The sequence below is a fragment of the Methylomonas lenta genome (assembly GCF_001644015.1).
GTDB classification, from domain to species: domain Bacteria; phylum Pseudomonadota; class Gammaproteobacteria; order Methylococcales; family Methylomonadaceae; genus Methylomonas; species Methylomonas lenta.
The window spans coordinates 1-57,671 of the sequence record NZ_LUUI01000089.1; the positions used below are offsets into that span (position 1 = coordinate 1).

Annotated in this window: 53 protein-coding genes (1 of these 53 running past the window's edge); 34 read left to right on the forward strand and 19 right to left on the reverse strand. The window is 46.5% G+C overall.

Features of this window, described 5'->3' with window-relative positions; translation table 11 throughout:
* Nucleotides 1–62: 62 nt before the first annotated feature.
* The 15 genes from pyrR (at nt 63) to A1359_RS06950 (ending at nt 21,348) form a co-directional block, all read left to right on the forward strand.
* Nucleotides 63–581, forward strand: a complete 519-nt coding sequence (pyrR, locus tag A1359_RS06880; protein ID WP_066980041.1) for a bifunctional pyr operon transcriptional regulator/uracil phosphoribosyltransferase PyrR — start codon at nt 63–65, stop codon at nt 579–581.
* 3 nt (nt 582–584) lie between these two features.
* Nucleotides 585–1,550 carry an aspartate carbamoyltransferase catalytic subunit gene (locus A1359_RS06885; RefSeq protein ID WP_066980044.1) on the forward strand — a complete coding sequence of 322 codons (966 nt, stop codon included), beginning with the start codon at nt 585–587 and terminating at the stop codon, nt 1,548–1,550.
* The gene (locus A1359_RS06890; RefSeq protein ID WP_066980047.1) at nt 1,547–2,824 is read left to right on the forward strand and encodes a dihydroorotase; all 1,278 of its coding nucleotides are present in this window, start codon (nt 1,547–1,549) and stop codon (nt 2,822–2,824) included. Before A1359_RS06885 ends, A1359_RS06890 begins: the two co-directional genes overlap by 4 nt.
* Nucleotides 2,825–2,960: 136 nt before the next feature.
* Complete coding sequence (locus A1359_RS06895; RefSeq protein WP_066980050.1) at nt 2,961–3,680, forward strand: LOG family protein; 720 nt, start codon at nt 2,961–2,963, stop codon at nt 3,678–3,680.
* A 34-nt stretch (nt 3,681–3,714) separates the two neighbouring features.
* A complete protein-coding gene (locus A1359_RS06900) occupies nt 3,715–4,701 on the forward strand; it encodes an AAA family ATPase (RefSeq protein ID WP_066980053.1) in 987 nt (328 codons plus the stop codon).
* A 28-nt stretch (nt 4,702–4,729) separates the two neighbouring features.
* The gene (locus tag A1359_RS06905) at nt 4,730–5,206 is read left to right on the forward strand and encodes a CreA family protein (protein WP_066980056.1); all 477 of its coding nucleotides are present in this window, start codon (nt 4,730–4,732) and stop codon (nt 5,204–5,206) included.
* A gap of 2 nt (nt 5,207–5,208) precedes the next feature.
* On the forward strand, nt 5,209–6,117 hold the full coding sequence (locus A1359_RS06910) for a DUF58 domain-containing protein (protein ID WP_066980059.1): 909 nt from the start codon (nt 5,209–5,211) through the stop codon (nt 6,115–6,117).
* A gap of 173 nt (nt 6,118–6,290) precedes the next feature.
* Nucleotides 6,291–10,334 (forward strand): EAL domain-containing protein, encoded by a 4,044-nt coding sequence (locus tag A1359_RS06915; protein ID WP_066980062.1) that lies wholly within the window; start codon nt 6,291–6,293, stop codon nt 10,332–10,334.
* A gap of 8 nt (nt 10,335–10,342) precedes the next feature.
* A complete protein-coding gene (locus tag A1359_RS06920) occupies nt 10,343–10,807 on the forward strand; it encodes a DUF4381 domain-containing protein (RefSeq protein WP_066980066.1) in 465 nt (154 codons plus the stop codon).
* The gene (locus A1359_RS06925) at nt 10,804–11,790 is read left to right on the forward strand and encodes a vWA domain-containing protein (protein WP_066980069.1); all 987 of its coding nucleotides are present in this window, start codon (nt 10,804–10,806) and stop codon (nt 11,788–11,790) included. The genes A1359_RS06920 and A1359_RS06925 overlap by 4 nt, the downstream gene beginning before the upstream one ends.
* Entirely contained in the window at nt 11,790–13,664 is a 1,875-nt protein-coding gene (locus tag A1359_RS06930) for a vWA domain-containing protein (RefSeq protein ID WP_066980072.1), read from the forward strand. The genes A1359_RS06925 and A1359_RS06930 overlap by 1 nt, the downstream gene beginning before the upstream one ends.
* Nucleotides 13,665–13,910: 246 nt before the next feature.
* Nucleotides 13,911–15,023: an efflux RND transporter periplasmic adaptor subunit gene (locus A1359_RS06935; protein WP_066980075.1), complete on the forward strand. Its 1,113-nt coding sequence runs from the start codon at nt 13,911–13,913 to the stop codon at nt 15,021–15,023.
* Between the two features lie 17 nt (nt 15,024–15,040).
* On the forward strand, nt 15,041–18,205 hold the full coding sequence (locus A1359_RS06940; RefSeq protein WP_066980079.1) for an efflux RND transporter permease subunit: 3,165 nt from the start codon (nt 15,041–15,043) through the stop codon (nt 18,203–18,205).
* A 4-nt stretch (nt 18,206–18,209) separates the two neighbouring features.
* On the forward strand, nt 18,210–19,646 hold the full coding sequence (locus tag A1359_RS06945; RefSeq protein WP_066980082.1) for a TolC family protein: 1,437 nt from the start codon (nt 18,210–18,212) through the stop codon (nt 19,644–19,646).
* 82 nt (nt 19,647–19,728) lie between these two features.
* Nucleotides 19,729–21,348, forward strand: a complete 1,620-nt coding sequence (locus A1359_RS06950; RefSeq protein WP_232322146.1) for a BatD family protein — start codon at nt 19,729–19,731, stop codon at nt 21,346–21,348.
* Nucleotides 21,349–21,448: 100 nt separating this feature from the next.
* Here the strand turns inward: A1359_RS06950 and fae are convergent, their stop codons facing one another.
* Nucleotides 21,449–22,000, reverse strand: coding sequence for a formaldehyde-activating enzyme (fae, locus tag A1359_RS06955; RefSeq protein WP_066980196.1), 552 nt, complete (start codon nt 21,998–22,000; stop codon nt 21,449–21,451).
* 137 nt (nt 22,001–22,137) lie between these two features.
* Here fae and A1359_RS22305 point away from each other — a divergent pair, with 137 nt between their 5' ends.
* The gene (locus tag A1359_RS22305; RefSeq protein ID WP_157200494.1) at nt 22,138–22,338 is read left to right on the forward strand and encodes a hypothetical protein; all 201 of its coding nucleotides are present in this window, start codon (nt 22,138–22,140) and stop codon (nt 22,336–22,338) included.
* Between the two features lie 100 nt (nt 22,339–22,438).
* Here A1359_RS22305 and A1359_RS06960 read toward each other — a convergent pair whose 3' ends face one another.
* The 4 genes from A1359_RS06960 to apaG all read right to left on the reverse strand — a co-directional run bounded on the left by A1359_RS06960 (nt 22,439) and on the right by apaG (nt 25,182).
* On the reverse strand, nt 22,439–23,134 hold the full coding sequence (locus A1359_RS06960; protein ID WP_066980088.1) for an OmpA family protein: 696 nt from the start codon (nt 23,132–23,134) through the stop codon (nt 22,439–22,441).
* A gap of 36 nt (nt 23,135–23,170) precedes the next feature.
* The gene (locus tag A1359_RS06965; protein WP_066980090.1) at nt 23,171–23,578 is read right to left on the reverse strand and encodes an exosortase system-associated protein, TIGR04073 family; all 408 of its coding nucleotides are present in this window, start codon (nt 23,576–23,578) and stop codon (nt 23,171–23,173) included.
* Between the two features lie 399 nt (nt 23,579–23,977).
* A complete protein-coding gene (locus tag A1359_RS06970; protein ID WP_066980093.1) occupies nt 23,978–24,805 on the reverse strand; it encodes a symmetrical bis(5'-nucleosyl)-tetraphosphatase in 828 nt (275 codons plus the stop codon).
* The gene (gene apaG, locus A1359_RS06975) at nt 24,805–25,182 is read right to left on the reverse strand and encodes a Co2+/Mg2+ efflux protein ApaG (protein ID WP_066980098.1); all 378 of its coding nucleotides are present in this window, start codon (nt 25,180–25,182) and stop codon (nt 24,805–24,807) included. The genes A1359_RS06970 and apaG overlap by 1 nt, the downstream gene beginning before the upstream one ends.
* Before the next feature lie 67 nt (nt 25,183–25,249).
* Here apaG and A1359_RS06980 point away from each other — a divergent pair, with 67 nt between their 5' ends.
* Together A1359_RS06980 and mpl are read left to right on the forward strand one after the other, a co-directional pair.
* Nucleotides 25,250–25,807 (forward strand): ankyrin repeat domain-containing protein, encoded by a 558-nt coding sequence (locus A1359_RS06980; protein ID WP_066980101.1) that lies wholly within the window; start codon nt 25,250–25,252, stop codon nt 25,805–25,807.
* A 14-nt stretch (nt 25,808–25,821) separates the two neighbouring features.
* Entirely contained in the window at nt 25,822–27,171 is a 1,350-nt protein-coding gene (gene mpl / locus A1359_RS06985) for a UDP-N-acetylmuramate:L-alanyl-gamma-D-glutamyl-meso-diaminopimelate ligase (protein ID WP_066980199.1), read from the forward strand.
* Nucleotides 27,172–27,514: 343 nt separating this feature from the next.
* Here the strand turns inward: mpl and A1359_RS06990 are convergent, their stop codons facing one another.
* A complete protein-coding gene (locus A1359_RS06990) occupies nt 27,515–27,769 on the reverse strand; it encodes a hypothetical protein (RefSeq protein WP_066980104.1) in 255 nt (84 codons plus the stop codon).
* Between the two features lie 168 nt (nt 27,770–27,937).
* A complete protein-coding gene (locus A1359_RS06995; RefSeq protein WP_232322147.1) occupies nt 27,938–28,579 on the reverse strand; it encodes a YceI family protein in 642 nt (213 codons plus the stop codon).
* Nucleotides 28,580–28,671: 92 nt separating this feature from the next.
* Between A1359_RS06995 and A1359_RS07000 the strand changes: the two genes are divergently transcribed.
* The 5 genes from A1359_RS07000 to fdxA all read left to right on the forward strand — a co-directional run bounded on the left by A1359_RS07000 (nt 28,672) and on the right by fdxA (nt 33,376).
* Nucleotides 28,672–29,016 (forward strand): DUF2069 domain-containing protein, encoded by a 345-nt coding sequence (locus A1359_RS07000; protein WP_066980107.1) that lies wholly within the window; start codon nt 28,672–28,674, stop codon nt 29,014–29,016.
* Nucleotides 29,017–29,027: 11 nt separating this feature from the next.
* Nucleotides 29,028–29,720: a DnaA regulatory inactivator Hda gene (hda, locus tag A1359_RS07005; protein ID WP_066980110.1), complete on the forward strand. Its 693-nt coding sequence runs from the start codon at nt 29,028–29,030 to the stop codon at nt 29,718–29,720.
* Entirely contained in the window at nt 29,717–30,664 is a 948-nt protein-coding gene (locus tag A1359_RS07010; RefSeq protein WP_066980113.1) for a ketopantoate reductase family protein, read from the forward strand. Before hda ends, A1359_RS07010 begins: the two co-directional genes overlap by 4 nt.
* A gap of 126 nt (nt 30,665–30,790) precedes the next feature.
* Nucleotides 30,791–32,896 carry an elongation factor G gene (fusA, locus tag A1359_RS07015; protein ID WP_066980115.1) on the forward strand — a complete coding sequence of 702 codons (2,106 nt, stop codon included), beginning with the start codon at nt 30,791–30,793 and terminating at the stop codon, nt 32,894–32,896.
* Nucleotides 32,897–33,052: 156 nt separating this feature from the next.
* A complete protein-coding gene (gene fdxA / locus A1359_RS07020) occupies nt 33,053–33,376 on the forward strand; it encodes a ferredoxin FdxA (RefSeq protein ID WP_066980118.1) in 324 nt (107 codons plus the stop codon).
* A 501-nt stretch (nt 33,377–33,877) separates the two neighbouring features.
* On the opposite strand, the gene A1359_RS07030 is transcribed toward fdxA, so the two are convergent.
* From A1359_RS07030 to A1359_RS07055, 6 genes are all read right to left on the reverse strand, one after another.
* Entirely contained in the window at nt 33,878–34,609 is a 732-nt protein-coding gene (locus tag A1359_RS07030; protein ID WP_066980123.1) for an RNA recognition motif domain-containing protein, read from the reverse strand.
* 98 nt (nt 34,610–34,707) lie between these two features.
* Nucleotides 34,708–35,013, reverse strand: coding sequence for a DUF3240 family protein (locus tag A1359_RS07035; protein ID WP_066980127.1), 306 nt, complete (start codon nt 35,011–35,013; stop codon nt 34,708–34,710).
* Nucleotides 35,010–38,072 (reverse strand): efflux RND transporter permease subunit, encoded by a 3,063-nt coding sequence (locus tag A1359_RS07040; RefSeq protein ID WP_066980130.1) that lies wholly within the window; start codon nt 38,070–38,072, stop codon nt 35,010–35,012. The genes A1359_RS07035 and A1359_RS07040 overlap by 4 nt, the downstream gene beginning before the upstream one ends.
* Nucleotides 38,072–39,160 carry an efflux RND transporter periplasmic adaptor subunit gene (locus tag A1359_RS07045; RefSeq protein ID WP_066980133.1) on the reverse strand — a complete coding sequence of 363 codons (1,089 nt, stop codon included), beginning with the start codon at nt 39,158–39,160 and terminating at the stop codon, nt 38,072–38,074. The genes A1359_RS07040 and A1359_RS07045 overlap by 1 nt, the downstream gene beginning before the upstream one ends.
* On the reverse strand, nt 39,157–40,464 hold the full coding sequence (locus A1359_RS07050; RefSeq protein ID WP_066980136.1) for a TolC family protein: 1,308 nt from the start codon (nt 40,462–40,464) through the stop codon (nt 39,157–39,159). The genes A1359_RS07045 and A1359_RS07050 overlap by 4 nt, the downstream gene beginning before the upstream one ends.
* A gap of 90 nt (nt 40,465–40,554) precedes the next feature.
* Nucleotides 40,555–40,941, reverse strand: a complete 387-nt coding sequence (locus tag A1359_RS07055) for a hypothetical protein (protein WP_066980139.1) — start codon at nt 40,939–40,941, stop codon at nt 40,555–40,557.
* Nucleotides 40,942–41,084: 143 nt separating this feature from the next.
* Here A1359_RS07055 and A1359_RS07060 point away from each other — a divergent pair, with 143 nt between their 5' ends.
* Together A1359_RS07060 and A1359_RS07065 are read left to right on the forward strand one after the other, a co-directional pair.
* On the forward strand, nt 41,085–42,035 hold the full coding sequence (locus tag A1359_RS07060) for a Tim44 domain-containing protein (RefSeq protein WP_066980142.1): 951 nt from the start codon (nt 41,085–41,087) through the stop codon (nt 42,033–42,035).
* Between the two features lie 2 nt (nt 42,036–42,037).
* Nucleotides 42,038–42,655, forward strand: a complete 618-nt coding sequence (locus tag A1359_RS07065) for a class I SAM-dependent methyltransferase (protein WP_066980145.1) — start codon at nt 42,038–42,040, stop codon at nt 42,653–42,655.
* 117 nt (nt 42,656–42,772) lie between these two features.
* Here A1359_RS07065 and A1359_RS07070 read toward each other — a convergent pair whose 3' ends face one another.
* Nucleotides 42,773–43,075: a MerR family transcriptional regulator gene (locus A1359_RS07070; protein ID WP_066980147.1), complete on the reverse strand. Its 303-nt coding sequence runs from the start codon at nt 43,073–43,075 to the stop codon at nt 42,773–42,775.
* Between the two features lie 2 nt (nt 43,076–43,077).
* Entirely contained in the window at nt 43,078–44,037 is a 960-nt protein-coding gene (locus A1359_RS07075; RefSeq protein ID WP_066980151.1) for a DnaJ C-terminal domain-containing protein, read from the reverse strand.
* Nucleotides 44,038–44,146: 109 nt separating this feature from the next.
* On the opposite strand from A1359_RS07075, the gene A1359_RS07080 reads away from it, so the two are divergent.
* The 5 genes from A1359_RS07080 (at nt 44,147) to A1359_RS07100 (ending at nt 49,511) form a co-directional block, all read left to right on the forward strand.
* Nucleotides 44,147–45,151: a hydrolase gene (locus tag A1359_RS07080; RefSeq protein WP_066980154.1), complete on the forward strand. Its 1,005-nt coding sequence runs from the start codon at nt 44,147–44,149 to the stop codon at nt 45,149–45,151.
* Nucleotides 45,152–45,261: 110 nt separating this feature from the next.
* Complete coding sequence (gene glyQ, locus A1359_RS07085; protein WP_157200495.1) at nt 45,262–46,176, forward strand: glycine--tRNA ligase subunit alpha; 915 nt, start codon at nt 45,262–45,264, stop codon at nt 46,174–46,176.
* Nucleotides 46,177–46,178: 2 nt separating this feature from the next.
* Nucleotides 46,179–48,248 (forward strand): glycine--tRNA ligase subunit beta, encoded by a 2,070-nt coding sequence (gene glyS / locus A1359_RS07090; RefSeq protein ID WP_066980157.1) that lies wholly within the window; start codon nt 46,179–46,181, stop codon nt 48,246–48,248.
* Entirely contained in the window at nt 48,245–48,787 is a 543-nt protein-coding gene (gene gmhB / locus A1359_RS07095; protein ID WP_066980160.1) for a D-glycero-beta-D-manno-heptose 1,7-bisphosphate 7-phosphatase, read from the forward strand. Before glyS ends, gmhB begins: the two co-directional genes overlap by 4 nt.
* A complete protein-coding gene (locus tag A1359_RS07100) occupies nt 48,753–49,511 on the forward strand; it encodes a lysophospholipid acyltransferase family protein (protein ID WP_066980163.1) in 759 nt (252 codons plus the stop codon). The genes gmhB and A1359_RS07100 overlap by 35 nt, the downstream gene beginning before the upstream one ends.
* Before the next feature lie 106 nt (nt 49,512–49,617).
* On the opposite strand, the gene A1359_RS22705 is transcribed toward A1359_RS07100, so the two are convergent.
* From A1359_RS22705 to A1359_RS23440, 4 genes are all read right to left on the reverse strand, one after another.
* A complete protein-coding gene (locus A1359_RS22705) occupies nt 49,618–49,755 on the reverse strand; it encodes a hypothetical protein (protein ID WP_198159287.1) in 138 nt (45 codons plus the stop codon).
* A 194-nt stretch (nt 49,756–49,949) separates the two neighbouring features.
* Nucleotides 49,950–50,087, reverse strand: a complete 138-nt coding sequence (locus A1359_RS22710; protein WP_198159288.1) for a peptidylprolyl isomerase — start codon at nt 50,085–50,087, stop codon at nt 49,950–49,952.
* 115 nt (nt 50,088–50,202) lie between these two features.
* Nucleotides 50,203–52,110 (reverse strand): DCC1-like thiol-disulfide oxidoreductase family protein, encoded by a 1,908-nt coding sequence (locus A1359_RS07105; protein ID WP_066980166.1) that lies wholly within the window; start codon nt 52,108–52,110, stop codon nt 50,203–50,205.
* A 132-nt stretch (nt 52,111–52,242) separates the two neighbouring features.
* Entirely contained in the window at nt 52,243–52,371 is a 129-nt protein-coding gene (locus A1359_RS23440) for a hypothetical protein (RefSeq protein ID WP_269747888.1), read from the reverse strand.
* A gap of 213 nt (nt 52,372–52,584) precedes the next feature.
* Between A1359_RS23440 and A1359_RS07110 the strand changes: the two genes are divergently transcribed.
* From A1359_RS07110 to A1359_RS07125, 4 genes are all read left to right on the forward strand, one after another.
* Nucleotides 52,585–53,004 (forward strand): hypothetical protein, encoded by a 420-nt coding sequence (locus A1359_RS07110; RefSeq protein WP_066980169.1) that lies wholly within the window; start codon nt 52,585–52,587, stop codon nt 53,002–53,004.
* Nucleotides 53,005–53,357: 353 nt separating this feature from the next.
* Complete coding sequence (gene metH / locus A1359_RS07115; RefSeq protein WP_066980172.1) at nt 53,358–57,029, forward strand: methionine synthase; 3,672 nt, start codon at nt 53,358–53,360, stop codon at nt 57,027–57,029.
* 15 nt (nt 57,030–57,044) lie between these two features.
* A complete protein-coding gene (locus tag A1359_RS07120; RefSeq protein ID WP_066980176.1) occupies nt 57,045–57,545 on the forward strand; it encodes a TIGR00645 family protein in 501 nt (166 codons plus the stop codon).
* Nucleotides 57,545–57,671 carry the 5' portion of a glutaredoxin family protein gene (locus tag A1359_RS07125; protein ID WP_066980179.1) on the forward strand. It continues 104 nt past the right edge of the window, so only the first 127 of its 231 coding nucleotides appear in the window; the start codon lies at nt 57,545–57,547; the stop codon falls past the right edge of the window. Before A1359_RS07120 ends, A1359_RS07125 begins: the two co-directional genes overlap by 1 nt.

Genomic DNA, 57,671 nt, shown 5'->3' on the forward strand with positions numbered 1-57,671 from the left:
TAGCCTTTAGCCTTTAGCCCATTAATTTTAACAATTCCGGATTCCAAACCGTAAAACGACCCATGCCAACCCAATTCCTCGAAATTGCCGAACTTCTGGATAACCTCGAAGCCGATATTCGCCACCAAATAGCAGACCGCAAGCTGGATAATCCATTATTGATCGGCATACACAGCGGTGGAGCCTGGATCGCTCAACACATCCATCAGCGCTTGGCTACAACTGAACCTTTGGGGTTGCTGGACATTACTTTTTACCGCGATGACTTTTCGCAAATCGGCATGCATCCCAACGTCAAAGCCAGTCAATTGCCGCCACATTTGGAAGGCCGCAACATCATCTTGATTGACGACGTGTTTTATACCGGCCGCACCATCCGCGCGGCGTTAAATGAAATTTTCGACTATGGCCGCCCCAATCAAGTGCTGTTAGCAGTGTTAATCGAACGTAATGGCCGTCAAATCCCCTTACAGCCCGATTGTCGTGGCAGCCGTATTGACTTGCCGGCAGGTCAGCGCATCAAGCTCATAGGCCCCGAACCCTTGGGGTTCGATCTTCAAACACCTGCCTGCGCGGCTTAAATTATGAGCCTACCCTTACAACTCACCAAAAGCGGCCAACTCAAGCACTTTCTGAGCATAGATGGACTCGACCAGGCTTTGTTGACCGAAATTCTCGACACCGCCGAATCTTTCGCCGGCATGTCAGAACATCAAGTCAAAAAAGTACCGCTGTTACGTGGCAAGACTATCGTTAACCTGTTTTTCGAAAACAGCACCCGCACCCGCACCACCTTTGAATTGGCGGCGACCAGACTTTCGGCAGACGTGTTAAACATCAACATTGCCACCTCCGCCACCTCTAAAGGCGAAAGCCTACTGGATACGATTCGAAATTTGGAAGCCATGCATGTGGACATGTTTGTGGTACGACACGCCATTAGTGGCGCGGCACATTTCATCGCCCAGCATACCGCACCCCACATTAGCGTTATCAACGCCGGCGATGGTCAACACGCCCACCCCACGCAAGCAATGCTGGATATGTTCACCATTCGTCAACATAAAAAACAATTTGCCGGCCTGAAAGTGGCTATCGTCGGCGACATCCTGCATTCCCGCGTCGCGCGTTCGCAAATACGGGCGCTAAATGCCTTAGGCGTTGCCGAAGTACGTGTCATCGCACCGAAAACCCTGTTGCCGGCCTATGTCGAAAGTATGGGCGTTATTCCGCTACATGATATGCACGAAGGCTTGCGAGATGTTGACGTCATCATCATGTTGCGATTACAAAAAGAACGGATGAATTCGGCCTTTTTACCCAGTGAAGGCGAGTTTTTTCGCTGCTATGGATTGACCGAAGCCAAACTGAAACTGGCTAAACCTGATGCCATAGTCATGCACCCCGGCCCGATCAATCGCGGGGTAGAAATTGCGTCTAGCGTCGCCGACGGTCCGCAATCGGTTATTCTGCAACAAGTGAGCAATGGCATCGCGGTGCGCATGGCGATTATGACGATGACTATGGGCAGTCACGGAGCCTCTGTATGAGCAAAATTTTAATCAAAAACGGTCGTATTATCGATCCAGCCAACAGCATCGACACCATGGGCTCGTTATGCATTGCAGATGGCAAAGTTCTACAGGTGATCAATCCGGCAACCGACTTCACACCGGATCAAGTCATCGACGCCGCTGGCCAAATCGTCTGCCCAGGCTTCATCGATTTAAGTGTGCGCCTACGCGAACCCGGCCATAGCCAGAAAGGCAGCATAAAAAGCGAAACCCGGGCCGCGCTCAGTGCCGGCGTGACATCACTTTGCCTGCCGCCCGACACCAAGCCCTGCATCGATAGCCCTGCGGTGGTGGAATACATCAAGGACAAAGCAGAAGCCGCTAATTACTCGCAGATCTACAGTATCGGCGCCTTGACCCAACGCCTGGACGGCAATGAACTCAGCTCGATGTTCGCCTTGAAACAAGCCGGCTGCATTGCTGTCAGTAACGCTCGGGCGCCACTGGGTAATCTGTTGATTCTGCGTCGCGCCATGGAGTACGCCAGCAGCCACGACTTACTCTTGTTGTATCGAGCAAACGAAGCCGCCTTAAGTGGCAAAGGCTGCGCGCATGAAGGTGCCATTGCGACCCGTTATGGTCTACCCGGCATTCCGGTCGCAGCTGAATCCATCGCCCTGGCCCAAGCCCTGGAGTTGGCGCAATTAACCGGCTGCAGAATACATATCAGCCAGATCAGCTGCAAACAATCGGTGATCAAAATCCAGCAGGCTAAAAAATATGGCCTAAACGTAACCGCCGATGTTGCCATACACCAACTACATTTAACCGAAAATGATGTCACTCCTTTCGACAGTCATTATCATGTGATACCACCATTCCGTAGCGAAGAGGACTGTTACTATTTGTGTGATGGTCTAGCCAATGGCACCATAGACGCCATTTGCTCCGATCATCAACCGCATGACCTGGACGCCAAACTCGGTGCCTTCCCGGAGACCGAACCCGGCATCGCCGCCCTGGAAACTTTATTGCCGCTGACCTTGAAATTTGCCGAACAGCACAAGCTTGAATTAACCCAAGCCCTTGCCAGCCTGACGCAAAATCCAGCAGCCATTTTAGGCTTGGATGCAGGCAGCTTGACAGCTGGCTTTCAGGCCGACATCTGTATTTTCGATCCAAAACAGAAATGGGAAGTTAATCCAGAAACCTGGCGTAGCGCCGGTCGTAACACGCCTTATTGGCAGCAAACCCTGACGGGTAAAGTCACCCATACTTTACAAGCCGGTCGTTTGGTATACAGTTTTTAAAAATGAGCATATTTTATCGCTTAGCACATCATAAAGGCTTGCCATACTTAGTCCAGTACACGCAAAATGACCCAATTCAATCAAGCCATCCAAATCATTTCTAAATGCATCACAAAACATTCGCCAAGGAATTTTCATGAGCTGTATCAAAAACCGCGCTAGCGCCAGCTCCGTCTCATCCAGTATCATCGACGACCTTAAAGGTGACCAATCCTGGCGAATTTTTCGTATCATTAGCGAGTTTACCGAAGGCTTTGATGAGTTATCCGATCTGTGTGATGCTATCTCAATTTTCGGTTCGGCCCGTTTAGCTGAAGATCATTTTTATTATCTAAAAACTGTAGAACTGGCAGAAGCCCTCAGTAAAGAAGGGTTCGCCGTTATCAGTGGCGGAGGCCCTGGCATTATGGAAGCCGCCAACAAAGGTGCACATATGCAAAACAGCCCTTCCATAGGCTTGAATATCGAATTGCCTTTGGAGCAAAAACCCAATCCCTATCAAAGCCTGACACTAAATTTTCGTTACTTTTTCGTGCGCAAAGTCATGTTCGTCCGCTACTCGATTGGTTATGTCTGTATGCCGGGCGGCTTTGGTACGCTAGATGAGTTTTTCGAAGCCTTGACTTTAATGCAAACCCATAAAGTTTATCCGCTACCACTGGTATTATTCGGTAGCGACTTCTGGGGTGGACTGATGGATTGGCTAAAAAATAAAATGCTTGAATACGGCACTATTTCCGAGGAAGACATGCAGCTAATATCGGTGACCGACGACGTAGAGGAAGTCGTTAAAATCATGATGGCGCACCGTGAATGGAAAGACCAACAGCGCCATCGCCAACATCCTACGCCTTAATTGATCTTAATAAAAACAAAGGACTTTGTTCATCATGACAACACCTGATTTGACTCCCGCCCAAACAGCCTTAAACCAGCTCAAAGCCCACATCAACACCCAAATCATTGGTCAGGATGTATTGGTAGAGCGGATGCTAATCGCTTTACTGGCTGATGGTCATCTGCTAGTGGAAGGCGCACCCGGCCTGGCAAAAACTCGTGCTATCAACGTTTTAAGCCAGGGCATAGAAGCGGATTTTCATCGGGTTCAGTTTACCCCCGACCTATTGCCGGCCGATCTGACCGGTACCGAGATTTATCGGCCCCAGCAAGCCTCATTTGAATTCCAGAAAGGCCCGCTATTTCATAACCTGATTCTGGCTGACGAAATCAACCGCACCCCGGCCAAAGTGCAAGCGGCCTTACTGGAAGCCATGGCAGAACGCCAAATTACGGTCGGCAAGGCAACGTATCCATTGCCGCCGCTGTTTATGGTCATGGCCACGCAAAACCCGATTGAACAAGAAGGAACCTATCCGCTTCCGGAAGCGCAACTGGACCGATTCTTACTGCATGTCAAAATCGATTATCCTAACGCGGTACACGAAAAAACCATACTGCATCTGGCGCGCGAAGAGGCCAAAGGCGCTCTAAAATCCGGCCATAAACCGGTAGAAAAAATCAGCCAGCAAACCCTGTTTGCAGCCCGCAATGAAGTGCTGGATATCTACATGGCCGAGGCGCTGGAGCAATACCTGCTGCAAATCATCCTGGCCACCCGCACGCCTGCTGCTTATGGCGAGGACTTGGCTAAATGGATTGAATACGGCGCCAGCCCGCGCGCCAGTATTGCGCTGGATCGCTGTGCGCGCGCCAAAGCCTGGCTGGATCAGCGAAACTTCGTCGACCCCGGCGATATACAGGCACTCGCTTACGATGTATTACGGCACCGATTGATTTTGTCTTACGAAGCCGAAGCCGAAGGCATCAGCAGCGACGATGTCATCAAACAATTGATTGCGCGCATTGCTGTGCCTTGACACTTTCACTCATCACGTTAATTCAAACATGAAGAAATTACCTAGCCTGGTTTTTTTGTTATTAGTAGCTACCTCCGTCGCTCAAGCTAAAACTGTTGGCTGCGTCACCACTAGCTGGAAACTCATCGGCGCCAATCACAAGATTTGCGTCGAAGCCTTTTCCGACCCGAAAATCGCCGGCGTTACCTGCCATGTCAGCCAGGCAAAGACTGGCGGTGTATCCGGTACTTTAGGTCTTGCGCAAGACCCGTCGCAATTCTCGCTATCCTGCCGGCAAACCGGACCTATCAGCTTACCTGCCGATTTACCGCAGGATGAAGAAGTGTTTTCCGAAGGCACCTCTTTTTTATTCAAGGAAACCCGGGTAATGCGTTTGTGGGATAAGCCTCACAACACATTGGTCTATCTGGCAATTAGTCGAAAACTAATTGACGGCGCGCCATCGAACAGCATTTCCACTGTGCCGGTGATGCCCTGGGGAACAGCTACTACCCCCGTACGATAAATATGTCTTCTTCAAACGCCCCCACCAACGAGCGCATCAGCGTCAGCTTAAAAACCCTGGTTGACTTAGCCAAACCTGCAGCGGCTTTAAGCTTACGGTCAGGCAAGATTCGCGCGTCCCAAAGCGGCAATTATCTATCGCATTTCAAAGGCCGCGGCATGGCCTTTGCGGAAACCCGTTTGTACCAACCCGGCGATGATGTGCGACGTATGGATTGGCGTGTCACCGCCCGTACCGATAAGCCGCATAGCAAAATATTTTGCGAAGAACGCGAGCGTCCGCTGTTTATTTCCGTGGATTACCGCCCCAGCATGACATTTGCTACCCGGGGTGTGTTCAAATCCGTGCAAGCTGCAAAATTGGCGGCATTACTGGCTTGGGCCGCTCAGCAACAAGGTGATCGCATCGGTGGACAAATTTTCAGTGCCGCCGGCTGTATGGAATTAAAGCCGCGCACCGGCAAAGGCGCGTTGTTGCGCTTTCTCAACGCCCTGGTGCAACCTAGCTATACCAATAACCGTGATAACACGTTGGAATTTGCCCTATCACGTTTACAACATCACGCACATCCCGGTAGTCGGGTTTATATCATTAGTGATTTTCGCGGTCTCAATAGCGCTGCGGAAAATCATCTGACCTTGTTAGCCAGGCATTGCGAAGTCATTTTGCTGCAGATATATGACCCCTTGGAATGTGAATTACCCAATAAAGGCCGCTACCGATTTACCGACAAAATCCGCGACATCATTATCGATAGCAGCGACCATAAAGTTCTGCAGGACTATCGGCAACGCTTTCAGCAACGGCAAGATCATTTAAAACAGTTGAGTCAAAAACTACGTTTGACATTAATCGCCTGCGGCACACATCAATCTGCATTCGAAGTGTTAAATGCCTTCCGCTCACATTAGCGTATGTAGTTGTTGCTTGCCTGATTCTCCCGACTCACCTACACTCGATAAACAAACGACTACTAATATCAAACCCTATAGCTAAAATTATAAGCCCCTAAAATCAAAAGGTTTTTAGTCGCTACTTAAGCTATAGCTTAAAAAAAATCCCAAACTTTTATTCCAGGAGCTCGATGCTAGCCACTGTTTTTCGCATATCCGGCCTCGCCATGATAATTTTTCTGGCTGGCTGGCTAGGGTCTAACATAATTTTACCACCTGCCTATGCCAGTCCGTTGTGGCCACCCGCCGGCCTGAGCCTGACTGTGCTGTTGATTTGGGGCAAAAACCTTTGGCCTGCGGTTTTTTTAGGCGCCTTTGCCAACAATCTTCTGGTTGGCACAGAGTCTATTGATGCCTTGAATGCTAGCCTGCTAATTTCATCTGCATTAATTGCCTGCGCCAGTACGCTGCAAGCTAGTGTAGCCGTACTGTTATCCTGGAAATGGCTAGGATCTGGCGTTCCACTGCTTAATAGAGCAAAACCCATACTGTTATTTTTTCTTCTGACTGGCCCAATTGCCTGTCTAATTGCTCCTTCAATGGGTGTTAGCATTCTGTTAGCGTTTGGCATCATACCCTCATCGTTAGTAGCCTCATCATGGTTCAATTGGTGGATAGGTGATAGCTTGGGCGTTTTGATTGTTTGTCCGCTAGTGTTTTGCCTATTGGCTCAACCTCGCACCCTCTGGTCATCTCGGTTGTTACGCGTAGCTTTACCCTTATCGATCTCTCTACTGGTTTTAACCTCTGTTTTTATGCTGGTCTATAACGCAGAAAAAATACGCATCCAGCTTGAATTTGACAACCAAGCAAAAGTCATAGATCAACTCATCGTCGATAGTGCCATGCAAGTTATCGATAGCAGCCTTTCCCTGAGGGATTTTTTTGTTACAGCCAGCCCAGTCAATCGCAATCAGTTTGCTGAATTTTCTCAATCACTGCTGGCAAGACACTCTGAAATCCAGGTATTTGAATGGCTACCAAGGGTTTTATACGCTGAATTACCGGCTTTTGAACAAGCCATACAGAGCCAGGGTTTTCCTGCCTTTAAGGTCATGCAGATTGATAGTTTAGGCAATTTGGTTCCAGCGAAAAAACGCGAAGAATACTTTCCAATTACCTTCATACAGCCCATGCAGGGCAATGAGCGCGCCTTTGGTCTCGACTCGCTTTCTAATTCCTCCAGCAAACAATCGAAAGACAGGGCTCGCATCACGCATCAACCCAGCGTTTCACAAAAACTAACTTTGGCTCAAAGCCAGCATCAGGCGTCGGCAGTAGTTCTATCGATACCGGTGTTTGCCCAATCACCCACCGAATCCATCACTGGTTTTATTTCCGCAGTGATTTTACCGGCTGTTCTGGTTGATGTGTCTTTGAATGGACATGATCTAAAGCCATTTGCCTTACGCATTTTGGATTTAAACGCTCCCGCCGATCGATCTAATTTATTCAATCAATCGATTGCCGACGAATTGACAGCCGACACCGGCTTAACACCCTGGACGCACGAGTTTTTATTTTGCGATCGCACTTGGCAACTAACCATTGCCGCAAGCAGTCATTTTCTGAATCAACACACGTCTCTACTGCCTTGGCTGACTCTGTTAGGCGGTTTAAGCTTCACCAGCTTGCTAAGTTTTTTTCTGTTAACCCTCAGCGGACGAACTGCAGAGGTAGAAAATTTGGTGGATGCGCGCACTCTGGAACTGCAACAGGCCAACGCTGAACTTAAAACCACCGAGCAAACCCTGCGCGAATCAGAAACCCATCTACGCACCATCCTAGATTCCGAACCAGAATGCGTGCAATTAATCGATCACAATGGCAGCATTTTAGATATGAATCCCGCCGGCCTTGCCATGCTGGATGCCGATAATCTGCCACAAATACAAAGCGCATTCATTGGGCAGCTGATATTGCCAAAATATCAATCCGCCTTTGAAAAGCTCCTAAAACAGGTATTTGCTGGGGAATCAGGCAGGCTGCAATTTGAGGTCATGGGCTTAAAGGGCCACCACCGCTGGCTGGATATTCATGCTGTTCCCATGCGAGACGGCCTGGACAACATCATGGCGCTTTTAGGGGTAACGCGTGATATCACCTTTCAAAAACAAGCAGAAGACCAACAAAAACTGGCCTCCCGGGTATTCGGTGAAGCCCATGAGGGTATATTAATTACCGACGCCGACGGAAACATCATTGATGTCAACCCAACCTTTAGCAAAATCACAGGCTACAGCAAGCAGGACGTCATCGGCAAAAACCCCAGGATTTTACAATCCAACCTGCACAATCAAGTGTTTTATCAAGATATGTGGCAAACATTGATTCGTGATAAACATTGGCGCGGTGAAGTCTGGAATCGTAAAAAAAATGGCGAACTGTATGCGGAATTACTCACCCTATCGGCCTTGTGTGACGAGGAAGGGCAAGTTATTAATTTCATCGGCCTATTCTCAGATATCACGCATCTCAAACACCAGCAAGAAATGCTGGAGCAACTAGCTCACTACGACCCATTAACCCAATTACCCAATCGTACCTTGTTTGCTGACCGACTTACCCAAGCCATAGCCCGCAGCAAACGGGATAAATCATTATTAGCCATTTGTTTTCTGGATCTGGATGGCTTCAAACCGGTCAACGACCAGTTTGGTCATGAAGCGGGCGATAGTGTTTTGGTTGAAGTCGCAGAGCGCCTGAAATATTGTCTGCGCAAGGAAGATACCGTTTCCCGGCATGGCGGCGACGAATTTGCCTTATTATTGGGCGAATTGCATTCCATTGAAGAATGCTGTGAAACCCTAATCCGCATCCATCACGCGATTGCTGAAAGCTTTGTCATCCATCAGCATGACATCCATATTGGTGTCAGTAGCGGCATGACTATTTATCCGCTGGATGATGCCGATCCTGACACTTTGATTAGACATGCCGACCATGCGATGTATCAGGCTAAACTGGCTGGCAAAAACCGTTATCATTTATTCGACGCCAATCAGGATCAATTGGTGATAGATCGCCATAAACAACTCAATGAGATTGAATCTGCATTTATGCTGATGCAATTTGTGCTGCATTACCAACCCAAAGTCAACATAAAAACCGGCCGGGTAATAGGTATGGAAGCACTGATTCGCTGGATGCACCCACAACATGGATTAATTGCGCCGCAAGAATTTCTGCCCGTGATTGCCTCCGATGAACTGGAAATCCGCATTGGCAACTGGGTTATCGAACAAGCTTTAAGTCAGCTGAGTATCTGGCGCAAGCAAGGCCTGACGATTGAAATCAGCGTAAACATATCCGCCTATCACCTGCTATCGCCCGGCTTTATCGATCATCTGGAATCTGCCTTGGCTAGCAACCCTCTGGTAGCTTCGCACCTTTTACAACTGGAAATATTGGAAAGTACAGCGCTGGATGATTTATCTGCCGTCAACCGGATTATCAAAAATTGTCGCGATGTACTGGGCGTTACCACTGCCCTGGATGATTTCGGCACCGGCTATTCTTCGCTGGCGCATTTACGCCACCTGCCGGTGAATGCCGTCAAAATAGACAAGGGGTTTGTGCGTGACATGCTAGACGATCCCGATGATTACGCGATTGTGGAAAGCGTCATTAGCTTGAGTCAGGCTTTTCGTCATCAAGTCATTGCCGAGGGTGTCGAAACCCTGGAGCAAGGTTTGGTGCTGATGCTAATGGGTTGTTCTATTGCACAGGGATTTGGTATCGCCAAACCTATGCTAGCCAGCGAGGTTGCAAGCTGGATAACCCATTACCAGCCATTTCCCGACTGGCTGGCGCTTGCCAACAAAAGTTTAACGGCACTGCAAACCCAGGTGACTATTCGTCGGATAGACCTGAATCAATGGCTACAACGTGTCCACCAATGTCTAAATAGCAACCAAAATAGCATGGCCTACTGGCCTATCATGCTGCCTAATAAAAGCCATTTTGGTCGCTGGCTTGGACAAGCTGAACAACAGAACCCGTATAATAGCCAATGTATGGTAAAAATAACTGCATTGCATGCGGAACTGCTACAAAAAGGAAATGTCCTGATGCATCAGTTCTGGGAAGGTGAATCGCAATCCGCTCGCAACGGTTTTGCCGAATTGGAACAAATTCATCGTCGCTTGGATGCCTGCTTGGCTGAATATGCTTAATTAAATACATGGACTCATTAGATTTAAAAGACATTCACTTACCGGATAGCATAGGTTGGTGGCCACCTGCCCCAGGTTGGTGGCTACTGCTTCTGGCATCCATTTTGGTCTTGTTTGCCGCTAGAATTATTTTCCGCCGATTGACGGCTAAAACTGCTATCAAACATGCGCAAAAATTACTGAAACAACTCCGCCAGCAACCCGATGACAAGCTTGAAACACTGACGACCCTATCGGCCTTGCTGCGCCGCACCGCCATCAGCACGACTACGCGTAGCGAAGTTGCTGGGCTGCGCGGCCAAGCCTGGTTGGAATACCTGGATCACTGCTTGCCTGATGCGCCCTTTAGCAAGGGCGTAGGCCGCTGTCTGGCAGATGCGCATTATCAAAAATCAGAACCGGATGAGGTCGACTTTGAAGCTTTGTTCAATCTGTGTGAGCGTTGGTTAAAACAGCAGGGTAAAAAATCATGATTACCTTTCAATGGCCCTGGCTGGCATTCTTGTTGCCGATACCATTTTTATTGCGCTGGCTATTGCCTGCCAAACCGCAAAGCGAGCAATCAGCACTGATCGTACCTTTCCTGGATGACTTCCCCAGCCGCCAGGCGCAACGCATCAGCACTCAACAACGCTGGCCATTCCGCCTGGCTGCGTTTGCCTGGATCTTGCTTGTGATAGCTTGCACGCGTCCGCAGTGGCTGGGAGAGCCATTGGAACTAGCGGTGAATGGTCGCGATCTGATGTTGGCTGTAGACGTATCAGGCAGTATGGACGAAAAAGACTTTATTATTAACGACCAGCCTTACGATAGATTGACCGCCACTAAATATGTGGTGAGTGATTTTATCCGCCGCCGGGTGGGTGACCGTATCGGCTTGATTTTATTTGGTACCCAAGCCTATCTGCATGTGCCCTTGACTTTCGACCGTAAAACCGTGGAAACACTGCTAAATGAAGCGTTTATCGGCATCACCGAAGATGAACCACAAACTTCCATTGGTGACGCCATAGGTCTGGCTGTCAAACGTTTGCAGGATGAAAAGAACGAAAGTCGGGTCTTGATATTATTGACTGACGGCGCCAACACAGCAGGCGAACTCAGCCCCTTGAAAGCGGCTGAAATCGCCGCACAACATCATTTAAAAATCTACACCATAGGTATCGGTGCTGACGAAATGCTGGTGCGCAGCTTGTTTGGCACTCGACGCGTGAACCCGTCTGCCGATCTGGATGAAAAAACCCTGAAAGCCATTGCCGACATTACTGGCGGCCGCTATTTCCGCGCTCGCAACACCGAAGAGTTGAATCAGATTTATTTCATCCTCGATCAACTGGAACCCGTAGAAAAAGACAAACAATTTTTCCGGCCTAAATCCGACTTGTTTTACTGGCCTTTAGCCATATCGCTGGCTTTAGCTGGATTTCTGGCCGCCAGCCGTTTGAGGTGGCAATAATGTTAGCGGACTTTCATTTCCTCAGACCCTGGTGGTTATTGGCTTTATTGCCTGCGGCAGCATTGCTGATTTTATTAATTAAAAATAAAACGAATCGGGGAGATTGGGCGTCTGTTTGTGATGCTGAATTACTGCCTTTTATCCTGCAAGAAAAACCACTACAAACCCATGCCAGCGAATGGGTAACCGCAGCACTAGCGATATTATTAAGCATTTTGGCGTTGGCCGGCCCCACTTGGGAGCGCTTACCTGGTCCTGCTTTTCGTAATGAATCTGCGTTAGTGATTGCGCTGGATTTATCAAAATCCATGGACGCCACCGACCTCAAACCCAGCCGCATCAGCCGCGCCCGCTACAAAATCAGCGACATTCTAAAGCAACGTAAAGATGGTCAGACTGCGTTAATCGTGTATAGCGGCGATGCTTTTATCGTAACGCCGCTCACTACCGATACCGACACCATCAACAGCCAGCTGGAAGCCTTGAATACAGACATCATGCCCAGCCCAGGCAGCAATACCGGTGTTGCCATAGAAAAAGCTGTGGACTTATTACATCAGGCCGGCTTGGCGCAAGGTTATATTCTGCTGGTGACGGATGGTGTCGATCAGGATAGTGCTGCTGAAGCCAGTCGAATTTTGGGCGATTATCGTTTGTCAGTGCTGGCGATGGGAACCCTCGAAGGCGCGCCTATCCCGATCGCCAACGGCGGATTTTTGAAAGATAACAACGGCAATATTGTGGTCGCCAAGCTGAACCCTGCGGAATTATCCGATTTGGCAGCCGCTGGCCACGGTATTTATCAGCCAGCAACCGCCAATGATACGGATGTTGAGCGGTTGAATAATGTATTTAACAAAGCCGTCAATAGTAAAAATAGCGAACCAACCGATAGCTTGTTGCAGCAATGGGATGAAAAAGGCCCTTGGCTATTACTGCTGGTGCTGCCATGGGCTGCATTACGTTTTAGAAAAGGCTTGCTGACTTTTGCCCTAATCTGCTTACTGCCATTACCGCAGAATGCTGAAGCCCTGGACTGGCAAAGTTTTTGGAAAACCCAGGATCAACGCGCGCAACAGGCCTTTCAGCAGCAGCAATACGATCAAGCTGCCGAGGCATTTGAGAATTCGGACTGGCGCGCTGCGGCGCAGTACAAAGCCGGCCATTATCAGGAGGCCGCCGAAACCCTGAAAAACGCCCAAACAGCCGATGGTCTATATAACCGTGGCAATGCTTTGGCCAAAGCCGGTCAGTTACAGGAAGCCATCCAAGCTTATGACCAGACCCTGAAGTTAAATCCACAGCACGCGGACGCCAAATACAATAAAGACTTGGTGGAAAAACAGCTACAGGATCAACAAAAACAGCAGGATAAAGATAAAGATAATAAATCCTCAGACCCATCATCCCAAAACAAAGATCAACAGTCGGACCAATCAGAGGATAAAGATAAAGATAAAGAAAAAGACAAACAAGAACAAAACCAGAAACAAGACAACTCGCAAAGCCAGGAACAAGGACAGGATCAGCAACAGCAACAGCAACAGCAACAGCAACAGCAACAGGATGACGGTAAACCAGCGGATAATCAGCAAGAATCACAACAGAACCAGCAAAAACAGCCTGAACCGGAACAACAAACCGATCAGCCACAAGACGCTAACCAAACACCTAAACCTGCTAAACCTGAGCAGCCTCAATCTTCAGAAGCTGAAAAAGCTCAACAGACTACAAGCGAGCAGAATGAAATCCAGCGCGCCAATGACCAATTGCTAAAACGCATCCCCGATGAACCCACAGGATTATTGAAGCGTAAATTCAAATACCAATATGGGCAACGCGATCCTCCTCCACATAATGGCCCAAATTGGTAACCACTAGAAGTTCGTGGCTCCGATTTTGCTAACGCGGTGTTTAAGCATCAAAACTCCGCGTTCCAGACACAAAATTACAACCGCCATCTGCAGCTATTTGGCGATATGCTTATGTTGTTGCGATGGGGGGGCTTTTACACAGAAATGCCCGCCACAGATACAGGGTGATTAAAATTCATCCTTGAAATAGCGTACTCAAAAACATATTATTAAATTGATATTTTAGAAAACACCTTACTATTCAAAATGAAAAATAGTCAAAAATTGTTTCTTGCCTTGTGTTTAATCATGGCATCCTGCACCCCGGAAAAAGACTCTAACAAAAAACCCGATAGCTATGAGGTAATATCCCCTTTAGTTAAAGACACCAGTTACACCAGTAATTATGTCGCCGAAATTCAATCTGTCCGATATGTTGAGGTAAGAAGTAAAATAAAAGGCTTTATAGAAAAAAATTATGTCGATGAGGGCCAATCAGTCAAAAAAGGCCAGCTTTTATTTACTCTTAGTTTTTTAGAGTTTGAAAAAGAATTACAAAAAGCCAATGCAGATCATAAAGGGGCTTTAGCCGATTTGAAAGCTGCCGAAGTTGAGTTTTTCAACGTCAACCGTTTGGTGGAGAAAAACATTATTGCTCAACCTGAATTAGATGTTTTGGAAGCTAAAGTCAATGCATTAAAGGCTAAAGTTGAAGAAGCTGTGGCCAACAAGGAACAGGTGGCCTTACATCTATCGTTCGCCCAAATCAAAGCACCTTATGACGGGGTTATCAATCGTATTCCACACAAAATGGGTAGCTTGATTGAAGAAGGCGATATGTTGACTTCTATTTCAGACAATAGCGAGATATTCGCCTATTTCAATTTATCGGAAATTGATTATCTTAACTACATATCCAGCGGCGAAAAGGAAATCAAAACTGTAAATTTAAGACTGGCTAACAACGAGATATATCCTCACCCAGGAAAAATAGAAATGATAGAAAGTGAATTTGATCGTGAAACCGGCAATATTGCTTTCAGAGCTAGATTCCCAAACCCCGATGCCATTTTAAAACACGGCGCAAATGGCAAGATTATTGTGAACAAAGAACTTAAAAATGCGTTAGTCATTCCGCAAAAATCAACCTTTGAAATTCAAGATAAACTCTATGTATTCGTAGTAAATAAAGACAACGTATTAAAACAACGCAATATTATCCCAAAAATGCGCTTTACCGATTTTTATGCGGTTGAATCCGGCCTATCCAAAGACGAAAAACTAGTCTTCGAAGGCGTTGAAGATGCAAAAGATGGCATCAAAATAGAGCCTGTTTATGTTGATTTAGCTACGGCTATGTCTCCCGATAATCAAGATTAGTCGAAGGCAAACTCAGCATGACATCTAAATTTATTCATCGCCCGGTACTGTCTATTGTCATTTCGGTACTGATTACCTTTCTGGGTCTATTATCGTTGACGCAACTACCCGTCACCCAATTCCCCGATATTGCGCCACCTGAGGTCAATGTCACCACCAAATTTACCGGCGCCAACGCAGAAGTGGTGGTCAAAGCAGTCATTACGCCGCTTGAGAGAGCGATCAATGGTGTGCCCGGTATGGCTTATATGTCGTCGGTTTCCGGCAATGATGGCTCTGGTGAAATTCAGATTATTTTTAAAGCGGGTACTGATCCGGAAGTAGCTGCCGTCAATGTACAGAACCGAGTCTCGTCGGTGCTGGACGAATTACCCGCAGAAGCCATTAAAGCAGGGGTTATTGTTGAGAAAGTACAAAACAGTATGTTGTTGTACATCAACCTGCTCAGTTCTGACCCCACACTGGATGAAAAATTTCTGTACAACTTTACCGACATTAATGTTTTAAAAGAGCTGAAACGCATCGAAGGGGTTGGTTTTGCCGAAATATTGGGCTCCAGAGAATACGCCATGCGTGTGTGGCTAAAGCCTGATAAATTACAGATGTACAACATTTCGGCCGCAGAGGTGATCGAAAAATTAAAAGCGCAAAACGTGGAAGCCGCACCGGGTAAAATTGGTGAAAGTTCGGGCCGGGAAAAACAAGTTCAGGCCCTACAATACGTTTTGAAATACACCGGCAAACACAATACCCAGGCAGCCTACGAAAACATTGTCATAAGCGGCGACGAGAAAGGCGAAATTTTGCGGCTAAAAGATATTGCCGATGTTGAATTCGATTCACAAGATTACAACGTGCTTTCCAAGGAAAATGGTCAGCCTTCAGCCGCCATCATCTTGAAGCAGCGGCCGGGCAGTAATGCCAAACAGGTCATCGACAATATTAAAACGTCCATGGCGAATATCAAGGCATCATCTTTCCCGCCAGGCATGGACTATACCTTGAGTTATGACGTGTCAGAATTTTTAAATGCTTCCATTCATGAAGTGATTAAAACCTTGGTTGAAGCCTTTCTGTTGGTCGCTTTGGTGGTTTTTATCTTTTTACAAGATTTCCGCTCAACCTTAATACCCATTATTGCTGTACCCGTATCACTGATCGGGACCTTTTTCTTTATGCAATTGCTGGGCTTTTCTCTCAACCTGATTACGCTGTTTGCATTGGTACTGGCCATCGGCATCGTGGTTGATAACGCGATTGTGGTAGTGGAAGCCGTGCACGCCAAGATGGAGCACTCGCATATGGGACCAAAACGCGCTACGGAACATGCGATGCGCGAAATTAGTGGGGCGATTATTGCGATCACACTGGTCATGTCTGCAGTATTTTTACCGGTATCCTTTATGGAAGGTCCCGAAGGGGTTTTTTACCGGCAGTTCTCTTTGACCATGGCTATCTCGATTGTATTGTCAGGTATAACCGCGCTCACTTTGACGCCTGCCCTGTGTGCCTTGTTTCTGAAAAACATGCATGCTGACAAGCCGGCGAAAAAATCGGTTTTGCAAAAATTCTTTGATGGCTTTAACCACTGGTATAACGGGCTTTCCGATGGTTATAAACTGCTGATTGGCGCCATCGCAAATCGAAGAATAGTCACGTTTGCGATCTTGCTGGGATTTTCATTCGGTGCGGGTTTTATAGGTCAGTCCGTGCCATCCGGCTTTATTCCCGAAGAGGACCAAGGCACCGTATACGCCAATATCACTACGCCGTCTGGCGCAACCCTGGAGCGCACCGAAAAGGTATCGGATGAAGTGCAGCGCATCGCATCCAGCCTTAATGCCGTCAATTCGGTTTCAGGCCTAGCCGGCTTCAGCTTACTGTCAGAAGGTACCGGCGCCGTGTATGGCATGAATCTGATCAGTTTGAAAAACTGGGAAGAACGCACGGAATCCGACAAGGACATAATCAAATTACTGGAAGAAAAAACCCAACATATCAAAGATGCCAGTGTCGAATTTTTTACCCCACCCCCGGTACCCGGTTACGGTAATTCCAGTGGTTTTGAAATGCGTTTATTGGACAAGTCCGGCTCGGATGATCTGGCAAAATTGCAGACAGTGGCAACCGCCTTTGTCGAAGCATTGAATAAGCGGCCTGAAATTACCAACGCTTTTACCACCTTTAACGCCAGTTTCCCGCAATTTTTACTGCATATCGATGGTGACAAAGCGGCACAAAAAGGCATCACCGCCGACAATGCCATGAGCACGTTGCAAACCCTAATCGGTAGCGAATACGCCACCAACTTTATCCGTTTTGGTCAGTTATATAAGGTTATGGTGCAGGCGCTGCCGGAATATCGCGCCCAGCCCGACGATTTATTGAAGCTATATATCAAAAACGATGCCGGACACATGGTGCCTTTTTCATCTTTTTTACAGATCGAAAAGGTTTATGGCCCCGAACAGGTCACCCGTTACAACATGTATACCTCGGCCATGGTTAACGGACAACCTGCTCCAGGCTATAGTAGCGGACAAGCGATTGCGGCTATCAAAGCCGTGGCGGCGGAAAGTTTACCTAAAGGCTTTGGTTACGATTGGGCAGGCTCTTCCCGCGATCAGGCTAATGCCGGTAACCAGGCTATTTATATTTTCTTAATTTGCCTGCTGTTTGTCTATTTATTGCTCGCCGCACAATACGAAAGCTTCATGCTGCCTTTTGCCGTTATTTTATCGCTGCCAATTGGCGTATTCGGGGCGTTATTTTTTCTGATGATGATGGGGCTGGAAAACAATATCTACGCGCAAATCGCCATGATCATGCTGATCGGTATTCTGGGCAAAAACGCTATTTTGATCATCGAATTTGCCGCCATGAAACATAAACAAGGCATGTCGCCGTTTGCAGCAGCCATAGAAGGCGGGGTACTCCGGTTGCGGCCTATTTTAATGACTTCGTTCGCCTTTATTGCCGGCCTACTTCCGTTAATGTTTGCTTCTGGGGCCGGCGAAATTGGTAACAATACCATCGGCGCTGCAGCAGCCGGTGGCATGATTTTCGGCACAGTGTTCGGCGTCATCATTATTCCTGGCTTATATGTGGCTTTTGCCGGCATTCATGATAAGCATCACCGTAGTGGCACGAAAGAAGAAGCCCCTTTTACCGAAACTATTTGAGTTCATGAAGCGTACACTTTATTACCCGATTGCCCTCTCGGCATTGACTGCGCTGAACACGGCATGCAGTCTCAACACCGATTTAACCATTCCTGACAAACCAATGCCACCAAGCTTTCAGGATCAGCCTGAGCAGCCAGATGGCGCTAACGTAAGCACGATTAACTGGCGAGAATACTTTTCTGACAGCCAATTGCTTAACTTAATCGATACGGCTGTCGGCAATAATCTAGATCTACAAATAGCTTTACAACGCATTGAAACTGCACGTTCTAGTGTGAAATTGGCAAACGGCAACCTGCTGCCAAAAGTTGCATTGAATATCGGCGGTGGAGTGAGTAGATTCGGACTTTACACTATGGATGGTGCCGGTAATGCCACCACTGAAATTACGCCAGGACAGACCGTTCCGGTGAATTTGCCGGATATGTTTGTCGGTGTACAGTCATCGTGGGAAATCGATGTGTGGGGCAAATTGGAAGACCAACGTAAATCTGCCACCTCAACTTACCTTTCAAGTGTTGAAGCGGCTAATTTTGTTATCTCCAACTTAGTATCTGATGTGGCCATTTACTATAACGAATTATTGGCACTGGACCATGAACTTGAGATTATCAGACTGACGATACAGAAAGAACAAGAAGCGCTGGAGGTCATTAAACTGCAGAAGCAAGCCGGCAGAGCTAATGAATTGGCTGTGCAACAGTTCAATGCACAGTTGCTCAGCACGCAAATATCTGAAAAAACTGTCCGGCAACAAATTACCGAAATCGAAAATAAAATCAATTATTTATTGGGCCGCTATCCACAACCGATAGAACGATCTAAAGATGTATTTTTTACTGAAACCTTTCACGAATTATCCGCAGGCGTACCTTCACAATTATTGGAAAATCGGCCCGATATCCGTGCCGCTGAATTTCAGATAGCAGCCAGCAAATTCGATTTACAAGCGGCTAAGGCTGCGTTCTATCCGACTGTGAATATTACCGCAACTTTTGGTTTTCAGGCCTTCAACCCGGAGTTTTTATTTGTATCACCAGCCTCAATCGCCTATTCAGTTTTTGGTCAATTAATTGCCCCGATTATTAATATGAAGGCCCTGGAAGCTCAGTTCAATACGGCTCAGGCCAATCAATTGAGCGCCATGTACAATTACCAAAAAACCATTTTGAATGCTCATGTTGAAGTAGCCAATCAGTTGGCCAACATAAAAAATCTCAAAGACATCAGCATATTGAAAAAGGAACAAAGTGATACATTGAAACAGTCGGTTGATGTTTCCAAGGATCTCTATAAATCGGCTAGAGCAACTTATTTGGAAGTGCTGATTGCGCAACAAAGTGCTTTGCAATCCAATCTAGAGCTAATTAATGTCATCAAACAACAACGTATATCCGGAATAACGCTTTACAAAGCGCTAGGTGGGGGATGGAGGTAATTTATGGCTATTGTTTCTGTGAGTTAGGTTGATGATAATAAATAACTGCAAATATAGTTGGATAGTTTTGCTGTGTGGTTGCTTGCTGAGTTTATCCGTGCAAGCAGCTGAGATACAGGTCAGCATAGACCGAAATCCGGTCAGCCTGAACGAATCTTTTCAAATTACCTTCAGCGCCAGTGATCAACCGGACGCCAATCCGGATTTCACGCCGCTGAAAACAAATTTTGAAATTCTAAACCAGCAGCGCAGCAGCAATATGTCCTGGGTAAATGGTAAAAGCAGCCGCAACGAACAATGGGTAGTCAACCTGATGGCCAAGCAAAGCGGCGAGTTGTTAATCCCAGCCATTGCGTTCGGCTCCGATAGCAGCTCCCCCTTGCGGATCAAGGTCACCGATGCTCCGCAAACGCCAAGCAGCCACGAAGATGTGTTTTTGGACGTGGAAGTCACACCGGAAAACCCTTATGTGCAATCGCAAGTTTTGTATAGCTTGAAACTGTTTCGGCGGGTGCAGATTACCCAGGCCAGTCTTACCGAACCGGAAATCAAAGACGCCGTGGTGGAGAAACTGGGTGAAGACAGCAATTACACTACCCAGATCAACGGCATGGATTATTGGGTTACCGAGCGTAAATACGCTATTTTTCCACAGCAAAGCGGGGTCTTTACCATTGCACCTTTAACCTTGACAGCAGAGGTTGTGACTAATCAACGTCCGCGTTTCAATGGTTTTTTCAATCGCCAATTATCCGAAACCCGACGCATTTCTTCCAAAGCCATCACGCTGAATGTGCAACCGATACCCAAAAGCTTTACCGACCCGGCCTGGTTAAGTGCCGAATCAGTGAAACTTGAAGAAAGTTGGTCGGATAACCGTTTACAAACCAAGGTAGGCGAACCGCTAACCCGTACCATCACCCTCACAGCCAAAGGCACAACGGTAGGCCAGTTACCGGAATTGTCGGACAAAACGCCAATTGACGGCATAAAAACCTATCCCGATCAACCCGTGCTAAAAGAAGACAAACAAAGTGACGGTTTAATTGCGATACGTGAGGAAAAAATTGCTTACATTCCCAGTAAAGCGGGCAAATTTACCCTACCGGCGCTCACCATCAACTGGTTTAATAACCGCAGTCAAAAAACCGAAGTAGCCAGTCTACCTGAGATAAGCATTACAGCCTTAGCCACAGGTAATCAATCTGTTACCGCACCACCCCCTTCAACACAACTGCCAGAGGATAGCTTACAAACTACATCAACTGCAACCAGCGACAGTCTTTTCTGGCAAGGATTATCCGGCTGTTTGGCTCTAGGCTGGTTGTTGACAAGTATTATGTTTTATCGTCGCTCTCGACCCAAACCGTCAGTTGATAAAAAGCTTAAGCCTAAATCGATTGCCGGCGAAGGCCAAAAGGCATTGAAAATAGCTTGTCAGCAGCATAATCCTCAAGCTGCGAAACTAGCCTTGTTGCAATGGGGAAAACAGCGGTTTGCCGCCGATAATTTGACGTCGATTGCCCGCTATTGCATAGAGCCTTTGCGGGATGAAATAGTGTTGTTAAATGAAAGTCTGTATGCTGATAAATCGGCAAACTGGGATGGACAGGCTTTATGGCAGGCTTTTAGTAAAGCCAATACCATCAAACTAGATATGGATAAACAGGATACAACTTTAGAACCGCTTCATCGCTTGTAAGCGACGCAAAAAAACTCTCAGAACACGAAGCTAAAAATTGATTTTAAATCAGCCTTTAGGATACTCCGTGTTCTTGATGACTAAACCATTGTTTCTAAAATTACCACTGAGATTCGCCTGTTTCAGGATCGTACATTTCATGGGTAATTTTGTGGCGATTGGCTATTAATTCATCAATGCTGGGGGAATTACTCATTGCCCGCTGTATAGCCAGTTTCATCGCTTCATAGTTGGTGCGATACAAATCTTTGCGATCTAAATCTGCATTAGTCGCACAGGCAGGATCGATCCACAACATGGCAATGATGCATAAATCGTTGGCTTTGTCCTTTGGGATCACGCCATCCGCTACGCTATCAATTACCGCATCCGCCACAGCCGATTGCACTGGGCCACCCAGTAAGTTGACATAGGCAGAGGACTTTATCGTCACCTTGGGCACCATGATGGTGGCCGGACGCACTTGCTGATTACAGGCACGGATTGCAAACATGCGGGTATGGCCTTCGGTTTGCCCCATAAGATTGGCAAACGCATGTCCAGCCGGGCCTTTAACATCGCCAATCAAAATTTCCGGCATGGCATCGGTACCCTGCCCTTCACTCGAAAATACCGTAGCTTCGCCGGTTCTGAACCAATATGTATCTGACATTGAAATTTCCTCACGCTGAATAAATAAAACCGGCATTCTATGCCTTCTGCTTAATCAGCGGCAATAAAAGCCTAGCACTTTATGCCTGACACCGATTTATGCTCAGGCGAACTGCAATATTTTTTCAGGATTTCATTATGACAAATATACTCACTACAGCAACTTTGCTAATGTTATTAGTAGCATGCTCATCATCCAATGATGAATCTAGTGCTAATCAAGAATCACATAAAGCACTTTATAACGCAGCGAACCAGCCTTTGGAGAAAGCCAAAGCGGTTGAGCAGGAAATTTTAGAGCATGCTGAACAGCAGAAAAAACAAATGGAGGATTTATAGCATTAACAAAAATCGCTAATTGAAAATCATAGATAGGAATAAACAGCTAAAGTAGTCACCCGGCCTACCAAAACTTGCCGATAGGCCGGATAACAGAGCCTTATTTCAGGTTTGCACAGTCCATGTAATCAGGGTGTGCAGTGATAACAATTGCAACCCGATGGTTCTGGTCTGGCGTGTTATTGGGACCAGCGGCTTCACCAATTGCTTTAACCACTAATTGGCTGGGCCTCGCACCTTTAGCGATTAAGCGTTGGGTAACTGTATTAGCTCTTCTTTGTGATAAATCCTGATTGTAAGCAGGTTTACCAACAGTATCAGTCGAAGCGGTGACTGTTGCGGTCGCATCCGGATGTGCTTCTAACCAACGACCAACTCTGCCAATCGATTCATCCTTGACTTTAAACGGCACAGCACTTGCCGTTTTAAAGTAGGCTACGGTTTCGCGAATAGCTTCCTCACTATGGTGGTTAGGACCATGCACTTCAGTCAACCATAAACACATCTCTTTTTCAGATGCATAACGATGTTGTGTAGCCGATTTGGCCGCATCCAACGCTTTTTGTTTTTCGTTAATGTTCCAATAATGATCCTGTTCAAAATGACCCAGGATATTGTTTGCCACTTCCAAATCTTCTTCAGACATTTCCTCATGCAGCATGGCTTGGCCATAATGGCCGGCTCTGGACGCATCAATCTGAGCTTTTAAATCTGAGGTGTCCATTTTAGAATTGGTACAAGCTGTCAGAGATAGGGCTAAAGCCGCAAGTGGCAGGTAAAAGTATTTTTTATTCATAGTATTATCCTCGTGATTCAATTAGTCGCAACCGGCTTAGTCGTCGTCGCCATCATCCAATGGACCATAAGTAGTCCAGTAACCTGGATAATGCAGGCCAAAGTAGCGACTGTCCTCACTAAAACGATCCCAAACATAAGCCGGAGAGGCGTAATCACTGGTTGGAATTGGTGACGTTAAAAGCTCTGCGCCGCCAATTAATGTACGGGTTACACCTTGGGCTGTTCCACGAATAATGCCCCATGTCATGCCCACAAAAATATTGTGATCGTTAGAGATATTAATTACATTCTTAGGTAATTCAGCAAACCCAAAAGCAATGTTGGCCAAACCTTGGCTGACTTTATTGCTAAAACCCGTCATATAGCTTTCTGCTTGGGCAGTTGGTACCGTGAATAGCGCGCCGGATAAAACGCAGGCGGCCAAAATTTTATTTTTATTCATGTGTAGCTCCTTAAGTTTTACAGATTTAATATCCCCTGAACTTTTCAGGTTGGTACAAAAAACGCCTAAAAGTGTTTAGGCTGTAAACTTCTATAAGCATAGACCTCATTGCCGGTTTTAGTAAGGCTAAAACTGGAGAATGCGCCTAAATAAGGGAGATTGTCAACTAAGTAAAATCAGGTAATTTTTCGATTTTTTAGGGCTCAACACTGCTTAGACGCCAACAGGAAGTTCCTAAATCACACTGAACTTCTGATGCTGTTCTTTAAAAATCACTTCAGCTTGGCGTTTTGTTTTTGGTTGAGTTCTACATCTAGCAACTAATCTAAAGCTAGTGCTCTGACTACAGGTGATCAGGCCAGAGCAAAGTCGATAGGAGCTTTTGGAGCGAACCTTAACTCATTGCATTGATGGTTTTTGGCTACACTGACAGTCTATGCTGATTCGCTGCGGCGGTGACTCCAGCTTTAAAGCGGTTAATTGCCCCCCCCAAAGACAACCGGTATCAATCGAATAAACGTTATGTTCTGTATAAAAGCCCAATGTAGACCAATGTCCAAAAATGATGCGCATATCCTGACTTTTACGCCCTGGCACAGCAAACCAAGGCAATAAATTTGGCGCCTGACTGCCTAGCGGACCTTTGAAGTGGAAATCGAGTTCACCATCGACGGTACAATAACGCAGCCGAGTAAAACAATTAACGGCAAATCGCAGCTTCTCTGTTTTGGAAAAATCGTCCTGCCAAAGCGCGGGTTTGTTGCCATACATTGAGCGAAAAAAGCGCTGATAATTCTCGCCACGTATGACCTTCTCAACTTCTTGGGCCATAAGTTTAGTCTGCTCAAAATCCCATTGAGGAGGTAAACCTGCATGTAGCATGCAGAATTGGTCGTTATAATAAAACAAACGTTGGCGCCGTAACCAGTCGATCAATTCATCGCAATCCGAGGCACGTAAAATCGGCCCTAATGTATCTTTTTTACCGGCTTTATTTAAAGAAGCCACCGTGGCGATCAAATGCAGATCATGATTACCCAAAACACTGACAGCAGCGGCACCCAAGCCTTTAATAAAACGCAAGGTTTCCAGCGAATGCGGACCACGATTGACCAGATCTCCCGCCAACCACAACTGGTCCTGAGCCGGATCAAATTTTATAACATCCAGCAGACTGCGTAATTCGTTGTAACAGCCCTGAATATCACCAATCGCATAAATAGCCATTAATGCAATGTTCTAGGAATGGACAAGGTAAACTTGGGAATCAGGGCATTAAAGTTTTCGCCGGTATCGGACAACATTTTATATTTACCCTGCATTACCCCAACCTGGGTTTCAATCATCGCCGCACTGGTATAGCGGAAAGAATCCCCTGGGTTTAGATGCGGATGCTCACCTACTACACCTTCGCCGTTGACTTCCTGTACCTTACCGTTACCATCTGTAATCAACCAGTGCCGGGTCAACAAACGCGCAGGTACAGAACCGACATTGGTAATAGTAATGGTATAGGCAAACACAAACCGGTTTTGCTCCGGCGAAGACTGGGCCTCGATATATTGTGGTTTCGCCACAACTAAAACTTTGTTTTTTTCACTCATTGATTGATTATGTCATTTTACATTGTTTCTATTTCAACCTAACTGATTAGCAAACGCAAGCCAGCTTATGAAGATACCCCAACTCGTGTTCACTCTTTTGTTAACACTCCCGCTTTCCCTATCCGCAGAAGACGGTAAACAACTGTTTGCCGCAGCGGCCACGGGCACACCTGAACGCGTCCAGGCTTTGCTGGCACAGGGTATTGATGTTAACAGCAAAATCGAACAAGACCGTACGGCCTTGATGGCTGCCAGTTTTAACGGCAATGTACGCACCATCAAACTGTTACTAAGCTATGGCGCTGATGTCAATCTCACCGACAAACTCGGCTCGACCGCCTTGTCTGATGCGGTTTTGTTTGGCAATCTCGATATCGTAAAACTTCTGATCGTTTCCGGCGCTAACGTCAACGCTAGCGACAATCAAAAGATCAGCATTCTCGACAAGGCTAAAAAAATAGGCCAAGAAGACATCATCAAACTTTTAGAAGAAGCCGGCGCCAAACCTGCTGAAACAGAAATTAAACTTGAAGAAAAACCCGCACCCGAACCTGCAACTGACGCCGCAATAACCCCGGATGATCAACCCGTTGCAGAAGACAAACCTGAAGAAGCTAAAAAATGACCACACAACAACCTTTGCACATCCATATCCTCGGCATATGCGGCACCTTTATGGGTGGCTTGGCACTTATCGCGCGCGAACTTGGCTACAGCGTCAGCGGCTCAGACCAAAACGTCTACCCGCCGATGAGCACCCAACTTGAAGAGCAAGGCATACGCTTGATGAACGGCTATAGCGCCGAAAACCTGGACTGCAAGCCTGATCTGGTGGTAATCGGTAACGCCATGTCGCGCGGAAACCCTGAAGTGGAAGCCGTTTTAAACCTGGGTTTGCCTTATATTTCCGGCCCGCAATGGCTGGCCGAGCATGTGTTGCAAAAACGTTGGGTCCTGGCCGTAGCCGGCACCCATGGCAAAACCACCACCAGCAGTATGTTGAGCTGGATACTGGAATTTAATGGCTTTAATCCCGGCTTTTTAATTGGCGGCATTCCACTCAATTTTGGCATTTCCGCCCGTTTGGGCAGCTCTGATTTTTTTGTGATTGAAGCTGACGAATACGACTGCGCTTTTTTCGATAAACGCTCTAAATTTGTACACTATCGCCCGCGTACCGCTATTTTGAATAATCTGGAATACGATCACGCCGATATTTTCGAAAATCTGGATGCCATTAAAAAGCAGTTTCACCATCTGGTACGAACGGTTCCCGCTGAAGGTCTCATCATCGCACCCTCCTGTGATCAAAATATTAGTGATGTGCTGACTATGGGATGCTGGACGCCCATCGTTAAAACGGCAATCGAAACCAAGGCTGACTGGCAGGCTGAATTAATAAAATCTGACGGCAGTTGTTTTAGCATTCAGTTTGACGGGCAAAACCAGGGTACAGTACAGTGGGATTTGACGGGTCATCACAACGTATATAACGCGCTTTCCGCCATTGCTGCTGCACGGCATATTGGCATTTTGCCATCCGATGCGATTGCCGCATTGCAGAAATTCCAGAATGTCAAACGCCGCATGGAAGTCATTATCAACAAAGGCGGCATCACCGTTTATGACGACTTTGCCCATCACCCCACAGCCATTAAAACCACACTGGATGGCTTACGCAAACAAGTTGGCAAACAAAAAATTCTCGCCATCATCGAACCACGCTCTAACACCATGCGCTTGGGCATTCATACGCGCTCACTGGCTGAATCACTAGCCGAAGCTGATGAAGCCATCATTTACCAACCGGAAAATCTGGACTGGGATTTGAGTCAATTACTGCAATACGGCAATAACATTCGCATCTGCAATGACTTGGAAGCTATTATCGATAGCATCAAAATTCAGACAAATGGCTGCTGTCATGTGCTGCTGATGAGTAACGGTAGTTTTGGCGGGATTTATCAGCGTCTAAGAAATGAGCTTTGATTGTTTTCACTTGACGTAAAAAATTGCAGGCAAAAAAAAGCGGCCAATGGCCGCTTAGAGAAGAAGGGTAAAGCAAACTCAGTCGCGCATAACAATTTGAGTTGCATACAGTTTAGCGTCCTGGGACAGACTTGAAAATGTGACCGATTGTCACACCCAATAAATCACTGTCGTTTTACCCCAAACTCAAGCTTAAAAATCGAGAAAAGCTATCCAAAGCGCCAACACAGTCGCCAGCTATTAATAGAAATTCAAAGAAGGCAAATGATCTAACATAAAAATTGAGCGGACCAGCATCCTGCAGCCAACCGCTCACAATAGACAACAAAGCGATACGCTAGATTTAATTGCCACCTTTAAAGCTAATCTGTAATGCGTGCAAAGAATTCTCACAATCCTCGCTGGACTTTATGGCGGGGTTATCGTGACATTGTTGATTTTTATCCTGAGCCTCTTTGAGATTCGCCACATACCAAGCTATAGATTTTGTCTCAGTTGGTTCCGGAGCAGCGGCAACTTCTTCAGCACTGATAACTTTGAAGGCACTCAAAACCAGTACCAATGAGACGGCAGTCAGAATAAGGGTATTTTTTTTCATGTTTATCTCCATATAAATTTGACGGGATTTATACTCACACATTCGACTCTAGTGAGTGAGGCAAAGTCTAATCAATATCCATAATGATGAAAATGTGGCCGATTGCCGCGCGACAAATTGTCACCAGCCACACCCTTGCACTCCTTCAGCCCGGAAGTAGTGTTCAACTCAATCCTTTGTCGCCTCAACCTGAATCAGTACTTTGACATCATCCGCTACCATGGGTACATATTTGTCGACAGCAAATTCTGAGCGTTTAATGGTGGTGAAAGCATTAGCGCCACAGGTGTAATTCATTTTGATCAAATTCATGCCGCAATGAAAATGATCAACCGTTAAATGCACCGGCTTGCTGATACCATGTAAGGATAAAGTGCCATCAGCAGCTACCAGTTTGTCGCCGACAAAATTAAGTTTGTCGGCTTTAAAAGTCATAACCGGATATTGGGCAACGTCAAAAAAATCCTTAGCACGCAAATGATCCTCCAGCTCAGTCAAACCAGTGCTAATAGAGGCCATATTGACACTGATATCTATACTGCCCTTACCATTCGCCGCATCAAGCATAATTTTGCCACTGGTTTCGTTAAAACGTCCGCGTTGGATGGAAAAACCTAAATGACTGATCTCAAAGCTAGGAAATGTATGTCGGCTATCGATAGTGAAGTGATCGGCTGCCTGCACTGAAAAGCTGGCTAACAGAGCAGCCGTTATGGCAACAATGAGTTTGATCATGGCAGTATCCTCAATATAAGCAAAACATGACAATAAGGCTTTTTCCATTCGACAGCCAAGTTTTTTTGCTTTCATCGTCTACTAGTCAAAATCACGATACAGCAATCTTCATCAGACTTTGTGATAATAGCGACCACTTTAAGCAACTCTAGTTTTTAATCCAACCGATGCCACGACTTTATTTTTACTATGCCGCACTAAGCGGTTTTTTTGGCTTGTTTCTATTAATGATGGCCTGGCATACTTTAATTGCACCTTCAAACACCTTTCCAACGGCGTTGTTGCTGATGGTCACTGTTGGCCCACTATTGTTGCCTTTTAAAGGATTGCTTAACAAAAATCTAAAAAGTTGCACCTGGATGACTTATCTCAGCCTGCCTTATTTTGTCCACGGCGTTACCGAAGCCTATGTCAACCAAAGCCAACGACCCTATGCTTTACTGGAGATACTGTTCAGTCTTTTGCTTTGCTTCGGCGCCGGTTTTTATGTTTACAAGGCTGAAAAGGTCTGAACCCTTAGAGCATGCAAGTTCCATTACAGTTTGAATTTCAAACGAATCTAACATTTGCCAGCTACTTCGCCGGCAATAATGCCGAGATTATCAACCAACTAATGACTTTGGCTGCTGAAGGCGAAGAACAACAAGTCTATATCTGGGGCGAAAACGGCAGTGGCAAGAGTCATTTAGTACAAGCGTGTTGTCAACAGGCTAAAGCCATGGGCAAAGACCCATTTTTCCTGAAATTCACCCCGGACAATTTGCCATCGCCTGCGCTACTCGAGGGCTTGGAAGATGTGGATTTGGTCTGCTTTGACGACATCCATCATTTGGCCGGTCATCCAGACTGGGAAACCGCATTATTTGCCTTTTACAATAGCCATCGGCAAAACAATCATAAGCTGCTACTGACTGCAGACTGCCCGCCCAAATATTTACCCTTAGCTTTAGCAGATTTAAAAACTCGCATGAGTTGGGGACTCACACTAAAAATTCAGCCGCTATCCGAGGATCAAATTATCGAGGCCTTGACCTTTAAAGCGCATTTCCTCGGGTTTGATATTCCAGCCAAAGTCGGACGTTTTTTATTGAATCATTATGTTCACGACTTACCTGCCTTATGGCTGTTGCTGGAAAGAATCGATCGCGCGACTCTAGCTGCACAACGCAAACTGACGATTCCGTTTTTAAAGCAGATATTGGCAGAACACGTATGAGCGATAAAATTCTGATTGTCGGCGCTGGAGCTATCGGCGGTTTTTATGGCAGCTTGCTCGCCAAAGCGGGTGCGGAAGTTTCTGTGGTTTGCCGCTCGGATTACCAAATCGTCAAACAACTAGGGTTTCAAATCGATAGTTTCAGTTTGGGCCAATGGCAATTTCAGCCACATCAGGTTTTGCGCCATGCCGGCGACTATCAGGATCAGGCGGATTATTTGATTTTATGCAGCAAAGTGACTGCGCAAATCGATCGGGTCGCCATGATTCGTGACGCTGTGCGGAAAAACACGGTGATAGTATTTATTCAAAATGGCGTCGAAATCGAAGCAGAATTACAGGCGGCCTTCCCTGACAACGTATTAATTAGTGGCCTGGCGTTTATCTGTTGCAATCGACTGGCAGCAGGCAAGATAACTCATTTAGCTTATGGTAAGCTGACTTTAGGCGATGTTCCCAGCGGCGTATCCGCCCAAACCCTGCATTTACAGCAGTTGTTTCTACAAGCAAACATCGAATGTGAAGTCAGTAAAGATATCATAGCCAGCCGTTGGCAAAAATGCGTGTGGAACGCGCCATTCAATCCATTATCAGTGCTGTCCGGCGGCCTGCCGACCTTAGCCATTTTGCAAAATCAGATCGGCCTCGTCCGCCGCATTATGCAGGAAGTATGCGACATTGCCGCTGGCTGTGGACACACCCTGCCAGACGATATCATTGAAACCAATATTCAAAATACTTTTGCTATGCCGCCTTATAAAACCAGTATGTTGCTGGATTTTGAGCGTCAGCATGCTATGGAAACTGAAGCTATTTTAGGTAATGCCGTGCGTGCTGCAGATCGGGAAAACATCGATTGTCCAACACTGCGAACAGTCTACGCATTAATGCAACTGAGGGAATTACAACTTCATGCTGAAAGCCTAGAAAAAATAGCAACGTAATTGACATTCTGTTTTTTTTGATTTTCGGGTAGAATGGGGGGATTTTTCATTGACCCTGTTCATGAAGAAGTTGCGGCAATGGTGCCAAGGGTTAAAACGTTTTTCATCTCCATTTAGAGTACAACCATGACTGATCTATCGCTATACAGAAACATCGGTATCTTCGCACACGTCGATGCCGGTAAAACCACCACCACCGAGCGGATTTTGAAGCTGACCGGAAAAATTCACAAAATCGGCGAAGTACACGATGGTGCAGCGACCACAGACTTCATGGAACAAGAGCAAGAACGTGGGATTACCATACAATCAGCAGCGACTTCCTGTTTCTGGCCGGGTAGCACAGGTCAATTCAAACCGCACCGTTTCAATATCATCGACACCCCGGGCCACGTTGACTTTACTATCGAAGTCTATCGTTCTCTGAAAGTGTTGGATGGTGGCGTGGGTGTATTTTGTGGTTCCGGCGGCGTTGAGCCACAATCCGAAACCAACTGGCGTTATGCGAACGACTCAAAAGTTTCTCGTGTCATATACGTCAACAAATTGGACAGACTGGGCGCCGACTTCTATCGTGTTGTCAAACAGGTCGAACAGGTATTGGGCGCGAAACCAGTCGTCATGACCTTGCCTATCGGTACCGAGGAAAACTTCGTCGGCGTGGTCGACTTGCTGACTCGTAAAGCCTGGGTTTGGGATAACTCCGGCGACCCATTGAAATACGAAATCCAGGACGTACCTGCGGACATGGCAGAGCAAGTCGAAGAATGGCGGGCAAAATTGATCGACCAAGTCGCCGATCAAGACGACGACATCATGGAGAAATATCTGGAAGGCGAAGAGCCTACCATCGAAGAAATCAAACATTGCATCCGTAAAGGCACTATTGCGATGGATTTCTTCCCGACTTTCTGCGGTTCGTCTTTCAAGAACAAAGGCGTACAGTTGGTGTTGGACGGCGTTGTCGAGTACTTGCCTAATCCTACCGAAGTCAAGCCACAGCCTGAAACTGACCTCGAAGGCGTTCCAACTGGCGAATACGCGATAGTCGATGCCAGCCGTCCGTTGCGCGCCCTGGTGTTCAAAATCATGGATGACCGTTTCGGCGCCCTGAACTTCGTTCGCATCTACTCGGGCCGCCTCAAAAAAGGCGATACCCTATTAAACACCTTTACCGGTAAAACCGAGCGTATCGGCCGTATGGTGGAAATGCACGCCGACGACCGCAACGAGATCGAAAGCGCGCAAGCTGGCGATATCGTGGCGTTGATCGGCTTGAAAAACGTACAAACCGGTCATACCTTATGCGATCCGGACAAACCAGCGACTCTGGAACCTATGGTTTTCCCTGATCCCGTCATCTCGATTGCGATTTCGCCTAAAGACAAAGGCAGCAACGAAAAAATGGGTATTGCGATCGGCAAAATGGTGCAAGAAGACCCCTCTTTCCGCGTCGAAACCGACCAGGAAAGTGGCGAAACCATCATCAAAGGTATGGGTGAGCTGCATTTAGACATCAAAGTGGACATCTTAAGAAGAACCCACGGTGTTGATGTCAACGTAGGTAAACCACAAGTTGCTTACCGCGAAACCATCACCCAACGCATCGAAGACAGCTACACGCACAAAAAGCAATCGGGCGGTTCCGGTCAATACGCGAAAATCGATTACATCATCGAGCCAGGCGAGCCAGGCAGCGGTTTTGTATTCGAATCAAATGTTACCGGCGGTAACGTACCTCGCGAATACTGGCCAGCGGTTGAAAAAGGCTTTAAAGCCAGTATCGACAAAGGTGTATTGGCAGGCTTCCCTTGCTTGGACTTCAAAGTCATTCTGACCGACGGTGCTTTCCATGCGGTTGACTCCTCATCTATTGCGTTCGAAGTCGCCGCCCGTGCCGCGTATCGTCAATCAATTCCAAAAGGCAATCCACAATTGCTGGAACCGATCATGAAAGTTGACGTATTCACTCCGGATGCGCACGTCGGTGATGTAATCGGTGACTTAAACCGTCGCCGTGGCATGATCAAATCGCAAGATCCAGGTGTTACCGGCGTTCGTATCAAAGCGGATGTACCACTGAGTGACATGTTTGGTTACATCGGCGACTTGCGTACCATGACTTCCGGTCGCGGCCAGTTCTCCATGGAATTTTCACACTACTCCGCTTGCCCGAAAAACGTAGCGGAAGAAGTGATTAAAGAAGTGAAAGAACGCGAAAAAAACAAATAACCCATAGCAGCAGCTGAAGTAGTCAACAGTACTTCAGCTGCATTGGGTTTTTAAGTAACACAGATAGCTGCCGCCAGTGCGGCAGTTTCTTTTTCAAGCATAAAGTTTCCGCTAAACAAGGAAACTTGTTCATCAACCTAACCTTGGAAGAACATTATGGCTTTTGTAATTACCGAGAACTGCATCAAATGCAAATTCACCGACTGCGTTGACGTCTGCCCAGTTGATTGTTTTCATGAAGGCCCAAATTTTCTGGTTATCGATCCAGACGAGTGCATCGATTGCACCCTCTGCGAACCAGAATGCCCGGCTAATGCAATTTTTGCCGAAGATGAATTACCTGAAGGTCAAGAGCATTTTGCTGCCTTGAATGCCGAACTGTCAAAAGCCTGGCCGGTTATAACTGAAGTCAAAGACTCGCTGCCTGATGCAGATGAGTGGAATGGCAAAGCCGGCAAATTTGCCATGTTGGAAAAATAACCAATATCAACCGATCAAATACTTCGCTGTTTCAAGCGAATTTGATCGGTTATTTTAATCAAAAAGGACAAATGGCTGCATTTTTCCGGCAATTAACCCTGCCCTTTTTGGATTTAAGATTTCGCCAAATTTAACTTCCGCTTATGGTTCCCATGCTTTGCGTCACTGCCATTAAGTTAAGGAAGAACAATCCCTTCTCCCTCCGGGAGAAGGTTAGGATGAGGGGATTAAATAAAGCTTTTTTGCCTTATTATAAATCTCCTCTCCCCAACCCTCTCCAGCAGGAGAGGGAGCTTTTTCTTAACTTAATGGCATTGATGCTCTGCGTGGGAACTCTATCGAGGACGCTCCAGCGTCCCGAACCGCAGAGCGGTTCAAGTTGCATTCCCACGCGAAGCGTAGGGACGATGCGCTTGGGTATCGGGAAAATATTTCCAACCATATCCTTAAGATTATCGAATACCAAATTAAAAACCTTCAAACACATGATTTATATCGCAATCAGATAACGCCAAATTCAATCACGGGTGTAATCCAATAATAAATACTATTTCCTGAAAACTCCGCTTTCAGCTTTTCCAGCAATGCTGCGATCACATGCCGAGTAGCATAAATCTGAAAACGTCTGGACTTATTCTCAGGACCTTCCATCTCAGTTAAAAACCGCACAATGCCATGCTGCGGCAAATCATTAGGCTCAGGCGTCGACTTGGCGTGTTCGTGCTCAAAACTAACCAAGCACTCTGCAACTGCATTTTCAACCTCTGCCGAAACAATGAACGTGATCTGAAACTGCTGATGATTAACGGTATTGAAGAAACCATCTTCAACAGAGAAATAATCAGACACATTTTTAACCACTTCTAATTGCTTACCTCGGCGCCGATCACCTTGCCGCTTTTCAATAAACTCGTTCTGGCCTTGGCTAGCGTTATTCTCGCGAGGATCATTACTCCAGCTACGCTGAAAAAAAGGCCTAACCGTTACATAACGCCCATTTAGACGCCGGTTTTTCAAGCGATTAATGGCCTTTTGATCCGACCAACCGGATTCCAGGGTTACCAAACCATGATATTCGACAGAACCCTGCTTAAGATCCCGCAGTGCCAATATCTCAATATTAACTATCCGGCCCGGCTTTCCAAAAAAGCCATTTTTCAGCACAGGCCTTATAAAATCGGCTATTTCATCATGCTGGGTATTGGCAGGAATTCGTCTTAAAAATATATTCATAGCGCATAAACATTCACTTTAGAATCACCGCAATCTTTAACGCATCACGGCACCAGAAAAAAGAGTAGCACTCAACTGAAAATTCTGCCCGAAATATCTTAAATTTCACCGTGCTCTAACACAGGCACCATCCAATAATGCAGGCCGGTCCCGCTAAAATCGGCTTTTATTTTACTCAAAAGAGCCGATACATGGTCTTTATCGATATACATCTGAAAACGCATTTTGCGCTGCCTACCCGTCACTTGCTCAGCAATCGATAGGCCTTGGTTACGGTGATCATGAGCATTAACAGGAAAACTGGAAAAACCCTGCGCTGTTTCAAAGGTCAAAAGACAATCAACCATGGCTTCTTCGAGCGCAGGAGAGACATTGATCGTTATCAAATAGGTTTCATGTGTCATACGGCTTTCTCCCGAGCTTGACCAAATAATTCATATAAAATCGGCAATAAAATCAGGGTTAAAAATGTCGATGACACCAAACCACCCGTCACCACAATGGCCAAGGGACGTTGAATTTCAGAACCAGGCCCAGATGCAAACAGCAAGGGGATCAAACCAAAAGCCGCGATACTGGCAGTCATCAATACAGGCCGCAATCGTCGAGCCGATCCAACAATGACCACTCTCGAAACCTCCATACCGGTGGCACACAACTGATTAAAGTAACTAACCATTACCACACCATTCAATACTGCAATCCCCAACAAGGCGATAAATCCCACCGATGCCGGCACCGATAAATATTCACCGGATAACCACAACGCAAACACTCCGCCTATCATAGCCAGCGGAATATTGGAGAGCACCAACACCGCCTGCCTGATCGAGCCAAAAGTAGAAAACAATAACAGAAATATCAAGCCTAATGACACTGGAATCACTAGCGACAATCTGGCTGCAGCACGCTGTTGATTTTCAAATTGACCACCAAATTCGACTCGATAACCGGCTTCCAACACTACCTTTTCTGCTACCAGGCGCTTGGCTTCTTCAACAAATCCCACCAAATCCCGGCCTTCCACATTGCTGCGTATCACCACAAATCGCTGCCCTTTCTCCCGACCAATCGATACCACCCCTTCGACTGGCTGAATTTTTGCCAATGCAGTAATGGGCACATAATCGCCATTAGGTAACGTGATTTGTAGATTATTAAAATTGGCGGCATTGCTATCGCCGCGTAATAACAAGGGTGTGCGTTTTATACCTTCCTGCACGATACCCAATTGAATTCCTTCGATTTGAGCTCGCAGCATATTTTCGATACTGTCGCCGTCCAACCCAAAACGGCCAGCTGCTTGCCTGTCTATATTCAGTTGTAAGAATTGCATGCCTTCATTTTTACGCATAAATATATCACTAGCGCCGGAGATGGTATGTAATAAAGCCTCAATTTCCTCGCCCTTATGATTCAACACATCCAGGTCAGCACCGAATAATTTAATCGCCACATCGCCACGGGTACCTGTCAGCATTTCAGATACCCGCATTTCAATCGGCTGAGTAAACCCAAAAGCAATACCTGGGGTGTGCGACATAATGCTACGGATGGCCTCGATTAATTCTTCCTTGGTTTTCATCCGCCACTCTTGCTTAGGCTTTAACACCAAAAAGGTATCAGTTTCATTCAAGCCCATGGGATCCAGACCCAACTCGTCTGTACCCACCCGCGACACTATGGTTTCGACTTCCGGAATATGCTCAAGTATATTTTTCTGCACCTGAGCATCCAGTTCCACCGAGTTCTGTAGCGTAATAGAGGGCAGTTTTTCCAATTGCACAATGATGTCACCTTCATCCATAGTCGGCATAAATGTGCTGCCGATCTGGGTAAACACCAGACCGGTCAAAACCAGTAAACCTCCGGCAGCAATGAAAATCTTTTTACTGTTATCAAGGCTCCACAACAACAAAGGCTCATAAAGACGCAGTAAATGCCTTGGCAACCAGGGTTCTTCATGCGAAACCTGTTTTAACAAAAAAGATGCCAACACAGGAATCACCGTCAATGACAAGATCAATGAACCACTTAGGGCAAACACTATGGTCATGGCTACCGGGCCAAATAATTTCCCTTCCAAGCCTTGCAAAGTCAGCAACGGTAAAAATACGATAATGATGATTAAAATACCCGAAGTCACCGGCCCCGCCACTTCGCGGGTAGCACGATAGATCAAGTGTAAACGCGGCAAGCGTTCGCCTTTTTCATGATCTGCTAGTTGAGTGATTATATTTTCTACCACTACCACGGCGCCATCCACCAGCATACCAATGGCAATGGTCAAGCCACCCAGACTCATCAAGTTCGCCGACATGCCGAAGGCATTCATCATCATAAAGGTGATCATGGCCGCCATCGGCAACGCCAACGCGACTGTCAATGCAGCACGCAAATCCCCTAAAAACAGTATCAGCAACACGACGACCAGCACGATAGCTTCCAACAAGGCTTTGGTGACGGTATTCACCGCTTTACCCACCAATACGCCCCGGTTGTAAAACACATTGACTTTAACGCCAGCGGGCAAACTACTTTGCATTTCGGCTAGCTTAGCTTCGATATGCGCTACTGTTTGCTGAGCGTTTGCACCGCGCAGACTCAAAATTACGCCGGTGACTGCTTCGCCTTTACCATCTTTACTGACGGCGCCATAGCGGGTCAATGCGCCGATTTTGACTTCAGCGATATCAGCCACCCGAATAGGCAAACCTTTACGTTGGGCGATGACGATAGATCTGACATCCTGCTCATCTTTGATACGACCTTCTGCCCGTACAATCAAGGTTTCTTCCCCTTCATTCAAGCGTCCGGCACCATCATTGCGATTATTGGTTTCTAAAGCCGTTATCAGCTGCTGCATACCGATATCGCGCGCAGCCATCCGCAGATTGTTCGGAATTACTTCAAAACTACGCACCACACCGCCCAGAGCATTCACATCAGCCACGCCCGGCACAGTCCGTAAAGCCGGCCGAATCACCCAATCCAATAAACTACGACGCTCCATCAGACTTAAATCGCCACCTTCAATGGCAAACATAAACATCTCACCCAAGGGTGTGGTCATTGGCGCGATGCCGCCTTGCACACCGGCTGGCAAATTGCCCCAGATGCCATTCAGACGCTCGGCTACCTGCTGCCTGGCCCAGTAAATATCAGTACCTTCCTCAAAATCCAGCGTAATGTCGGTAATGGCGTATTTTGCCAACGAGCGCAGCATGGTTTGATGTGGAATACCCAGCAGCTCCACTTCGATGGGCGCAGTGATACGGGTTTCGACCTCTTCAGGTGTCATCCCATTGGCTTTTACAATGATTTTGACTTGCGTCGGCGACACTTCCGGAAATGCATCAATCGGTATGTTTTTAAAGGCGAAATAACCGCCGCCTGCCATTAACAACATCAGTAAACACATCATTAAGCGCTGCGAAAGCGCAAAGCGTATCAGCCCCCCCATCATTCACCACCCAGGCCAAGCCAGTTGGCTTTTAAGGAAACTGAACCTTGTACAGCTATTTGCGCCTCAGTGCTCAAGGGACCACTAATAAGCGAGTATTCACCCTGTCTGCCTAGCACGTTCACTTCCGTGACTACAAAACCATCGGCATTGCGGACGAATACATAATGATGTCCAGAATTTTGTGCAATGGCAGAGTTGGGTACTTCAAGCCCCTGTTGAACAAGATTTTGCATAATCTGTACATTGATATTTTGTCCCACCCTTAACTTATCGGCTTTGCCCTCAATTTTGGCGCGAGCCAGCATGGTTTGGTTTTCCCGATTCACGCTTTGCCCCAATAAACTGATTTTGGCGCTGATGGGTGTATTCTCGACTTCTACGACATCGCCTATCTGTATACTATGCATCCGCTCCTGCGGCACATTGATTTCCAGCCACAATTCGGATAAATCGGCGATGTGATACAAGGGTGCCTGCATATCCAGCCTTGAACCCAAGGTGACCAACCGATCCAGAATCACGCCATCTATCGGTGATCTAACCGACAAAAGACTGCTGAGTTTATGATTATTGGCCAGAGTATTTATCTCCGCATTAGACATGCCAGCCATACTCAACAATTGCCTGGCTTCATCAGCTATAGCAGCCTTACTATTATGTAAGGCTGCAGTTTGCTGCCAACGTCTTTGCGCAATCACGCCATCTTCTAATAATTTTTTATCTCGCCGATATTCCAGACTAACCAGATTTAATTCGCTACGTGCGGTTAAAAACTGCTGCTGCAAAGCCACTAACTCCGGGCTATGAATTTGCGCCAAAAGCTGGCCTTTAGTAACGCTATCGCCAATATTGACGTTCAATTGCACCAGAAAACCCGGCTGCGGGGCACTCAAGAGTCGATCGTGATTACCCGGCACCACCACTCGAGCAGGTGCAGATAAAAATGGCACTTGCTGGCTAGCCACGACCGGACCCACTTTAATCGCCAGATTAGTAATTTGTTCCGGCGAAATCCTGATTTGCATATCTTCAGCAAACGCCTTTAAAGTGCAGATCAACAACAGGCTGAATACTATTTTTTTCATGGCAATACTCCCACTGCCTGATTGTATAATGCAATGTTGCGTTGTAATTTAACTTCCTGCTCTTTGGCATTCCGAATGGCTTCCAGGCTACGAGCCTGTATTTTTAGTAAATCCAGCAAATTGATTTCACCGGATTCGAAGCTGATCTCCATCATTTTCAGATGCTGTTCGGCAATATCTTTCATTTGTCTGGCAATCGTCAATTCAGTGCGATTGACCTCTAGTTGATGCTCAGCTTCGTGCAGGTTTTTTTCCAAAAGCCGATGTAAATGTTCGCTTTGGGCCAAAGCTTGATTCAATTCCAGATGGGCTTTAGCAATATCGGGTGCATCGTAGGTGCTATGGCCAAATGGAATCAGCACACCGACATTGGTACTTTGCATATCATCAGCACCACGTTGGTCGCGACTGGATTTGGCACCTACAAAGACTTTAGGTTGATTGATACTATCGGTGGCTTTGCTCCATTCAATCCCGGCTTGTTTCTCTTCCAACACAGCATTGATAGCTTCCAGTAAAGGATGATTAGGCTGAATAGTTTGAATGGTACTTTGCTGTTCCTGATAGTTAGCAGGAATACGGGTGGTTTGCGTTAAACTGGCGTAACTCTTACGGCTGTGCATCACCTCCGCTTCCGATTGGGTTAGCAGGCTTTTGTTTTGCAAATGGTCGCTTTCCGCTAATAACAAATCCGCTCGCGGTAAATCACCCAGCTCTACACGCCGCTGTACTTTGCCTAACAACTGCGTGGAAATATCCAGATTGATCTGCGCTTGCTGCAAACGATTTTCCGCCAGCGCGATGTTCCATAGAGCATCCCGCAACAGCCTCGCCACTTCCAGTTTGAGGATTGCAGACTGCTTACTGGCCGAAACATGGGATTTTTCTGCCACATCTTGCGCTGCCGAACGTTGCCCCCAATTCCAGATGGTAAATTCCAGATTGGCTGACGCCTCCCGTGACCCCACATCATTGGCTATTCTGTCATCAGAATAATTCAGTGCTACCCCTGTCGAGCCAGCCAGCCAGCTATCACCACGCTCTTGCCAGGCATCGGCTTGTTGCATCAGCGCCTGGTTGATCAATCGATCGGGATATTTTTCCAGGGTTTGTTCCAACAATTGCGCCAAGCTTAATGAGGGATCGATTTCAATCGGATCCAGATGTTCCACCAACAGCTTTTGTTCGTCTACTGTTATGGGCTGGCTAAAGGGATCTTGCAGCATTAACTCGTCAGCTAAACAAGGTGTTAGCGACAGCCATAACAATGGTAAGCAATATTTAATATGACCGGATGCTGTCATATTGGACTCCAAAAAGTAATAAATCAGGATAAAGCCATAAAAACGACCTAAGCAGCAATGACGTATCAGTCTAAAAAACTGACACAAAAACTAGAGAGGGGGCGCGCGGGAGAGTCGGAAGCTGTGGGATGGTTCGACTATAAGAGGTAAATCCTGTGGAGAAAAATTTATACTTTCAAGCAGGGTTTGCTGACACAAAGATAAAATATCCTTATGCAGATAATAATCAGGGCTGTTATCGTCTGAAGCCTGGATGTTAATAGCCGAACCTAACTCAACGATAGCTGAATCAGGCGTGCTTGCAACATCCGTAGCGGCTAAAAACAAAGCATCGGATTTGATATGCAATGTCTCAAATTCGTGCAAATGCAAGCCATTAACACGACCAATGGCGTCAACATGCGCATGCACCAGCGGTGCCGCGAATTGCAGCAACACTAACAGTACGACTAAAAATTGACGAATATATGCAACCATTAACTCATTTAGAATGTCTTTAAAATGATTTTAAAAAGCTAGACAGCAGTTGTAGAGAGTCGAGCGAAAAGCTATTCTACTTGAAATTACTGATAGCACCCTAATATTAGTCAACACTTTTTCACTAAAAGGCAACACACACCATGAATAGAAAAATCGGTATTCTGACTACGCTTTTCTTTACGCTGATACTATTAATGAGCAGCATTCAAGAAGCGCAGGCCAAACGTTTCGGCGGCGGTGGCTCATTTGGCGGTAGATCAAGTTACAGCGCTCCTTATAAACGATCCACTTCTCCGGGCGCCACCAGCCAACCTGCACGCTCGGCCAGCCAACAACAAGCTGCCAGCCAAAACCAAACCGCTCGGCAAGGCTTAGCCAGTCGCGGTGGTCTGATGGGCATGCTCGGTGGCTTAGCACTGGGCGGTTTGCTCGGCTCGCTGTTTTTTGGCGGCGCTTTTGAAAACTTCAATTTTATGGATATTTTGGTTTTTGCCGGCATTGCCTTTTTAGTCATGCGTTTATTCGCTGCCAAAAACAAACAAAAACCAGCCACTGCCAACAATACTTATGCTAAATCCAGCCATTCCGACAGTGATCATGCAGCGGATTACGGCATGACACCTCCCACCGGCTCCACCTCAGCAGGTTTTAATACCGATTTAATGTCCGGCATCAAAAACTCTAGTAACTCAACCACTACAGATAGTGCTGTGAACCTACCTGCCGATTTTGATCAATCCGGTTTTTTGGCAGGTGCTGAAAGTGCCTATCGTTATTTACAAACAGCTTGGGACAACCACGATTTAGCAGCCATCCGCGGTCTTGCTACGGATAAGGTTTTCATAGAAATTCAAGATCAATTACGTAGCAACGCCAGCAACAACAAAACTGAAGTATTGAAGGTCAATGCAGAGCTATTGGAAGTACGCCAAACTGGCAACGATCTGGAAGCCGCTGTGTTATTCGATTGTATCCTGCGGGAAGACGATGGAGAGACCGATCAAGTGCGGGAAGTCTGGCATTTCGTCAAACCGGTAAACAGCAAACAAACCAAGTGGCTGCTGGACGGCATTCAACAGCTGGAAATTTAACCATGTCAGTGAGCGGCGATAAAATCCGCCAGCGCTACGACAGGCTGGCACCTTGGTTCGACAGCCTGGAAGGCTTTTTGGAAGGTTTGTTATTTCGCCGCTTGCGAAAAAAGCTCTGGGCTATGGCCGAAGGCGAGCACATCCTGGAAGTGGGCGTGGGCACGGGGAAAAACTTTGATTTTTATCCCGCTGACAGCCAAATGACTGCGATTGACTTCAGCCCAAAAATGCTGGTGCAAGCCAAAAGAAAACAAGAACGTAAACAAATTAAGGTACATCTGGATTTGATGGACGTACAAACGCTGTGCTACGCAGATAATAGCTTCGATACCGTGGTGGCCAGCTTTGTTTTTTGCTCTGTACCGCAACCGCGAAAAGGCCTGAAAGAGTTGTATCGCGTGTTAAAACCCGGTGGCCAATTGCTACTATTGGAACACGTCCTCAGTTCCAATAAATACATGGCGGCCATGATGAATTTGTTGAATCCGTTAGTGGTACGCTTAGTTGGTGCGAATATTAATCGACAAACCGTTAAAAATGTTCAGGCCTGCTCTTTCCGAAGTATTTTTATCGACCCTAGTAGTAGCGATATGCTGAAATTAATGCGCGCAGTGAAGTAAACCACCGCTTCGATTTTTTACCGGTAACCCAAATAAAAACACCGGCCAAGCCGGTGTTTTTCTGTCAGCTAAAAGACCACGAAACACAGATTTGAACGACTACCGCAGAACCGCCTATTATCTTGTCCGCAACAATTCTCGCCGTAAACTATCCAACTCTTCCTGCATATCTGCCACTAACGCTGCCAGCTCGGGTGCTGCATCAAAGTAGCGTTCTATGGACAAAATACGTTTGGCGCGCGTCAGCTCTATAGCCGAAAAGTAGCAATGTCCACTTTCAAGTTTAGCGGCGGATAATAAGCCATCATTGATGTGTTGTAACACCCATTCCGGCTCCACCGCACAAAATGAAGCTAATTCTTCCAGGGATAAATAGGATTCTTCTACGATAGCAGTAATCAGGATTTCAGAATGTTGCATGGCTATCTCCTGGCCTGTGTGCGCGGATCAAATGCCAGTTCCTGCGCCATGGTTTGGTATAGTTTTCGAGCTTTTTCATTGTTGGCGGGTGGCAGAACCACTTGAATTTCTAATAATAGATCACCCGGTGGATTACTCGGAATACCTTTACCACTCAAGCGCAATTGCCTGCCGCTTTGAGTGTTTTCCGGTATGCGAACTTTCAGATTGCTATCAATAAGGTTGACGGTGATCATCTCTCCCAAGGCTGCTTCCCAGGGTGTCACTGGCAAATGCATAGTTAAATTGCGCCCATCCACCCGAAACCTTGGATGCGGGTTAAAGCTCACTTCCAATAGCAAATCACCGGCTTTGCCGCTACCCATCCCTTGCGCTCCTTGCCCAGCCAAACGAATAATCTGCCCTTCATAAACGCCTTTCGGTATTTTGATATTCAATGTGCGGTTTTCAAGTAGCACATGGCCTTGTGCATCCATACGGGGCACGCGTAAGGAAATCTGCCGAGAGGAACTCTTAAAACTGTCTTCCAGGTCCAACATGACTTTGGCGTGATGGTCTTCGCCGCGAGCATTAAGGTTGGTTTGCCTGTAAAAGCCACGCTGCCCGCCTGAGTCACCGCGCATTTTGCCGAATAACTCGGCAAAAAAATCACTGAAATCAGCCGATTCTCCGGCATTAAAACCACGTCCGGAAAATTCAAAACCAGCATCCCAGTTAGGAGGTGGCCTAAATTCCTCTCCGGGTTGATAACCGCGCCCCAGTTGATCATAAGCCGCGCGTTTTTCGGTGTCGGAGAGTACGGTATAAGCCTCATTGACTTCCTTCATACGCGCTTCCGCATCCGGTTCTTTCGATACATCCGGATGATACTTGCGCGCCAGTTTGCGGAAAGATTTTTTAATTTCTTCCAGGGTCGCGTCACGCTTAACCCCCAGGGTTTGATAATAATCCTTGTATTCCAATGATCCCCCTTGTGATTGTGATCACACCAGGTATGCTGATTCGGTAAACCTGTATCAGTATAAAAAAGTAGTATCCATCGTCAACTCATAATGCCTGGAATAAGCGGCTATGCCTATCACGCAACATTGCTTTCGACCTGTTTGGTGGTTGAACAACCCACATTTGCAAACCTTTTATCCGGCGTTACTGCGTAAGACTAAGCTATTACAACGTAAACGTGAGCGATTATTGACACCAGACGGTGATTTTCTCGATCTGGATTGGTGCGGTGAAGATAAGAATAGCATCGTCATCTTACTGCATGGCTTATCCGGCAGCTCTCAGTCTAGCTATATTCTGGGTTTGCAACAGGTTTTGCAGGCACAGGGCATGACCAGTATAGCGATAAATTTTCGCGGTTGTAGCGGCGAGCCCAATCATTTGGCGCGTTGTTATCATTCCGGCGAAACCGAAGATATTGATTTTGTCTATCAATCCTTACGGCAACAATATCCAGATGCTAAGTTGGCGGCAGTAGGATTTTCGTTGGGGGGCAATGTATTGTTGAAATGGCTGGGGGAACAAGGTGGTAGTTTAAATCTGAGCGCGGCGGTGGCTGTTTCGGTGCCGTTGGTATTAAGTGTATGCGCCACTAAATTGGATCACGGCTTTTCCAAAATATACCGCAAATATTTGCTGGACGAATTAAAGCAATACATTCGCAACAAACGTGATTATCTGGATAAAAAAGGCTGTCGCGAAGAAGCTGAAAAGTTACGACAATTAGGCGGATTAGGTGACATCAAATCCTTTTGGCAATACGACGACAGGGTAGTGGCCAGATTACACGGTTTTAAAGATGCCGACGATTATTATCGCCGCTCCAGCTCTCGACAGTTTTTGGCTAAGATTCAAGTACCTACCTTAGTCATCCAGGCTGAAGATGATCCTTTCATGACCAAAGCGGTTCTGCCAACAGCGCAGGAACTTGCCCCGCAAGTGCAATTGGAAATCTACAGTGGAGGCGGCCATGTCGGGTTTGTGTCCGGACAAAAACCCTTTAGGCCGGATTATTGGCTGGATAGCCGTATCCCGAAATTTTTGCGTGAACATCTATTTCTTCATGCGCCTTGAGCGAGTTTTCAAATAGCTTGAGAGAACCGCGACAGGTTGGGTATAGCCTATTTGGCCTTGATTTTTCGGGTATAATCGGCGCATTTTTTACAAAACAAGTGGCTCTCAACGTGTCGACTAGCAAAAACGATGTCTCTACTTTTCAGGGCCTGATTTTGACCTTACAGGAATACTGGTCGAATCAGGGTTGTGTATTGTTGCAACCTTTGGATCAGGAAGTGGGCGCCGGGACTTTTCATCCTGCCACTTTCTTACGCGCCATCGGCCCGGAGCCGTGGAATGCGGCTTACGTGCAACCCTCACGTCGGCCGACCGATGGTCGTTATGGCGAAAACCCCAACCGCTTGCAGCATTATTATCAGTTTCAGGTGGTGATGAAACCGTCTCCGGCTGACATTCAAGAGCTTTACTTGGGCTCTTTACGTCACCTTGGCCTGGATTTGCTGGAACATGATATCCGCTTCGTGGAAGATAACTGGGAATCGCCCACCCTGGGTGCCTGGGGCTTGGGTTGGGAAGTCTGGTTAAACGGTATGGAAGTCACCCAGTTCACTTATTTCCAACAAGTCGGCGGCCTGGAGTGTAAACCGGTTACCGGCGAAATTACTTATGGCCTGGAACGTATTGCCATGTATCTACAAGGCGTGGAGTCGGTGTACGATTTAGTCTGGACTCGTGGTCCGCAAGGCATCGTCACTTATGGCGATGTATTCCATCAAAACGAAGTTGAGATGTCGGAGTTCAACTTCGATCATGCCAATGTCGATTTTCTGTTTCAGTGCTTCGATACCTACGAGCGCGAATGTCTGATGTTGTTGGATAAAAACCTGCCGCTGCCGGCTTATGAAATGGTATTAAAGGCTTCCCATTCGTTTAATCTGCTGGATGCGCGGCATGCCATTTCCGTGACGGAACGTCAGCGCTATATTTTACGGGTACGCAACATGGCTAAATCAGTGGCCGAAGCTTATTACAATCGCCGGGAAGCATTAGGCTTTCCGATTCTTGCCAGACAGGGAGCGTAACCATGACAGCGACCAATCATTTGTTATTCGAACTGGGCTGCGAAGAACTGCCGCCAAAATCCCTGAAAAAACTCAGTCAGGCTTTGTTGGACAATATTCTGGCCGGCTTAAAAGAAGCCGATTTAGCTTTCAATCGAGGCCGCGCGTATGCCACGCCTCGTCGCTTAGCCGTTATCATCGACGATTTGGTGACTTTTCAGGCCGATAAAACCGTGGAAAAACGCGGCCCAGCTGTCTTGGCTGCATTCGGACCGGATGGAACGCCGAGTAAAGCGGCGCAAGGTTTTGCCGCCAGTTGCGGCACTACGGTTGATCAATTGGAAAGATTACAAACGGACAAGGGCGAGTGGCTGGTATTCAAACAAGCCGTAAAAGGTCAAGCCACTGCCGAACTGCTGCCGGACATCATTCGTAAAAGCCTGAATAACCTGCCGATTGCCAAGCGCATGCGTTGGGGTAATTTCGATAGCGAATTTGCCCGCCCGGTACATTGGGCTGTGTTGCTGTTAGGCGAACAAATTATCGAGACTGAAATTCTCGGGATTAAAACCGGTCGCAGCAGTCGCGGCCATCGTTTCCATGCACCGCAGGCTTTGAAGATTGCCAGCCCGCACGATTATCTGGAAACCTTGCAACAGCAAGGCAAGGTAATCGCTGATTTTGACCAGCGCATGCAAAGTATTTGTGATGCGGCAAATCTGGCAGCCGCCAATGTTGGTGGTAAGGCACATATTGAAGCCGATCTGCTGGAAGAAATTGCTGCGCTAAACGAATGGCCGGTGCCGGTGGTAGGTAACTTCGATGCGCGCTTCCTGGAATTGCCGATGGAAGTATTGATTACCACCATGCAATCCAATCAAAAGTATTTTCCGGTTAAAAACACTGAAGGTGGCTTGTTGCCTCATTTCATTACCTTTGCCAATATCGAAAGTTCCAAGCCGATTTCGATTCAACAAGGTAACGAACGCGTAGTATTGCCGCGACTGTCTGACGCCGAGTTTTTCTGGAAGCAGGATAGAAAACAATCGCTGGCCGAGCGAGTCGATAGCTTGCAGAGTATTGTGTTTCAAAAAGACCTGGGCACCCTGTTTGACAAAACCGAACGGGTAGCCAAGCTGGCGGGGCTGATTGCGAAACAGTTGCAGGCCGATGTCGAACTGACCCAACGTGCAGCGTTGTTAGCGAAGACCGATTTGATGACCAATATGGTTGGCGAGTTTGCCAATCTGCAGGGCACCATGGGACGTTATTATGCCTTGGCGGATGGCGAGCATGCGGAAGTAGCGCTGGCACAGGAAGAGCATTATTTTCCTAAACAGTCTGGTGGAGCAACACCTAGCGGCAAGATTGGTCAAATCTTAGCCTTGGCGGAAAAGATCGATACTTTGACCGGTATCTTCAGTGCCGGCTTGATTCCAACCGGCGATAAAGACCCTTATGCCTTGCGCCGCGCCACACTGGGAATTTTGCGGGTCATGATCGAAAATAGCATTGCGCTGGATTTGGTGGTTTTGCTGGATGCCGCACTAGATCAGTTCAGCCATAGCTTTAATAAAGCCGAAACCCGACAACGGCTGATCGATTTTATTTTTGATAGATTGAAAGGCTACTGCCTGGATCAAGGGTATAGCGCCGATGAATTTGAAGCCGTGCTGGCTGTCAATCCAACCCGTCCAGTAGATTTCATGTTGCGTATGCGTGCGGTACAAACCTTTCGTCAGTTGCCGGAAGCCGATAGCTTGGCTGCTGCGAATAAACGCATCATCAATATTCTGAAAAAATCAGAACACGCGGTATCCAACACTATCGGAACATTGGTGGAAGTGGAAGAGAAAAACTTGTTAGCGGCAGCCGAAGCCTCAGAGACCGATATTTTGCCCTTACTGGCCGAACAAAATTATCAACTAGCGCTAAACCGTTTGGCGCAATTACGCGATAATGTGGATGCGTTTTTCGATCATGTAATGGTCAACACCGATGATGAAGCCTTGCGTAACAGTCGCTTGGCCTTGTTGGCGATGCTGTCGAATCAGTTTTTGCAAATTGCCGATATTTCCAAACTGCAATCGTGACCGATCGCTATGTGATATTGGATAGGGATGGCGTTATCAATGTCGATTCCGATCAGTTTGTTAAATCCGCAGAGGAATGGCTGCCGATCCCCGGCAGCCTGGAAGCCATTGCCGAGTTAAATCGGCATGGCTTTAAAGTAATCATAATCACCAATCAATCCGGTGTAGCCAGAGGTTTATTTGATCTGGCAACGTTGAAGGCGATGCATGACAAGATGCAAACCATGCTGGCGACACTAGGCGGTCAAATTGAGGCTATTTACTATTGCCCGCACGGTCCTGATGAACACTGTAGTTGCCGTAAACCGCAGCCTGGTCTATTCGAAGCCTTCGCGAAGGATAAACAGGTTAATTTGCAGACTGTTTACGCCATAGGTGACTCTTATCGCGACATTCAGGCCTGCCAGGCTGCTGGTGCCCAGCCAATATTGGTTAAAACCGGTAAAGGCCTAAAAACCCTACAGGATCATCCTCAGCTCAATTTACCTATTTTTGAAAATCTTTATGACGCAGCACAATTCATCGTCTCCCAAAGCTGATTTCAAGGCTTATTTAGGCTCGACTTTATTTTATATTTACGTTGTGTTTTCCACGCCTATCGTCGGCCTAGCAGTTTTGAGCGCTTTTTTTCTGCCTTTTTCCGTGCGTTACAAAATAGCTGACATCTGGATTAATTATCTGCTGTACATGCTGAAGTTATGCTGTGGCTTAACTCATGAGGTAGAGGGCTTGGAAAACGTCCCTAAAGGACAAGCTGCCATCATTATGAGCAAACATCAGTCCGCCTGGGAAACGATTGCCTTACGGCAAATCATTTCGCCACAAACCGCAGTATTAAAAAAGTCTTTGCTGCAAATTCCATTTGGCGGTTGGGCGCTGGCAACACTCAAGCCCATCGCAATCGATCGTAGCAATCAAAAAGAAGCTTTAAAGATGTTGCTGGATCAGGGTATCGAACGCTTACAGGAAGGCTTGTGTGTGTTGATTTTTCCGGAAGGCACTCGTGTCGCCCCAGGCGCTTATAAAAAATTTAATGCCGGGGGCGCCATGTTGGCAAGTAAATCCGGTTTTCCAGTCATTCCATTGGCACATAATGCCGGTGAGTTTTGGCCCAGAAACAGTTTTTTGAAATATCCAGGGGTTATCAAAGTTAAAATCGGCCCTGTGATTTCAACTCAAAATAAAGGGACTAAAGAAATTAATGCGGAAACAGAAGAATGGATTTCTCAGGCTATGAAAAAAATTTCTGCTGAGAGAGATTGATTTGTAAAAAATGGATGTGAATTTTGAAAATATATTTTGAAAAATATAAGGCCCACTTGCGTGAGCCTTATATGGGGGATCTAAAAACCCCGTCTTCGCACTATGATTAGTTAGCGCCGCTACCTTCTTGATTAGGTGTGCCATAGCCTTTTGGCTTAGGGTTACCCATGTTTTGATCGTCCAGGCAACCGCTCAGGCCAACAATCATTAAAGTCATAGCTAAAATTGATAATATTTTTTTCATAACATCCTCCAAATTAAAATTCTTATATTTTTTTGTACTCATAGATTTAAAAAAGCACGGCAAATTTATATCACGCTAAAATTGCTTAGGCAAATTAAATATGGATTTGAAGGAAATTAGTTAACTAAAATAAAAAAGGCCCACTACTGTGGGCCTTATTTAGGAATTGTGAAAAAACCTGTCAATAGCTACGATTAGTTGGCCCCAGTGCCTTGTTGGCCAGGTGTGCCATAACCTTTTGGTTTTGGATTGCCTTGATCAGGATCATCTACGCAACCTGCCAAACTAACGATCATAAGAGCCATAGCCAAGATAGAAAATACTTTTTTCATAACATCCTCCGAACAAATATAGTGTTGGTTATAATTTTTTTTTGTGCCTCAAATGAACACGCGGAAATTTATATCATGACAAAACCAAGTTCGCAAGACCCAATGTGTTGCTTTCTTACAAAACATCAATGTCTTTTGGCAGGTTGATTTTAATTTCTCTATCATGCCACTGTGCCGACCCTATAGCCAGCCAATCACCAGACAAATTGTTTCGTCTAAGATCTTTTTCCCATAAAAAAGGGGCTTTGATTTTTTTCATTTTAATGATGAATCGAGTATTTTCCAGGTCGAGATTAAGCTTGGTACCCCAGAATGCAGTTATCTTCATGATGAATTTTTTCAGCCTGAATTCGTCGATATTAGGTGTGACAGCGATATTGGCCCACATCGAGTGCACCCTCCCCCAGTTCGGGGCCAGCATGCGGCCTTGCTCATTAATAAATGGCAGCCAGTGTTCAGCACCGTTAGCATCCAGATAAGTAATCGCTAAGACGTGCTCATAGCCTTCAAAATGATCATGCAGGTAAAGAGCATGCGGAGTAATCCCGATAAAGCTATGCGAAAACATCAACAGGGCATTACTCATGTCCGCCATAGCACTAGTGAGCGGCGATTGGCGAGTATCAATTTTTAATCGATACAGCAATCCATAGTGCAGACTGCAATTAAGCTGAAAAAGCAGGATAAGTAAAAACACTTTACTGATTTTATAGGCGTTACGCTTTTGCTGTTTTGACTGCCCAACTACAAAGATTTGATCATAGAGCGTAGCGGGAAAAACAGGGGCGGTTTCTTTGAGACAACTAACATCGCAATTCAAACGCGCACGATTGTCAGCAATACGACGATAACAGATTAATGCTAAAGCATGAATGGGGCCTAGCCTCATAACCCAGCCAATAATTGCGGTATAGCCCATGGCAGTAAAAATTTGCGCATAGGTATCGACACCCGCATAAAGCTGGCCCTCGCTATCTAAAGCATATAAATCTGTTAGCAGAGTTTGTTCATTCAATCGATTGAGTGCCGGATAGTCGCGAGCATAAGCCTGGGCAGGCTTGAAATCCACCCCGTGCAAAATATCAAAATGATTCAGAATTAATACCGTCCGATTACATAGCGGGCATTGCTGGTCATAAAAAACGGTTAATACCGGGTGAGGTTTTCTCAGCCAAACACCTATTTGCTTGTACCAGGAAAACGGCATCATCAAGCTATAAAAAACCAGCATTCCCATGCCAAAGGGATAGATATTAAACGATAAGGTAATGCCAAGATGGAGAGCAATACCCAGCAAAAAATAAATCGGCCTTAATAGGCGAAAATGAAAAAACAGTAAAAAAGTAAACTGAAAAACCAGTATGGTGTAACCGATAAATTTTTGCAGACTTTCAATATTTAGCAGCCAGCTCATATCCAGCGCCGACACATAATAAGGCATTGAGGACGGCAACCAGGCACCCAGACCATTGCGCCAGTGTTCGGCAAACATTTTATGAATATCCGAATCAAAATACAAAAATCCCAGACACACGATGACTGGCAAATAGTAGCTTAGCCGGGATACCGTTAAAGAAGGGTATTCAGAGTAATGCACGAAAGGGGTAGCTAATTTTTTCCTAAGGCTATCGATCGCAAAGGCTTTGTCGATCGGCATAAAAATCAGGAAAAAATTGGCACCTATCATGAACAAATCAAAGCCACCGTCAAAATCACGCTGCATCGGGGTGAAATTAACGAAAACCAGCCAGAACACATAATTGGCAATACTGACAGTTTGGCAGCGATAACCAATCATAAGACAAAAGGCAACGGCCGCCCAAAGCCATAGAAAAAAAATGATCATCGGAAATTCGACGTCCATAAAAGGAATCGGGTCAAAAATCAGGTGATTGAAATAAATCAGGAAAAAAATCTCCTGTAGTGTAATGATTCCAAACAGTAATCGAAATATTCCGATACCGCTAGCTGGAGCCTGTGCAAGGTAAACTTTGTAGATTTTAGCAGCGAGTAATTTGTACATCTTCTAGCAGAATGAAAAATGTACAAATTATAGGGTATTTTGGCCGATGAAAAACATTCAGGCACAAAAAAGGCGGCTTCGGATAACCGTGCCGCCTTTTGTCAATAAAGCTATGCTTACTAAAGCGCTAGCTTAATCTTCGTCTTTAGGTTCTTGGAACACCCATTTTACGAAGAAGTATCCTGCAGCGATGATAACTACCGCTCCAATCATACCTGATGGTTCTTTTAACATTTCTGTTAAGTCTAAGATCGCTCCCATGGGTGCCTCCTACCTTTTCTTTAGTTGTTATAAAAAATCTGCCAGTGAGTGGCTTTCGAGACTGATATGTTACTTTAGCCAACTTTAAAGTCAAGCAAATCCTAGCTATTTCAGAAAGATATTGTTACAAATTGCCAACTCGCAGGTTTATGGTAGTATGCAGATTCAGACTGACTTTACAAGAATAAAAACAGAAATTACAAGGGGAAAAATATGATTGGCGGTATAGTAATGGTTTTGACTGTGATTTGGGTTTACCAGTCACTAATGAAAGCTAAGAAAGGTAATGTTTTATTTTGGGTAGCTGGTTGTGCTGCGCTATTTTTTGCCTCTGAGTTTATTGCCCAAATTTTTTGCATTGAGATTATCGATGCGATAGGTGGCAAAGATATTGGTAGTGAATACGACCCCAGCTTAGTAGATGTTCGTGATCGCAAAACAAGCGAAGGCCCTGGCGGAGCGATTATGCCGGTAATATGCGAATTACTGCCATCTATCCTTGGATTTATGATTGTGGCTGTGATTCGTACTTTGTTCATCATGAAAGAAGCCCTAACACCGGCTAACTTATTTAGTGGCGTAAAAGAGATGTTCGCTAGCATCAAAAACAGCTTTAAAACATCAAGCAACTAACACGATTATGATTATTGAAAAAGCCCAAGCTTGCTTGGGCTTTTTCATGTTAAAACCCTATCCGATTCGATGTGTACGATTGCCTTAATTGCACAAATAAAAGCTATAACTCAACGAAAGAGTTTTGTTAAAAATGCTGAATAATTAAGAATAATTAATACTGCTCTAAATAAATCCTACGATAATGAGCGTGCATGAAGCTTGCCCTAGTGCTTCGTTTTATCCGCCACGCGTCAGCAACAACACCATTACAACGATTAACCAACTAGGTTTTGACAAAGGCTTCTCATGATCAAGGGCTTATAAAACAACTCTTGTAATCCGTTAAAATTTAACTCTGACTTTTCCCGCCAATGAACAACATACAACGATTAAATCAACAACTTACCAAACGGATTTTATATCTGGATGGGGCCATGGGCACCATGATACAAAGCTATAAACTGGGGGAAAAGGATTATCGCGGTAAACGTTTTGCAGATTGGGCAAGCGATCTGAAAGGCAACAACGACTTGTTGTCGCTGACTCAGCCGGAAATTATCAAAGCCATACATCGCGCCTATTTGGAGGCTGGTGCTGATATTATCGAAACCAATACCTTCAATTCCACCAAGGTAGCGATGGCTGATTATCAGATGGAAGACTTGGCCTATGAGATTAATGTTGCGTCGGCACGCCTGGCCAAAGAGGCCGCCGATGAAGTTACGGCATTAACGCCCGATAAACCACGTTTTGTGGCAGGCGTTCTAGGCCCCACCAACCGCACCTCATCCATGTCGCCGGATGTCAATGACCCCGGTTTTCGTAACATCACATTCGATGATTTGGTCGATGCTTATAGCGAAGCCACCCAAGGCTTGATAGACGGTGGCGCTGACATCATTTTGATCGAAACCGTATTCGACACTCTGAATGCTAAAGCCGCCATTTTCGCAGTCGAAGCAACCTTCGACAAACTAGGCCATAAACTGCCAGTCATGATTTCCGGCACCATCACAGACGCCTCCGGCCGCACCTTGTCGGGTCAGACTGCCGCTGCATTCTGGACTTCCCTTAAACACGTCAACCCCATCTCTATTGGCTTCAACTGTGCTTTGGGTGCGCAGGAATTGCGTCAATATATTGAAGAACTATCCGGCATTGCCGACACCTATATCTCGGCGCATCCGAACGCGGGCTTACCGAATGAATTTGGTGAATACGACGAAACCCCTGAACAAATGGCAACCGAATTGGCCGACTGGGCGGCCAGCGGTTATCTAAACATTATCGGTGGCTGCTGCGGCACCTCGCCAGACACCATCCGCGCCATTGTCGACGCAGTCAGCAAATATCCACCGCGACAAATTCCGCAACTGGAAAAACGCTGCCATCTGGCTGGCCTGGAAGCCATGAGCATAGGCCCGGAAACCTTGTTTGTGAATGTCGGCGAACGCACCAACGTGACCGGTTCGGCTGCGTTCAAAAAACTGATTGTCGAAGAAAATTACGAAGCGGCACTGGATGTTGCCAAGCAACAAGTCGAAAACGGCGCCCAGATCATCGACATCAATATGGATGAAGGCATGCTGGATTCCAAAGCCGCCATGGTACGGTTTTTAAACCTGATTGCTGCCGAGCCTGATATTGCCAAGGTGCCCATCATGCTGGATTCGTCCAAATGGGAAATCCTGGAAGCCGGCTTGAAATGCATTCAAGGTAAAGGTGTCGTCAACTCCATTTCAATTAAAGAGGGTGAAGCAGCCTTTATCAAGCACGCCAAGCTAGTCCGACGCTACGGCGCCGCGGTGATCGTGATGGCGTTTGACGAGCAGGGTCAAGCCGACACCATGCAACGCAAGATTGAAATCTGCACTCGCGCTTACAAAATTCTGACCGAACAAATTGGCTTCCCGCCGGAAGATATTATTTTCGACCCGAATATTTTCGCAGTCGCTACAGGCATTGAAGAACACAATAATTATGGCGTGGATTTCATCGAAGCCACCCGCATCATCAAACAAACTTTGCCGCACGCTCTGATTTCCGGCGGCGTATCCAATGTGTCGTTTTCCTTTCGCGGCAACAATCCGGTCAGAGAAGCCATCCACGCGGTATTTTTATATCACGCCGTGCAAGCCGGCATGGATATGGGCATAGTCAACGCCGGCCAACTGGCAATATACGCCGACATCCCGGACGAATTGCGCAATACCGTGGAAGATGTGATTTTGAATCGCACCCCCGAAGGTACCGAAAAACTACTGGAAATTGCCGAGAAATATCGCGGTACTGGCCAAGCGGCCAAAATAGAAACCCTGGAATGGCGTGAATGGCCGGTGACTAAACGGCTGGAACATGCCTTGGTAAAAGGCATCGCCGATTACATCGAGGAAGACACCGAACAAGCCAGACTGGAAGCTGAAAAACCCTTACATGTCATCGAAGGCCCACTGATGGACGGCATGAACGTGGTGGGCGATTTATTCAGTGAAGGCAAGATGTTTTTACCGCAGGTGGTGAAATCTGCGCGGGTAATGAAAAAAGCCGTGGCTTATTTGATGCCATTCATGGACGCCGAAGTTGATGGTTCTGTACGCCAAACCAACGGCAAAGTACTGATGGCCACCGTAAAAGGCGACGTGCATGATATCGGCAAAAACATCGTCGCCGTGGTGTTGCAATGTAACAATTATGAAGTCATCGACCTGGGTGTCATGGTGCCTGCCGACACCATTTTAAAAGCTGCCCGCGAACATAATGTGGATGTGATAGGTTTAAGCGGTTTGATTACGCCGTCACTGGACGAAATGGTGCATGTGGCTAAAGAAATGCAACGCCAAGGATTTAGCATTCCACTAATGATAGGCGGCGCCACCACTTCGCGCGCACATACCGCGGTAAAAATTGAACCGAACTATCAGCACCCAACCATATATGTCACCGATGCCTCTCGCAGTGTTGGGGTAGTGAGCGCTTTGCTCAGTGACGACCTGAAAGCAGAATTTGTCGAAAAAACCCGCGCCGATTATGAATTAGTGCGTGAACGCCACAAAGGTAGACAGGCTAAAAATCCGCAGCACAACTTGGAAAAAGCCCGACAAAACCGATTCAGTTATGCAGGATATCAGCCGGTTAAACCCAAATTCCTTGGCACTCAAGTGATTGACAACTTCTCTCTCGCTACTTTGGTTGACTATATAGACTGGACGCCGTTTTTCCAGACCTGGGAGTTATCCGGTCGTTACCCTGCCATTCTGACCGACCACGTGGTGGGCATAGAAGCCACTAAGCTGTTTGCCGATGCACAGGATATGTTGAAACTCATCGTCAGTGAAGAGTGGATATCAGCTAAAGCCGTCATTGGCTTCTTTCCGGCAAATAGTCTCGATGACGACATTATTTTGTATACAGACGACAGCCGCAGCCAGCAAAGGGAAGTACTGCATCATCTGCGTCAGCAAAATGTCAAAGCACCGGGCCGTCCTAACTATTGTTTATCCGACTTTATCGCACCCGTTGATAGCGGGGTGGCCGATTATTTGGGTGGCTTTGCGGTGACGGCAGGGATAGGTATCGAAACCAAACTGGCCGAGTTTGAAAAAGATCACGATGACTACAGCAGCATTATGTTGAAAGCCCTGGCGGATCGCCTGGCGGAAGCTTTTGCTGAATATATGCATCTGGTAGTGCGTCGCGATCATTGGGGATACGCTGAAGATGAAGCCCACGATAATCATGCGCTGATTGAAGAAGTCTACCAAGGTATCCGCCCGGCGCCGGGCTACCCAGCGTGCCCTGATCATACCGAAAAAGCTAAATTATTCGAGCTTTTGAATGTGACAGAGCTCACCACGATTGAGCTAACAGAAAACTTCGCCATGTACCCGACGGCAGCTGTCAGCGGCTGGTATTTTTCGCATCCCGACTCACAATATTTCAACGTCGGCAAGATCAGTCAAGATCAATTGCAGGATTATGCCAAGCGTAAAGGTCTAAATCTGGAAGTGGCAGAACGTTGGCTAGCCGCGCACCTTAATCATTAAGCCAGGGTAAAAATCATGCAACTACGTCTCGAACATTTTATAGAGCGCGTGATGTATGCCAGTCGCTGGATCATGGCACCGGTTTTTCTCGGCATGAGTTTGGTTTTATTGGTTCTGGCTATCAAATTTTTTCAAGAGCTATATCACTTCCTGCCGCATATCCTGGAAGCCGATGAAGGTCAGGTTATTTTGAAGCTGCTGACCTTTATTGATCTAACTTTGGTCGGCAGCTTGACCTTGATCGTGATGTTCAGTGGTTACGAAAACTTTGTTTCACGGCTAGACATTGGCAGCGAAGCCGAAAAGCTGGATTGGCTGGGCACACACGACTACGGCTCTTTAAAGATGAAAGTAGCGACCTCCATAGTCGCAATTTCCTCGATCCGCTTATTGAAAGTATTCATGGAAGTGGAAAACACCGATAACGACAAAATGCTCTGGTTTGTCGTGATACATCTGACGCTGGTTTTATCCGCCTTCATCATGGGCTATTTGGATAAAATTTCCAAACACTGATGAGCAATTTTGTCTTATTCGGCACCGAAGGCTGCCATTTATGTGAGGATGCAGAGCATTTGTTGTTGCAAGCCGGCCTGAACTTTGAAATACAGGACATCATAAACAACGACAAAGCCATGCAGC

Excerpts from the sequence above, each read along its gene's own strand:
- A1359_RS07100 (WP_066980163.1), top strand. The coding sequence starts at position 48,753 with ATGACGCAGCACAATTCATCGTCTCCCAAAGCTGATTTCAAGGCTTAT.
- A1359_RS06890 (WP_066980047.1), top strand. The coding sequence starts at position 1,547 with ATGAGCAAAATTTTAATCAAAAACGGTCGTATTATCGATCCAGCCAAC.
- A1359_RS07055 (WP_066980139.1), bottom strand. The coding sequence starts at position 40,941 with ATGGTTGCATATATTCGTCAATTTTTAGTCGTACTGTTAGTGTTGCTG.
- fusA (WP_066980115.1), top strand. The coding sequence starts at position 30,791 with ATGACTGATCTATCGCTATACAGAAACATCGGTATCTTCGCACACGTC.
- A1359_RS06970 (WP_066980093.1), bottom strand. The coding sequence starts at position 24,805 with ATGGCTATTTATGCGATTGGTGATATTCAGGGCTGTTACAACGAATTA.
- A1359_RS06935 (WP_066980075.1), top strand. The coding sequence starts at position 13,911 with ATGAAAAATAGTCAAAAATTGTTTCTTGCCTTGTGTTTAATCATGGCA.
- fdxA (WP_066980118.1), top strand. The coding sequence starts at position 33,053 with ATGGCTTTTGTAATTACCGAGAACTGCATCAAATGCAAATTCACCGAC.
- A1359_RS07110 (WP_066980169.1), top strand. The coding sequence starts at position 52,585 with ATGATTGGCGGTATAGTAATGGTTTTGACTGTGATTTGGGTTTACCAG.
- A1359_RS06925 (WP_066980069.1), top strand. The coding sequence starts at position 10,804 with ATGATTACCTTTCAATGGCCCTGGCTGGCATTCTTGTTGCCGATACCA.
- A1359_RS06945 (WP_066980082.1), top strand. The coding sequence starts at position 18,210 with ATGAAGCGTACACTTTATTACCCGATTGCCCTCTCGGCATTGACTGCG.
- A1359_RS07080 (WP_066980154.1), top strand. The coding sequence starts at position 44,147 with ATGCCTATCACGCAACATTGCTTTCGACCTGTTTGGTGGTTGAACAAC.
- A1359_RS22710 (WP_198159288.1), bottom strand. The coding sequence starts at position 50,087 with ATGAAAAAAGTATTTTCTATCTTGGCTATGGCTCTTATGATCGTTAGT.
- A1359_RS06995 (WP_232322147.1), bottom strand. The coding sequence starts at position 28,579 with ATGAAAGCAAAAAAACTTGGCTGTCGAATGGAAAAAGCCTTATTGTCA.
- hda (WP_066980110.1), top strand. The coding sequence starts at position 29,028 with ATGCAAGTTCCATTACAGTTTGAATTTCAAACGAATCTAACATTTGCC.
- A1359_RS22305 (WP_157200494.1), top strand. The coding sequence starts at position 22,138 with ATGACAAATATACTCACTACAGCAACTTTGCTAATGTTATTAGTAGCA.
- A1359_RS06905 (WP_066980056.1), top strand. The coding sequence starts at position 4,730 with ATGAAGAAATTACCTAGCCTGGTTTTTTTGTTATTAGTAGCTACCTCC.
- metH (WP_066980172.1), top strand. The coding sequence starts at position 53,358 with ATGAACAACATACAACGATTAAATCAACAACTTACCAAACGGATTTTA.
- apaG (WP_066980098.1), bottom strand. The coding sequence starts at position 25,182 with ATGAGTGAAAAAAACAAAGTTTTAGTTGTGGCGAAACCACAATATATC.
- A1359_RS07050 (WP_066980136.1), bottom strand. The coding sequence starts at position 40,464 with ATGACAGCATCCGGTCATATTAAATATTGCTTACCATTGTTATGGCTG.
- A1359_RS06920 (WP_066980066.1), top strand. The coding sequence starts at position 10,343 with ATGGACTCATTAGATTTAAAAGACATTCACTTACCGGATAGCATAGGT.
- A1359_RS06965 (WP_066980090.1), bottom strand. The coding sequence starts at position 23,578 with ATGAATAAAAATAAAATTTTGGCCGCCTGCGTTTTATCCGGCGCGCTA.
- A1359_RS06915 (WP_066980062.1), top strand. The coding sequence starts at position 6,291 with ATGCTAGCCACTGTTTTTCGCATATCCGGCCTCGCCATGATAATTTTT.
- glyS (WP_066980157.1), top strand. The coding sequence starts at position 46,179 with ATGACAGCGACCAATCATTTGTTATTCGAACTGGGCTGCGAAGAACTG.
- A1359_RS07035 (WP_066980127.1), bottom strand. The coding sequence starts at position 35,013 with ATGACACATGAAACCTATTTGATAACGATCAATGTCTCTCCTGCGCTC.
- A1359_RS07065 (WP_066980145.1), top strand. The coding sequence starts at position 42,038 with ATGTCAGTGAGCGGCGATAAAATCCGCCAGCGCTACGACAGGCTGGCA.
- A1359_RS07045 (WP_066980133.1), bottom strand. The coding sequence starts at position 39,160 with ATGAAAAAAATAGTATTCAGCCTGTTGTTGATCTGCACTTTAAAGGCG.
- A1359_RS06990 (WP_066980104.1), bottom strand. The coding sequence starts at position 27,769 with ATGAAAAAAAATACCCTTATTCTGACTGCCGTCTCATTGGTACTGGTT.
- A1359_RS07060 (WP_066980142.1), top strand. The coding sequence starts at position 41,085 with ATGAATAGAAAAATCGGTATTCTGACTACGCTTTTCTTTACGCTGATA.
- A1359_RS22705 (WP_198159287.1), bottom strand. The coding sequence starts at position 49,755 with ATGAAAAAAATATTATCAATTTTAGCTATGACTTTAATGATTGTTGGC.
- A1359_RS23440 (WP_269747888.1), bottom strand. The coding sequence starts at position 52,371 with ATGGGAGCGATCTTAGACTTAACAGAAATGTTAAAAGAACCATCAGGT.
- A1359_RS06900 (WP_066980053.1), top strand. The coding sequence starts at position 3,715 with ATGACAACACCTGATTTGACTCCCGCCCAAACAGCCTTAAACCAGCTC.
- A1359_RS06895 (WP_066980050.1), top strand. The coding sequence starts at position 2,961 with ATGAGCTGTATCAAAAACCGCGCTAGCGCCAGCTCCGTCTCATCCAGT.
- A1359_RS06910 (WP_066980059.1), top strand. The coding sequence starts at position 5,209 with ATGTCTTCTTCAAACGCCCCCACCAACGAGCGCATCAGCGTCAGCTTA.
- A1359_RS07000 (WP_066980107.1), top strand. The coding sequence starts at position 28,672 with ATGCCACGACTTTATTTTTACTATGCCGCACTAAGCGGTTTTTTTGGC.
- A1359_RS06885 (WP_066980044.1), top strand. The coding sequence starts at position 585 with ATGAGCCTACCCTTACAACTCACCAAAAGCGGCCAACTCAAGCACTTT.
- A1359_RS07105 (WP_066980166.1), bottom strand. The coding sequence starts at position 52,110 with ATGTACAAATTACTCGCTGCTAAAATCTACAAAGTTTACCTTGCACAG.
- A1359_RS06960 (WP_066980088.1), bottom strand. The coding sequence starts at position 23,134 with ATGAATAAAAAATACTTTTACCTGCCACTTGCGGCTTTAGCCCTATCT.
- A1359_RS07040 (WP_066980130.1), bottom strand. The coding sequence starts at position 38,072 with ATGGGGGGGCTGATACGCTTTGCGCTTTCGCAGCGCTTAATGATGTGT.
- pyrR (WP_066980041.1), top strand. The coding sequence starts at position 63 with ATGCCAACCCAATTCCTCGAAATTGCCGAACTTCTGGATAACCTCGAA.
- A1359_RS07010 (WP_066980113.1), top strand. The coding sequence starts at position 29,717 with ATGAGCGATAAAATTCTGATTGTCGGCGCTGGAGCTATCGGCGGTTTT.
- fae (WP_066980196.1), bottom strand. The coding sequence starts at position 22,000 with ATGTCAGATACATATTGGTTCAGAACCGGCGAAGCTACGGTATTTTCG.
- A1359_RS07070 (WP_066980147.1), bottom strand. The coding sequence starts at position 43,075 with ATGCAACATTCTGAAATCCTGATTACTGCTATCGTAGAAGAATCCTAT.
- A1359_RS06980 (WP_066980101.1), top strand. The coding sequence starts at position 25,250 with ATGAAGATACCCCAACTCGTGTTCACTCTTTTGTTAACACTCCCGCTT.
- A1359_RS06940 (WP_066980079.1), top strand. The coding sequence starts at position 15,041 with ATGACATCTAAATTTATTCATCGCCCGGTACTGTCTATTGTCATTTCG.
- A1359_RS07030 (WP_066980123.1), bottom strand. The coding sequence starts at position 34,609 with ATGAATATATTTTTAAGACGAATTCCTGCCAATACCCAGCATGATGAA.
- A1359_RS07120 (WP_066980176.1), top strand. The coding sequence starts at position 57,045 with ATGCAACTACGTCTCGAACATTTTATAGAGCGCGTGATGTATGCCAGT.
- A1359_RS06930 (WP_066980072.1), top strand. The coding sequence starts at position 11,790 with ATGTTAGCGGACTTTCATTTCCTCAGACCCTGGTGGTTATTGGCTTTA.